This window comes from Paenibacillus sp. J22P90, assembly GCF_059692195.1.
In genome coordinates this window covers 57,672-115,342 of the sequence record NZ_JCAUAY010000006.1, presented here as the reverse complement: position 1 = coordinate 115,342, position 57,671 = coordinate 57,672, and the positions used below count along the sequence as shown (strand labels likewise).

Annotated in this window: 41 protein-coding genes and 1 pseudogene (2 of these 42 cut by a window edge); 29 read left to right on the top strand and 13 right to left on the bottom strand. The window is 49.7% G+C overall.

The window, feature by feature from the left end; genetic code table 11:
* The 5 genes from AC58UX_RS20670 to AC58UX_RS20650 form a co-directional block, all read left to right on the top strand.
* A protein-coding gene (locus AC58UX_RS20670; RefSeq protein ID WP_497256149.1) for an ABC transporter permease crosses the window boundary here: on the top strand, positions 1-332 show its final stretch. Its footprint begins 652 nt before the window's first position; only the last 332 of its 984 coding nucleotides appear in the window; its start codon lies off the left edge, out of view; the stop codon is at positions 330-332.
* A 753-nt stretch (positions 333-1,085) separates the two neighbouring features.
* The gene (locus AC58UX_RS20665) at positions 1,086-1,667 is read left to right on the top strand and encodes a nucleotidyltransferase family protein (RefSeq protein WP_497256590.1); all 582 of its coding nucleotides are present in this window, start codon (positions 1,086-1,088) and stop codon (positions 1,665-1,667) included.
* A 194-nt stretch (positions 1,668-1,861) separates the two neighbouring features.
* Positions 1,862-3,895 (top strand): methyl-accepting chemotaxis protein, encoded by a 2,034-nt coding sequence (locus AC58UX_RS20660; protein WP_497256147.1) that lies wholly within the window; start codon positions 1,862-1,864, stop codon positions 3,893-3,895.
* A 125-nt stretch (positions 3,896-4,020) separates the two neighbouring features.
* Complete coding sequence (locus AC58UX_RS20655) at positions 4,021-7,113, top strand: response regulator (RefSeq protein WP_497256145.1); 3,093 nt, start codon at positions 4,021-4,023, stop codon at positions 7,111-7,113.
* A gap of 207 nt (positions 7,114-7,320) precedes the next feature.
* Positions 7,321-12,585, top strand: a complete 5,265-nt coding sequence (locus AC58UX_RS20650) for an S-layer homology domain-containing protein (protein ID WP_497256143.1) — start codon at positions 7,321-7,323, stop codon at positions 12,583-12,585.
* 136 nt (positions 12,586-12,721) lie between these two features.
* Here the strand turns inward: AC58UX_RS20650 and AC58UX_RS20645 are convergent, their stop codons facing one another.
* Complete coding sequence (locus tag AC58UX_RS20645) at positions 12,722-13,579, bottom strand: AraC family transcriptional regulator (protein ID WP_497256141.1); 858 nt, start codon at positions 13,577-13,579, stop codon at positions 12,722-12,724.
* A gap of 220 nt (positions 13,580-13,799) precedes the next feature.
* On the opposite strand from AC58UX_RS20645, the gene AC58UX_RS20640 reads away from it, so the two are divergent.
* From AC58UX_RS20640 to AC58UX_RS20615, 6 genes are all read left to right on the top strand, one after another.
* Entirely contained in the window at positions 13,800-14,981 is a 1,182-nt protein-coding gene (locus tag AC58UX_RS20640; RefSeq protein WP_497256139.1) for a galactokinase, read from the top strand.
* Positions 14,982-15,980 carry a UDP-glucose 4-epimerase GalE gene (gene galE, locus AC58UX_RS20635; RefSeq protein ID WP_497256137.1) on the top strand — a complete coding sequence of 333 codons (999 nt, stop codon included), beginning with the start codon at positions 14,982-14,984 and terminating at the stop codon, positions 15,978-15,980.
* Positions 15,981-16,018: 38 nt separating this feature from the next.
* On the top strand, positions 16,019-17,593 hold the full coding sequence (locus AC58UX_RS20630) for a UDP-glucose--hexose-1-phosphate uridylyltransferase (protein WP_497256588.1): 1,575 nt from the start codon (positions 16,019-16,021) through the stop codon (positions 17,591-17,593).
* Positions 17,594-18,417: 824 nt separating this feature from the next.
* The gene (locus tag AC58UX_RS20625) at positions 18,418-18,864 is read left to right on the top strand and encodes a MarR family winged helix-turn-helix transcriptional regulator (RefSeq protein ID WP_497256135.1); all 447 of its coding nucleotides are present in this window, start codon (positions 18,418-18,420) and stop codon (positions 18,862-18,864) included.
* A gap of 38 nt (positions 18,865-18,902) precedes the next feature.
* Positions 18,903-20,663: an ABC transporter ATP-binding protein gene (locus tag AC58UX_RS20620; RefSeq protein WP_497256133.1), complete on the top strand. Its 1,761-nt coding sequence runs from the start codon at positions 18,903-18,905 to the stop codon at positions 20,661-20,663.
* On the top strand, positions 20,656-22,425 hold the full coding sequence (locus AC58UX_RS20615; RefSeq protein ID WP_497256131.1) for an ABC transporter ATP-binding protein: 1,770 nt from the start codon (positions 20,656-20,658) through the stop codon (positions 22,423-22,425). The genes AC58UX_RS20620 and AC58UX_RS20615 overlap by 8 nt, the downstream gene beginning before the upstream one ends.
* 350 nt (positions 22,426-22,775) lie before the next feature.
* Here AC58UX_RS20615 and AC58UX_RS20610 read toward each other — a convergent pair whose 3' ends face one another.
* The gene (locus AC58UX_RS20610; RefSeq protein ID WP_497256129.1) at positions 22,776-24,362 is read right to left on the bottom strand and encodes a histidine kinase N-terminal 7TM domain-containing diguanylate cyclase; all 1,587 of its coding nucleotides are present in this window, start codon (positions 24,360-24,362) and stop codon (positions 22,776-22,778) included.
* A gap of 160 nt (positions 24,363-24,522) precedes the next feature.
* On the opposite strand from AC58UX_RS20610, the gene AC58UX_RS20605 reads away from it, so the two are divergent.
* From AC58UX_RS20605 to AC58UX_RS20585, 5 genes and pseudogenes are all read left to right on the top strand, one after another.
* Positions 24,523-25,512, top strand: coding sequence for an acrylyl-CoA reductase family protein (locus tag AC58UX_RS20605; RefSeq protein ID WP_497256127.1), 990 nt, complete (start codon positions 24,523-24,525; stop codon positions 25,510-25,512).
* Positions 25,513-25,558: 46 nt separating this feature from the next.
* Entirely contained in the window at positions 25,559-26,416 is an 858-nt protein-coding gene (locus tag AC58UX_RS20600) for a carbon-nitrogen hydrolase family protein (RefSeq protein WP_497256125.1), read from the top strand.
* Positions 26,413-27,087: a GNAT family N-acetyltransferase gene (locus AC58UX_RS20595; RefSeq protein WP_497256123.1), complete on the top strand. Its 675-nt coding sequence runs from the start codon at positions 26,413-26,415 to the stop codon at positions 27,085-27,087. Before AC58UX_RS20600 ends, AC58UX_RS20595 begins: the two co-directional genes overlap by 4 nt.
* Before the next feature lie 15 nt (positions 27,088-27,102).
* Complete coding sequence (locus tag AC58UX_RS20590; RefSeq protein WP_497256121.1) at positions 27,103-27,774, top strand: GNAT family N-acetyltransferase; 672 nt, start codon at positions 27,103-27,105, stop codon at positions 27,772-27,774.
* 407 nt (positions 27,775-28,181) lie between these two features.
* Positions 28,182-29,066 (top strand): annotated as a pseudogene (locus AC58UX_RS20585) (collagen-like triple helix repeat-containing protein); the annotation flags it as partial.
* A 605-nt stretch (positions 29,067-29,671) separates the two neighbouring features.
* Here the strand turns inward: AC58UX_RS20585 and AC58UX_RS20580 are convergent.
* Positions 29,672-30,124 carry an SRPBCC domain-containing protein gene (locus AC58UX_RS20580; RefSeq protein ID WP_497256119.1) on the bottom strand — a complete coding sequence of 151 codons (453 nt, stop codon included), beginning with the start codon at positions 30,122-30,124 and terminating at the stop codon, positions 29,672-29,674.
* A 94-nt stretch (positions 30,125-30,218) separates the two neighbouring features.
* Here AC58UX_RS20580 and AC58UX_RS20575 point away from each other — a divergent pair, with 94 nt between their 5' ends.
* The gene (locus tag AC58UX_RS20575; RefSeq protein ID WP_497256117.1) at positions 30,219-31,028 is read left to right on the top strand and encodes a DUF6597 domain-containing transcriptional factor; all 810 of its coding nucleotides are present in this window, start codon (positions 30,219-30,221) and stop codon (positions 31,026-31,028) included.
* Between the two features lie 214 nt (positions 31,029-31,242).
* On the opposite strand, the gene AC58UX_RS20570 is transcribed toward AC58UX_RS20575, so the two are convergent.
* From AC58UX_RS20570 to sigY, 4 genes are all read right to left on the bottom strand, one after another.
* Positions 31,243-32,454, bottom strand: coding sequence for an MFS transporter (locus AC58UX_RS20570; RefSeq protein ID WP_497256115.1), 1,212 nt, complete (start codon positions 32,452-32,454; stop codon positions 31,243-31,245).
* A 151-nt stretch (positions 32,455-32,605) separates the two neighbouring features.
* Positions 32,606-32,818, bottom strand: coding sequence for a sigmaY antisigma factor component (locus AC58UX_RS20565; protein ID WP_497256113.1), 213 nt, complete (start codon positions 32,816-32,818; stop codon positions 32,606-32,608).
* Entirely contained in the window at positions 32,805-33,170 is a 366-nt protein-coding gene (locus AC58UX_RS20560; RefSeq protein WP_497256111.1) for a YxlC family protein, read from the bottom strand. The genes AC58UX_RS20565 and AC58UX_RS20560 overlap by 14 nt, the downstream gene beginning before the upstream one ends.
* Entirely contained in the window at positions 33,171-33,695 is a 525-nt protein-coding gene (sigY, locus tag AC58UX_RS20555; protein ID WP_497256109.1) for an RNA polymerase sigma factor SigY, read from the bottom strand.
* A gap of 178 nt (positions 33,696-33,873) precedes the next feature.
* Between sigY and AC58UX_RS20550 the strand changes: the two genes are divergently transcribed.
* Positions 33,874-34,755 (top strand): GNAT family N-acetyltransferase, encoded by an 882-nt coding sequence (locus AC58UX_RS20550; RefSeq protein WP_497256107.1) that lies wholly within the window; start codon positions 33,874-33,876, stop codon positions 34,753-34,755.
* Positions 34,756-34,809: 54 nt separating this feature from the next.
* Here AC58UX_RS20550 and pyrH read toward each other — a convergent pair whose 3' ends face one another.
* The 3 genes from pyrH to AC58UX_RS20535 form a co-directional block, all read right to left on the bottom strand.
* On the bottom strand, positions 34,810-35,550 hold the full coding sequence (gene pyrH / locus AC58UX_RS20545; protein ID WP_497256105.1) for a UMP kinase: 741 nt from the start codon (positions 35,548-35,550) through the stop codon (positions 34,810-34,812).
* Between the two features lie 159 nt (positions 35,551-35,709).
* Positions 35,710-37,035, bottom strand: coding sequence for an MFS transporter (locus AC58UX_RS20540; protein ID WP_497256103.1), 1,326 nt, complete (start codon positions 37,033-37,035; stop codon positions 35,710-35,712).
* A gap of 156 nt (positions 37,036-37,191) precedes the next feature.
* Entirely contained in the window at positions 37,192-40,077 is a 2,886-nt protein-coding gene (locus AC58UX_RS20535; RefSeq protein WP_497256101.1) for an ATP-binding protein, read from the bottom strand.
* Positions 40,078-40,296: 219 nt separating this feature from the next.
* Between AC58UX_RS20535 and AC58UX_RS20530 the strand changes: the two genes are divergently transcribed.
* Positions 40,297-41,478 (top strand): EAL domain-containing protein, encoded by a 1,182-nt coding sequence (locus AC58UX_RS20530; protein ID WP_497256099.1) that lies wholly within the window; start codon positions 40,297-40,299, stop codon positions 41,476-41,478.
* 356 nt (positions 41,479-41,834) lie between these two features.
* Here the strand turns inward: AC58UX_RS20530 and AC58UX_RS20525 are convergent, their stop codons facing one another.
* A complete protein-coding gene (locus AC58UX_RS20525; RefSeq protein ID WP_497256097.1) occupies positions 41,835-44,714 on the bottom strand; it encodes a DEAD/DEAH box helicase in 2,880 nt (959 codons plus the stop codon).
* Positions 44,702-46,300, bottom strand: coding sequence for an SWIM zinc finger family protein (locus tag AC58UX_RS20520; RefSeq protein WP_497256095.1), 1,599 nt, complete (start codon positions 46,298-46,300; stop codon positions 44,702-44,704). Before AC58UX_RS20520 ends, AC58UX_RS20525 begins: the two co-directional genes overlap by 13 nt.
* Before the next feature lie 193 nt (positions 46,301-46,493).
* On the opposite strand from AC58UX_RS20520, the gene AC58UX_RS20515 reads away from it, so the two are divergent.
* The 3 genes from AC58UX_RS20515 to AC58UX_RS20505 are packed head-to-tail and all read left to right on the top strand — an operon-like array spanning position 46,494 to position 48,964.
* Positions 46,494-46,787: a hypothetical protein gene (locus AC58UX_RS20515; protein ID WP_497246133.1), complete on the top strand. Its 294-nt coding sequence runs from the start codon at positions 46,494-46,496 to the stop codon at positions 46,785-46,787.
* Positions 46,788-46,826: 39 nt separating this feature from the next.
* Positions 46,827-48,638, top strand: a complete 1,812-nt coding sequence (recQ, locus tag AC58UX_RS20510; protein ID WP_497256093.1) for a DNA helicase RecQ — start codon at positions 46,827-46,829, stop codon at positions 48,636-48,638.
* A gap of 26 nt (positions 48,639-48,664) precedes the next feature.
* A complete protein-coding gene (locus AC58UX_RS20505; protein WP_497256091.1) occupies positions 48,665-48,964 on the top strand; it encodes a 4a-hydroxytetrahydrobiopterin dehydratase in 300 nt (99 codons plus the stop codon).
* Here the strand turns inward: AC58UX_RS20505 and AC58UX_RS20500 are convergent.
* Positions 48,953-49,360, bottom strand: a complete 408-nt coding sequence (locus tag AC58UX_RS20500; RefSeq protein ID WP_497256089.1) for a GNAT family N-acetyltransferase — start codon at positions 49,358-49,360, stop codon at positions 48,953-48,955. The two genes, AC58UX_RS20505 and AC58UX_RS20500, sit on opposite strands and share 12 nt — an antisense overlap.
* Before the next feature lie 283 nt (positions 49,361-49,643).
* On the opposite strand from AC58UX_RS20500, the gene AC58UX_RS20495 reads away from it, so the two are divergent.
* From AC58UX_RS20495 to AC58UX_RS20465, 7 genes are all read left to right on the top strand, one after another.
* Entirely contained in the window at positions 49,644-50,117 is a 474-nt protein-coding gene (locus AC58UX_RS20495) for a GNAT family N-acetyltransferase (RefSeq protein WP_497256087.1), read from the top strand.
* A gap of 28 nt (positions 50,118-50,145) precedes the next feature.
* The gene (locus AC58UX_RS20490; protein WP_497256085.1) at positions 50,146-50,982 is read left to right on the top strand and encodes a sulfurtransferase; all 837 of its coding nucleotides are present in this window, start codon (positions 50,146-50,148) and stop codon (positions 50,980-50,982) included.
* Positions 50,983-51,178: 196 nt separating this feature from the next.
* Entirely contained in the window at positions 51,179-53,452 is a 2,274-nt protein-coding gene (locus AC58UX_RS20485; RefSeq protein WP_497256083.1) for a helix-turn-helix domain-containing protein, read from the top strand.
* Between the two features lie 217 nt (positions 53,453-53,669).
* Positions 53,670-54,623: an ABC transporter permease gene (locus AC58UX_RS20480; RefSeq protein WP_497256081.1), complete on the top strand. Its 954-nt coding sequence runs from the start codon at positions 53,670-53,672 to the stop codon at positions 54,621-54,623.
* Positions 54,624-54,653: 30 nt separating this feature from the next.
* Complete coding sequence (locus tag AC58UX_RS20475; protein WP_497256079.1) at positions 54,654-55,529, top strand: carbohydrate ABC transporter permease; 876 nt, start codon at positions 54,654-54,656, stop codon at positions 55,527-55,529.
* 79 nt (positions 55,530-55,608) lie between these two features.
* Positions 55,609-57,144, top strand: coding sequence for an extracellular solute-binding protein (locus AC58UX_RS20470; protein WP_497256077.1), 1,536 nt, complete (start codon positions 55,609-55,611; stop codon positions 57,142-57,144).
* 159 nt (positions 57,145-57,303) lie between these two features.
* Positions 57,304-57,671, top strand: partial view of a LysR family transcriptional regulator gene (locus tag AC58UX_RS20465; protein ID WP_497256075.1) — the 5' end (the start) only. The gene runs 520 nt beyond the window's last position; only the first 368 of its 888 coding nucleotides appear in the window; the start codon lies at positions 57,304-57,306; the stop codon falls past the right edge of the window.

Below are 57,671 nucleotides of genomic sequence, written 5' to 3'. Positions count from 1 at the left end.
GCTTGCTTGGCGGCCTCGGCGGGGCGACAATCACGCTGACGACGACAAGCGCGTTCTCGCATAACACGATCTCGGGGCAAGGCTTTATCGCCATGGCCGCGATGATTTTCGGCAAATGGCATCCATTTGGCGCGCTGGGCGCCGCGGTCTTCTTCGGAATGGCACAAGCGCTCAACAACTTCATGCGCTTGTTCGACTTCTCGAAGAACATTCCGCAGGAATTCCTCTATATGCTGCCGTACGTACTGACAATCCTCGTATTGGCAGGCGCCGTGGGCCGCGCGAAAGCACCGTCGGCTCTTGGTGAGCCGTACGATCCAGGTAAGAGATAGACATAGCAAGGGCGAAGAACAGTCACTCCGTGGGAGTGGCTGTTCTTTTTTCGCATCACCGCGTCCGTCCCCATGCTCGGCTAACTTCAACTACCGAGATGCGGAACGTGGTTCCCTTATTTGGTAGTTTTGGGGTGAATTCGTGAAGTTGCGGAACGAGAGGCCGCTATTTTGTCCAAAATAGCTCGAATGCCTCTGTTTATAAGCGATTAGCGGAACCACGTTCCGCAACTTTTTGATTTGTGTCGTTTTGCAGGAAATAGCGGAACTACGTTCCGCAACTTCTAATCGACACCGGTATTGCTTTGTTGTAGGTACTATCCCCATCACTCAGGTCAGCGAGTAGTTGATCCCTATCCTGAGTCAAGGGGATAGTTCACAGATGATTAGATGTTAATGCTGTCCCTTTCTCGTTACCTCGTCCGCTTCCAATCCAGACTGTCCTTGTCCACGGCTACTTTCCTTCCCGCTCAACCACCCCCGGTATCTAACGGACACACTAGCCGCTATATATCGCAATAGCAGGGTTAGTAATTTGTACCGGACACGAATACTGCTATGTATGCTACAAAGGCTCATTTCAGCTCACAAATCGGCAAATAACGTTCCTTGTGTCCGTTAGCATGCAAATTCGCCCGATTTCTTGTTCATAGTGGCCGTCAGGTCCGTTAGCGTAACGGTGCGAAGGGGTCATGGGCCACGAACAGACGCAGATGATATATAATGTAACTAATGACTCGGGAGGCGATAGTTCTGAAATTACAAAATGAACAAGATATTATTCAACTCGTAAAAAACGATGAGTGGATGATGCAGATCTTACACAACGCCAAATCTCTGAACTTGCCTGACTGGTGGGTATGTGCGGGATTTGTTCGCTCTAAAATTTGGGATACACTTCACGATTTTACGGAAAGAACACCAATGCCTGACGTGGATGTCATCTATTTTGATAAGAGTAATCTTGATGAGAAGGTAGAGAAGCAATTAGAACAACAGCTTAAACATATCAACCCCCAAGTCCCTTGGTCGGTCAAAAATGAAGCGAGAATGCACGTTGTTAATAACCTACCGCCTTATTCTTCGTCCGTTGATGCGATCTCGAAATTTCCAGAAACAGCGACAGCATTAGGGCTAACTTTAGACGAACAAGATAACGTTATCTTAACAGCCCCTTGTGGAATTGAAGATGTGTTACAAGTACGGTTAAAACCAACACCTTATTTTGCAGAAACAAAAGAAAGAGTCGTCATTTATGAGGAACGAATTGTTAAGAAGAATTGGAAGAGCATTTGGGACAAGGTAATCGTTCATCATCCTCAACAATCCTACTAACATAGTTAAAATATCAAAAAGTCAGCGAGAATTTCGCTGGCTTTTTTAGTTACGCCTTTTCATGTGCCAAAGAGGCGCAATCTGCTAATGTCGTATTTTGCAGGAAAATGTCGAAATAAATCTGAATTGATGTAATAGTTAATCATTGCAAGCCAAAATTACGAAGCAATTAGCATGAAGGAGGAGTAAGGGAAATGAATACACGTAGAGGAATGAATGTAAAAGGGTGGGTGAAAGCTGTATCCTTTACTTCATTCAAAGCAAGAGTGACAGTTATGTTTCTAGTCATCGCATTGGTGCCGATGTTATTTAGTACCGTTTTTTCGAGCTATTACTTGAAAAACGTGGTGACAGATGAGGTGCACTCGAAGGAAGAGAGCATTCTTAAAGCGAATGTCACAGCCATTGACTATTCCATTCAGCGTCAAATTGCGATCTTGAAAGAAATGCTGAAATTTGAGGAGATTAAGAGCGGCAACGAGAAAGAAATCATAAAAACGCTCCTTAAATTTGAGCAAGCGAATAAAGACGTGGAGCAGTACGTTTATGTAGGCAAGGATGAGGTTGCAATAACCTCTGCAGGACAGAAAATACCTGTCTCCGATCGCGACTACATCAAGCAAGCGAAGCAGACAAAGCAGCCAGTGAGTACGGATCTCCTCGTCAGTAAGGCAACGGGGAATAACATCATTGTGCTATTTGTGCCGATGTTGGATGATAAGCAGAACTTTATTGGTGGTATTTTCACCCCGATAACAACCAATAACCTCAATGTATACACGGACACGATTCAAATAGGCGAAAACGGATATGGCTACTTAATTTCTCCTAGTGGTGGACTTCTAACGTATCCTGCCAAAGATAAAGCGGGTAAGAATATAGCGGATGTGCTTTCGAAGTCAGAAGTAGCAAAATTGCAAGAAACCGTGTTGAAAGAAAAGAGCGGCACGTTTAATTTTACGGGTGATGATGGCGTGGCGAGAGAAATCAGTTTTGATACGATTCCCTCAACAGGCTGGCGCTTAATTACCAATGTGGTGGATGATGAAGTGTTTGGTGCCGTATCGACGGCGAACCAAGTATCGATTTGGCTTGCAGTGATCACGACGATTGTAGTAGCGGCTATCGCGCTGGTGGTTTCTACGGCAACGACGAAGCCGATTCTGGCGATTTCAGCAGCTGTGAACAAGATGGCAGCGGGAGATTTGACGCCACGACTCACGATCCAACGCAGTGATGAGCTGGGGCAACTGGGCGTGAACATGAATCAAATGTTGGATTCGTTCTCGGATATTGTGGGTAAAGCGAGCTTGACCGCGGAGCAGTTGGGTGCTTCATCAGAAGAGCTAACGGCGGCTGCAACGGAATCTGTGGGCATTTCCAACCGGATTGTGGAGTCTATGCAAGAGGTATTTAATGCGAGCGAAGGCCAGCTGATGGGGGCTGAGCAAACGTCGATCGCGATGAACGAAATGGCCGCAGGCGTACAGCGGATTGCCGAATCCTCTTCGGTTGTGACAGAAGCTTCGCATACGTCGATGATGGAAGTACAGCAAGGACGCATCGCCATTAATCAGGCTGTTGAACAAATGAAGTTCATTAATGAATCGGTCGGCAAATCGGCAGCAGATATGAGGGCATTAGAAGTATACTCGCAAAAAATTGGAGAAATCGTTTCGGTCATCACCGAAATTACGAACCAAACCCAACTTCTGTCCCTGAATGCTTCGATCGAGGCGGCGCGTGCTGGAGAGCAAGGGCGCGGCTTCGCGGTAGTAGCCAACGAAGTGAAGAAGCTCGCAGAGCAGTCCTCCTCGTCGGCTAAGGATATTTCCGAGCTTATACGCGAGGTGCAGTCCTCGACAGCGAGAGCGGTGCAAGCGATGAACAGCGGCGTGAAGGATGTAGAGAAAGGCTCGGAGCTCATCGATGCAGCAGGTCAAGTCTTTAACCGCGTGACGGTTACATTCCAAGAAATTTCCGACCAGATTCAAGAGGTTTCTGCGGCTTCACAGGAAATGTCGGCGGGTACGGAAGAAGTATCAGCGTCCATGCACGAAATTGTTTACATGACCAAGTCGTCCCATGAGCACGGACAAGGCATCTCGAAAGGCTCGGAGAAGCAGCTGGCGGCCATGGAAGAAATTTCTGCTTCGGCAGAGGATTTGAGCAATATGGCACAAGAATTGCAAGAATCGCTATCACGTTTCAAAACTCGCAAAGTGTAAGTCGTAGGAACTAGCATCTTAAGCGTTAAATAGGTCATAAGGGGGTCAATCAGTAATTTCTGGTTGGCCTTTTTCACTAGAATAGTAAACGATGTGATATAATCGTGTCAGAGAGGTGGATAATCATGAAAGCGCTTACTGATTTGAAGTCAATCTGGACTTTTATCATCATCATTGCGTTATTAGTTGCAGTGATTGGCACCAATTTCTATCAAATGTTTGCTCTCAAAGGAACGATTGATCATGTAAAAACAAATTGGATGCCGAGTATTGCCGAAATTGTAGAAATGCAAGCAATTATTACACAAGAAAGAGTTCTTCTGCACAAAATGTTGCTTGAAACCGACAAAGATCGTCTTCTCACGGTAATAACGGCTTATCAGGATGCAAAGAAAGAGTTCGAAGAGAAATTTAACAACTATCAGCCTTTTCTCAATTCGGAAGAGGAAAAGATGATTTACAAGGCCGTCTCTCAAAAAACGATAGACTACTTGCAGAAGGGCCAACTGATCATTGATGCCGTTCAATCAGGCGACTATGGGACAGGGAAAAGCTTACTGGATCGGTTTACACCGATTAGAGAGCAGGCAGATGCAAGCTTAAAGCAGTGGATCGATTATAACTTGTCGGGTACCCAAAGGGATGTAGATAGAACGTCGAATCAGCGGGAACTCGCTCTCTGGATGGGAAGTATTTTCACCATTGTGGCGATTGCAGTCGGTGTCGGTCTTGCCATGCAGACCCGAGCGGTACGGAAGAAGGGCGAGCGAAAGCTGCGGAAGGAAAAGGAGAAAGCGCAAAGCTACCTGGATCTCGTTGATGTCATGATTGTTGTTTTGGATCGAGACTGCAGGATTGAGCTATTGAATAGGAAAGGCTGTACTATGTTGGGGTATGAGGAAGCGGATCTCATCGGTAAGAATTGGTTTGAGATTTGTGTGCCCAACAATCAATGGGATGTAAGGAAGCAATATTATCAGGGAATTATGGACGGCAACCCAGCGCAAGATTACTACGAGTCAGTGATTACCATTCGCTCGGGAGAAGAGCGTCTTCTCGGATGGAATAATAACTTGATATGGAAAGAAACTGGCGAAATTGGTGGTGCTATTCTTGCCGGTGTAGACATCACAGAACGCAAGCAAGCAGAAGCTACACTAAATCAATACAAGGATCATCTGGAAGAATTAGTGGAAATTCGCACCTCAGAGCTGGAGAGCAAGCAAATGCTGCTAGTGGAAGCGAAAGATTTGGCCGAGTCGGCGAATCGGGCGAAGAGTGAGTTTTTGGCGAATATGAGCCATGAAATCCGTACACCGATGAATGCCATCATAGGATTAAACTATTTGCTGCAACAAACAGAATTAACGGATCAGCAGAAGGATTATGTGGCGAAGACGGTGTTATCAGCAAAAAGCTTGCTTACGATCATCAGCGATATTCTGGATTTTTCGAAAATTGAGGCGCAGAAGATCGTGCTTGAGCGTATCGACTTTGATTTATACGAAATCATGAGTAACATATCCGACATGATCGGGTTTTCCTTGTATGAGAAAGGGCTCAGACTGCATTTCTCGATTCATCATGAGGTGCCGCAGGTGCTGAAGGGCGATCCTTTCCGGTTTAATCAGGTTTTGCTCAATTTGGTTAACAATGCTTTGAAATTTACGGAAAAAGGCGAGATTTCGATCGCAGTGGGTGTCGCTTCCAAGGACGAAAGTGGTGTCATGCTTCGTATTGATGTGCGGGATACGGGGATCGGGATGACGCCAGAGCAGCAGGGCAACCTTTTCCGCGGGTTTACGCAAGCGGACATGTCGACAACCCGCAAGTATGGCGGGACGGGGCTTGGTCTTGTCATTAGCAAAAGCATCGTAGAGCTGATGGATGGTCAAATCCATGTGGAAAGCGAGCAGGGGAAAGGAAGCTGTTTTAGCTTCACAGTTAAGTTTGAGATGGGCTCCGATCATATATTTAGCGCGCCAATCGCTGCGCATTTGAAGTTCCTTCGTGTTCTCCTTGTGTGTGATGATATGGAGATGCGTCTGGTTCTCAAGCGGCAGCTGGAGCAGTTCCAATTTATTGTCAGCGCGGTTGATTCCGCACATAACGCTTTGGATCAAATACATACAACAGGCAGATATGACTTGGTTATTGTCGATTTGAAGCTGCAGGACGAAGAAGCTATTTCTTTTGCTGAGAAAATTAAATCGCAATATGCGACACCTGTACAAGTCATCGTGTTGATTAGTGCGTATCATGAGTCGGATTTGCAAATGAAAGCTCAGTTACCATCCTCCGTGAAGAAGATGTTGTACTATCCGATTAGTCAGTCGCAGCTGTATAACCACATTATGGACATGTTCCAAGAGCAGCTCAAGATTAAGAAGATTGGTTCCCATGATGAAAATGAAGTGAAAAAGCTGAATCTGCTGCGCCATGCAGAGATTTTATTGGTTGAAGATAATGAAATTAATCAGCAGGTGGCCCAAGCGATTCTTCAGGAAATGGGCATTCGTGTGGATGTGGCGGCGAATGGTTTTGAAGCGTTAGAGCGAACAGAATCGAAGCAATATGATGCGATTCTCATGGACTTGCAGATGCCATTAATGGATGGGATCGAAACGACGCTACGAATCAGAAGCAGCGACAAGGCCACGCCGATTATTGCGATGACCGCTGATGCGATGCAGGGCGTGAAAGAGCAGGTATTGGAAGCGGGGATGAATGCGTACATTTCGAAGCCATTTGAACCGATTCAATTGTACAGTGTGCTCCAGAGAACGATTCAGATTTCCAAAGAAAAGGGCTACGATCAAGTTGCTGTCACGAAGCAAGAGGAACCACTGACGCAAGTTTTGGAAGTGGAGACCGCCTTGGAACGGTTAGGTCGTAATAACAGTTTATATGAGATGATACTTACGAAGTTTAAGGCGAATCATGGGAACACGGTAGAAGAGATTCGTGCTTTCATAGCCAAAGGCGATTACTCCGAAGCGCTGCTCCTCGCTCATACGTTGAAAGGTGTGGCCTCTAACATTGGGGCAACACCGCTTAGCGAGACAGCCGACGAGCTTCAGGCAGCTTTGCACAAGGGCGCTACCGAGGAACTGGAAGGGCTTTTGGACACGGCAGCGAGCAGATTAGCGTTGGTTAATCAAGCGATTGCGGAGTTTTTGATGGTAAATGCTTCAGGAAATAAAGGAATAAAGGAATAGAATAGCCCGATACAAGAAATAGCGGTAACCATGGACGATATAAAAAGTCCTTTGGCTGCCGTTGTTTTTTATTAAATGGAATAACCCAAAGAAACCACAACAGAACATAGAATATATGCAAGTCTGCATCTTGCGCTGTCCTATATGATGGAACCATCTATAAAATGTAAGCGCTATCTTAAGCTTGCAAACAAAGGGGGGCATTTTATGGGACAAAGAAGAGTGAGACAGCTAGTCAGTATTTTCGTATGCTTTGCCTTGTTATTCTCCTTATGGCCAGTTGGTCTACAAAGGAATGTGGCGGAAGCTGCTGCTTATTATGACGACAATGAACGGTTCGACGATTTTCAAAACTTGGCACCCACCATATCGGTTGGGAATCACTCGGCGGAACCTCCGGTATTGGGACAAGCCGTGAATTCAAGCAACAATACAGCCGCGACGCTGAATAATTGGAGGTCTAATGCGAGTGCCGGTGTCTGGAGCATTGGTACGGACAACGGAAATGTCGGGATGTACTATAACGCTGCGAGTACTTCGACAGCCTGGCTTGTCGACTATTCTGCGAACGATGTGTTGCTTTCCGCATCGGTGAAACTGAGACCGAACTCGCCTACAAGCAGTTCGATTGGCACCCAATATTTTGGACTAGCCACTCGAGTAGCTGATAACAACAATATGTACGTTCTGGCGATTCGTAAGCTTTCCGCGAGTCAGTATAATCTCGTACTGCTCAAGAGAGTGTCAGGAACAAATACGGAGGTTTCCGTATCTGCACCCATTTCGAACTTTACTGCGGGGCAAAGTTATCGGATGACGTTCCAAATCACCGGTAACACAGGAAATATCAAGCTGACTGGTTCCATTGAAGGCGGGCCGACTGTCACGGCTACATTAACCGATGCCGGGCAACCTACGGCTGGATCAAGCGTCGGATTTTTGGGGGCTTCCAAGGAATCTAACATGAGGATGTATGTAGACAATATTTATGCGAAGAAGATTTTTCCTTCCGCCCCAACGGGAGTCTCTGTAATTTCAGCGGTAGACAGCCAAGTGGGATTGCGTTGGTCTGGCGCTTACGGATCCGACCTCTACTATGTGAAACGCGCCGCTTCACTCAGTGGCCCATTTACAACGATCGGAACCGCATCATCCGGCTCTTTCCGCGATGTGAATGCCAATAACGGCAGTACATATTATTACGCAATTAGTTCTGCCGCCAAGACGCAAGATGGACTCTATCTCGACAGCAGCCTTTCTACCGTGGTTGCAGCGAGCCCTCAAGCGTCTACGATAGTGCCAACAGCACCCGATCAACTTTCTGACACCATCCGGGATACAGAAATTGAGTTGTCTTGGAACGATACCCCTAACACGGTCGGCTATATCATTAGACGAGCTTCTTCGCCTGGCGGACCGTTCAGTGTGATCGGATCAGTATATGGAACGGAGCCGAGTTTCCTTGATCAAGGACTCACGGTTAATCAAGATTACTACTATACGGTGTCTGCCTACAATACTGCTGGCGAGAGCACGCCGTCCGATGTGCTGCAAGTTAGAACTGTATATCCACCCGTTGCGCCTTCAGGCTTGACGGCATTGCCGAGTCATTCGGCGATTAAGTTGCAATGGCAATCCGTTGCTGACGCCGTGTATTACACCATTAAGCGGTCCGGATCTGCCAGCGGTCATTATTCGGTAGTCGGAACCAAGATAACAGGAAATGAATGGATCGACAGCGGCCTTCAGAATGGCCAATCGTATTACTATGTCGTGCTTGCTGAAAATGCATTAAAAGGCACCAGCCTGAATTCGAACGTGGCATCGGCCATGCCGCAAAAGCGATACACGATCACGGAAACGCAAGTCTCCACAAGTGACTATGACCAAATCTATAATGGAGACCTCAACTGGGGCAACAAACCTGCCTATACGGTCGACAACAATCTCAATACCCGCTGGGGCTCGAACGGTGTTTCCCAATGGATCCAATACGATCTGGGGGCATTATCGACGATCGGCAAGTTGGGCATCGCCTTCTACAAAGGCAATGAGAGAGCCTATTCCTTCAATGTACAAACATCGGTGGACGGTACACGATGGACGCCTCTCTACAATGGGCAAAGCAGCAGCACATCGCTCGCTATGGAAGCCTTCGATGTACCCGATACAGACGCTCGCTACGTTAGGATCGTTGGTAATGGCAATAGCGCCACCGCGTATAACGGCTTCACGGAAGTACACATTTATGCGTCTGGCACGGATAATCTGCAACTCGATCCGATTCCTCCTGCAGGACCGCCGACGGCACCGAATACTTCCCCTCGCCCTTACTTAGCAGGGTTATACAATTTGGACGGCACGCCGCATGCATTGCCTGCACCCAACACCACAACAGGGAATAGCTTGAATGTGAGAGATGCCGTCTACGGGGCGATCGGGAACGGAATCGCGGATGACACGGCAGCCATTCAAAAAGCGATCGATGCCGCTCAGGCGGGCGATGAAGTATACCTGCCGAACGGAATTTACAAGCTGATGTCCACAGCTCCGGGCAGCGCAGACACGCAACTCAAACTGAAAAGCGGAGTGAATCTAAGAGGGGAGAGCCAAGAAGGCGCCATTCTCTTGTCGGACTTTGATAACCGTCTGGGTCCCGATAATGTGAGCACCGGCATCTCCAATCCGAGCAGTCGGATTCTCGGAGCCTCAAGTGTAAGTAGTATTATGATTTCGAACTTGACCCTGACCTCGACGTGGAACAACGTATATCCTACTAATCCAGAGTTGCCTCATCCGCTCGCGGGAGGGGTCAAGAACAGCATTTATATTGATAAAAACAGCACGGGGGCAGCTCCATACAACATCGTTATCGACGGTGTGACGTTCGAGAAGTTCGAAAAAACCGGCGTTCGGATGGCCAAGGGCGAACACCTCGTGGTTCGTAACTCCATTTTCCGTCAAGCGACGGATATCGGCGGAGGCGGAGCAGGTTACGGCATCGCCTTGCAGGGCGATTTCAAGAACGACCGCTTCGGCTATCCAGAAGATTCGGAGTATAATCTCATCGAGAACAACATATTCGATGGAACGGACGCCATGCGTCATGGCATTATCGTACAAGCGTATTCGCATAACAATCTGATCCAAAACAATACGCTTCTCAATACCACTTACGATGCGATCGACTTGCACGGCGAAGACGAATACCTGAACGAGGTTTCCAACAATACGATCACCGGTACGCGCCGAGGCGCGGGAATCGCTCTAGGGAATACGGGGGGCGGCTTCCCCAGCAACCATAGCGAATCTGGGCCTTACAACCTCATTCACCACAACACGCTGAGAAACAATATGGAGGGGATCACGGTTGTTATCGGTTCCCCGGATACGATCATCGAAAACAATACGATTGAGATCGATCCGTCCGGCTTTGTCCGCGGTCCTTACCAGCAGCAGGTGACAGGGATTAAAGTGTTGAACGGTCCTCGGACGATTGTCCGCAACAATTCGATCTCGAACTTCGCAGCATCGGATACGCCGATTGCCCTTGATTATGACAATGGCGACAGCAATGCGGATCAGATCGGGAGCGGCAGCCCGCGCGACGTCCAGCTCATCGGCAATATCGTGGAGAACAGCGCGAAAGGAATCGAGCTGCGCAAAGGTTCCGGTCATGTAGTCGTACAATCGGCTGATAGTCCGGTTGCCATATCTAACACGTCTGGTAATCCGTACTACGAAGCTGTAAGCTACGCAACCGAAGATGCTCGGGGAGCCAATGGCCAGCCATTCGCCGCTTCGTTCAAATTCGATCTGGAAGACGCATCCGCATTCGGCGGAGCCTCCCTCCAGTTTAGTGGAAGACTAACGGATGTGAATCCAGGCGGGGAGACGATCACGCTTAAAGCCTATGGCATGCCGACGACGGTGCTGGGTACTCCGACTGCAGCCGATGCTGCGAATGGCATCTATCTGGGCGAGTTTACAATGACCGGCTTCAAGGAAAACAGCTATAACCTGCCGTATAATGTGGATTCGTACAACATCTCCACTTCAGCGTTGACGACATACTTGAACTCCAAGCTCGGCGGTCAAGCGGTCGTTCTCGTAGTGGACACCAAGGGTCAAGGCGTTCCGATTGAGCTTTATTCGACGGAGCACAAACAGATTACCGTGCGGCCACTCTTGAAGACGTCCGCCTTTGTCGAACCAGAGCCGGAGCCGGAATCACCACCTCCGGGAACAGGGCCTGCCGTACCTTCGACAGAGTCTCATACACTTGGTGAAGCCGGTGTCTCTGTGCCTGCTAAAGTTGTGAAAGTCAACAACCGGGACGTCGCCGAAGCTCGGGCAACCGAGTTGGCTGTGGAGGATGCTGGTAAACTTGCTAAGGACGGACTCCTTAGCATTACAGCAGAAACGGTTGAAACTGCTTCGGAAGTAAGAGTTTATGTGAACGCTCGTGCATTACAGAGGGCGCTTGAAGACGGCAAAGCCAATACCGTAGCAATCGTTAGCGGGCTAGGCAGCTATCATCTGCCGATCGAGTCTTTCTCGCTGCAGAAGCTTGGCGAGAAGGATGAGCTTCTGGTTACCTTATCCAAGGATGACGCAGCTGCCAACCGTGCCAAAGCAGAAGGATTGAACGTGGAAGCAGCCATTGATTTTACGGTAAAAGTGGTGAAAGCGGATGGGACGACGGAAGAACTGGCAGTCTTCCAATACTATGTCTCCCGCACGATTCAAATGAATAAAGAGATGAGCGGCCTCTCCATCGCTGTTGTCCGAGTGGACAAAGACGCCACAGGAACGATTCGTTACACGCCAGTTCCGTTCCAGGCATCAGACGATGCGGTTACAATTTTCAGCCGGACGAACAGCACGTATTTAATCTTGGAAAGTCGTTCAGTGCTTAAGGATATTGGTGTTCACTGGGCGAGGGAAGAGATCAAGTGGATGGCAGAGCGGAGAATCGTCGAAGGGCTTACGGACAATGAGTTCCGCCCCGATCTGACGATAACACGCGCAGAGTTCGCCGCCCTTGTAACCCGAACGCTCGGACTCGCTCTGAGTGAATCCAAGGATCGCATTTTGTTCGGTGACATCAAGCAGTCCGATTGGTACTATAGGGTTGTCTCGGCGGGAGCAAAAGCGGGAGTCGTGACTGGGTATGAGGACGGAACCTTCCAGCCAAATCGGACGATTACCCGCCAGGAAATGGCGGTCATGATCTACCGCGCCATGCAGTATGCCGGTACACTGAACACGGCTGCTCCTGGAACCGGCATTATGTTCGCAGATGCAGATCAAATTCAGAGCTGGTCGAAGGAAGCTGTAGCTTACTTGACTTCCAAACAAATCGTGAATGGTATTTCCGTAGGGCAGTTTGCACCGGATGACAATGCCTCTCGCGCACAGAGCTCCGTTATTTTGTATCGGATGCTGAATCAGTTGCCTTTTATGAACTAAGTGTTTGACTGTAAAAAAGGTCCGAACCGCTTCTGCGGCTTCGGACCTTTTGTGCGCTTTGCAACGCAACGACTAAGGAGTGAAAAGTCCATAGCTGACAGGCATTGCGTAATCCGCTAGGAAGCGTGCTCCAGAATTATAACGACTTGATCTGATTCCGATATTCGCTCGGCGAGACGCCATACCAACGCCGAAACTGTTTGGAGAAGTACAGCGGATCATAGAAACCGACGGAGGCCGCGATCTGCTCGATGGTGAGCTCCAGTCGTTCCCGCAGCAATAAGCGCGCTTTGTCCACGCGCAGCTTGAGCAGGAACGTCACCGGCGTCACCTTGGTGTGCCGCTTGAACATACGCGATAAATAAGCGCGATTATAGCCCAAGCTTTCGGCCATCATTTCAATCGTAATCGGCTCCGCATATTGCGTGGACAAGTAATGGATGGCCTGCTGCACGATGCGGTCGCTCTCGGCGTCCGTGACCATGCCCGTTGTTATAGGTGCAGATAAGGCGTCGCAATACTCGCCAAGCAGTAAGCTGAGGTAACCTGTCGCTTTGAGCTGCGTGTTTGCTTTTTTGGATTTGAGCGCCTGTTGAATCTGGCGAAAAAGGACAGGCATATGCCGATTCCGCGCGATATGGATGATAGGGTTGACGGGCGTAAGGCCCGCCTCACCAACAAGCTTCGCTGCCTGAGCGCCTGTAAAAGCGATCCAGCAATAGTGCCACGGATCGGTCTCATCGGAGACGTAGCTGATGAGCTGCTCAGGTTCGATGACGAAGCTGTCGCCAGCGCTAATCGCATACTCTTCTCCATGCGAGGAGAATACACCGCGGCCCGATATGACATAATGGATTAAGTAGTAGTCATACACTTTCGGACCTAGCCGATGCTCAGGCTTCGTCTGGCTTTCCCCTGCGAATAACACCGTGAAGTCGCTGTCCCCAGCGGGCAAAGGGTTCGATACGACATAATAGCTATAGGGCTTATCCATACCGTTTCTTCATCTCCGTTCGAAGAGCTTTCGTTCCTTCTACTGTATCATAAATCCCACGCGAAACGGTATGTGTAAATCACATTTATCCATGTAAAGATTACATGCCTCCATAGCCAATCTATGACTCATCTCTTATACTTAAGTTACAAACTTCACAAACAATATTTCTAACAACAACCAAGTAAACATACCAAATCCACTAAAGGCGGTGCCACACATGGCAGATTTGCAAGCACTTAAAGACACGTTTATTGAAATTTATGGAGAAACGGCAGCGAAGATCTCAGCATTTCACGCTCCTGGTCGAGTGAATTTGATTGGCGAGCATACGGATTACAATGGCGGTTATGTATTCCCAGCAGCTTTGACGTTCGGAACTACCTTGATCATTCGTCCAAGACAAGATCGTGTAATTGGCTTTGCGTCTACCAACTTGGCATTGCGCAAACAAATTTCCATAGACGACTTGTCCTACCAAGAAGAGGACGATTGGATCAATTATCCGAAAGGAATCTTCGTCCATTTAGCTAAAGAAGGGTTCCCTGTTACACAAGGATACGATCTATTGTTCCACGGTGAAATCCCGAATGGTGCAGGTCTTTCCTCCTCCGCTTCCATTGAGGTTGTGACAGCTTTCGGCTTGCTGACGCTGGAGAAATATCCAATCGATACAGTCAAAATCGCACTTCTCGCTCAAAAAACAGAGAACCAATTTGTCGGCGTTAATTGCGGCATCATGGACCAGTTTGCTGTAGCAAATGGTAAGAAAGACAACGCAATCCTGTTGATGTGTGATACGCTGGAGTATCGTCATGTTCCTTTTCAAAGCGGCAGCTATAAGCTGGTGATCGGCAACACGAACAAACGCAGAGGTCTCGTCGACTCCGCTTACAATGAGAGAAGAAGCCAATGTGAGCAGGCAGTGACCTACTTGCAAAAGCAATTCCCAGACATCACGCTGCTTGGTCAATTGAACCTTGAGCAGTTTAACGAATATAAACACCTGATCCCAGACGAAACCGTTCGTCGCAGAGCAGAGCACGTTGTGGAAGAGATTGATCGCGTTTTGAAATCCATCGAAGTTCTTGAAAAGAATGACCTTGAATCCTTCGGCAAGCTGATGATCGGTTCCCACGATTCCCTGCGTGACCTGTATGAAGTAACGGGCTTGGAGCTTGATACGATGGTAGCAGCGGCGTTGAAGGTGCCAGGTGTGCTTGGCGCGCGGATGACAGGTGCAGGCTTCGGCGGTTGCACAGTTTCCTTAGTACATGAAGACAGCGTTCAAACGTTTATTGATCAAGTAGGCGCGGAATATACGGAAATTACAGGGCTTACACCAAGCTTCTACGTGTGTGACATTGGCAACGGTGTAGAGCAACTTGAGGAGGCGTTGTAAATGGCAATTCTAGTTACAGGTGGAGCGGGGTACATCGGATCGCATGCGGTAGCTGAGCTTTTGGCTAAAGGCGAGGAAGTTGTTATCGTCGATAATTTGCAGCAAGGTCACAAGGACGCGGTGCTCGGCGGTAAGCTTTACGTTGGCGATCTGCGCGACGGAGAGTTCATGGATACGGTTTTTTCTGAAAATAGTATCGATGCCATTATTCATTTTGCAGCGAATTCACTCGTTGGTGAGAGCATGACCAATCCAGCGAAATACTACCACAACAACGTGTACGGCACGCTTTGCTTACTTGAAAAAATGACGCAATACGGCGTGAAACGCATCGTATTCTCCTCAACGGCTGCTACGTATGGCGAGCCTGAGAACATCCCGATCCTTGAAAGCGATCGTACCTTGCCTACGAATACGTACGGCGAGACGAAGCTGGCGATGGAAAAAATGATGAAATGGTTCGATACCGCTCATGGTATCAAATATGTGTCATTGCGATATTTCAATGCAGCTGGCGCACATGCTGGCGGCCAAATTGGTGAAGACCACAGCCCGGAAACGCATTTGATTCCGATTATTTTACAGGTCGCGTTGGGTCAAAGAGCGCACATCTCGATTTTCGGCGAGGATTATGCGACAGAAGACGGCACTTGTGTTCGTGACTACATCCATGTCAGCGATCTTGCAAGCGCACATGTGCTTGCGGTTGAGAAGCTGCGTGGCGGTGCGGAAAGCAACATTTACAACCTTGGTAATGGCACAGGCTTCTCCGTGAAGCAAGTGATCGATATCGCGCGCAAAGTCACAGGACATGCGATCCCTGCGGTTGTTGAGCCTCGTAGAGCGGGTGACCCAGCAACGTTGATTGCTTCCTCAGAGCGAGCAAGAGCGGAGCTTGGCTGGAAGCCAGCTTTGGATTCCTTGGAAGCGATCATCGAGAGTGCGTGGAAATGGCACCAGAAGCACCCGAAGGGGTATGCGGCGGAAGTCAGAGTTTAAGCAGTGTTGAGGTTTTCACAAGAAAGGGAAGTGGCAATATGGAACGCACATTACAAACGCCGCAATACGCAGCGTTAACGATAGAAAGACTTCTGCAATTCGCCACCCAGAATGGGTTGATCGAACAGCTGGACGTTTATACCTCACGCAATGCTTTGCTGGATCTGTTTGGATTGGCGGAGCCATTTCAAGGGGAAGTGCCTACGGAGAAATTGAGCAGTCCGGTTGGCTTGCTGGAAGAGCTGCTGGATGCAGCTTGGGAAGCGGGGCTATTGGAAGAAAATACGACGACATACCGCGATTTGCTGGATGCTCGCATTATGGGTCTGATGATGCCGCGTCCTTCCGAGGTGGTGCGCCAATTCTGGACGCTTGCGAAGACGAAAAACGTGGAGGCGGCGACGGAGTATTTTTACAAGCAGTCCATCGACTCTAACTACATTCGGATGGATCGTATTGCGAAGAATGCTTACTGGCTAGCTGAAACGGCTTACGGTGATTTAGAAATTACGATCAACCTGTCCAAGCCAGAGAAGGATCCGAAGGAAATTGCGCTGCTCAAAACGCTGCCACAAAGCAGCTACCCGCTATGTCTACTATGCGTAGACAATCTGGGCTATGCTGGCCGTGTGAATCACCCGGCAAGACAAAACCTTCGCGTAATTCCGCTTGAGTTGGATAACGAGAAGTGGTACCTGCAGTATTCACCTTACGTGTATTACAACGAGCACAGCATCATCTTCCATGAGAAGCATATTCCGATGAAAACAACGGCAAATACGTTCTACCGTTTGCTGGATTTCATCGAACAATTCCCGCACTACTTCATCGGGTCCAATGCAGACCTGCCGATTGTCGGCGGATCGATCTTGAATCACGACCACTTCCAAGGGGGACGTCACAAGTTCCCGATGGAAAAAGCGTCAAGTGAGAAAGCATTCTCACATGCAGATTTTGCAGGCGTGAAGGCCGCGATTGTGAAGTGGCCGATGTCCGTGCTGCGCCTGAGCGGGCACAACAAGCAGCAGCTGTACAAGCTGGCGAGCAAGCTGCTCGACGACTGGCGTGCCTACAGTGATGCGGAAGCGGACGTCCTCGCGTTCAGCGAGAAGGACGGAGAGCGGATCCCGCATAACACGATCACGCCAATCGCCCGCAACAACGCGCGCGGCGAGTACGAGCTTGATCTCGTGCTGCGGAACAACCGCACGAGCGCAGAGCATCCGGATGGGATCTTCCATCCGCATCAGCACTTGCACCATATCAAGAAGGAGAACATCGGCTTGATTGAGGTGATGGGGCTGGCGGTGCTGCCAGGCCGCCTGCAAGAGGAGCTGGCGGACATCGCCAAGCTGCTCACTGGCGAAGCCAAGCTCGGCCGCGAGCTGAGCGATGCGGGTCATCCGCTGCATAAGCATGCGGATTGGATCGCGGCGCTGCTCGCGAAGCACGGTGCGTCGCTGACGGCCGACGCGGCAAATGCGGTGCTGCAGACCGAGGTCGGCAGCAAGTTCATGGACGTCCTGCTGGACGCGGGCGTCTTCAAGAGAGACGAAGCCGGGCAAGCGGCGTTCGGACGGTTTTTGGCTGCGGTGGGCTTCGCCCAGCAGTAGGTTAGTGCGTTATCCCTGGTCGGTGGACCAGGGATTTTTTGTGTTTGTGCGCCGCGAGGTGGCGCGGGGCAATGATCTGCTCCCAGTGGTCGGCAGAGTAACTGGAAAAACTACAGCTAATTTCGAGGGAAATGCTTGAAATTCGAGTATAACTGGAAATTATGTAGATAATTTCATAGAATTCCCCTGTTCTGCGCTAAATCGGGGAAATTAACTGTAGATAATCCATCTAGAATGTAATTTGAGGTGAAAATGATGAAATTAGATGGAGGTTTTCCATCTAGTCGGTTGCTTGGCTACTTTGAACTACCGAACCCCCATCAACAGAAGCGACAGCCCCAGCTATCATCCTCGCACACTCAAGAAACCTTACTACTTCCGATATCACTTTCATTCCACCAGAAGCCAAATCTCCAGCAACTATCCTCGTGCACCATCAAGAAACTAACTACTTCCTATATCACCTTCATCCCCACCAGAAGCCGAGTTACCCAACTATCATCACCCACCATCAATAATTTGACTACCCCGGTATCACCTTCATCCCAACAGAAATCATATCCCTGCCTTCCCCGCACCATCTAACCAACCAACTACTCCCCAAAACTTCACACCCATCAACAGTCCAACTACCCCAACCGCCATCTCGCACAAGTATTTCATTCTCCCCGCCAATGACGCTCCAACTATCCCATTTGTGCACCAGTGAGGATACCTTGACGTAGGTGTTCTGGGGAGAAGCGAGACAAATACCGTATTGACAGGTCGAGCCGTCCTATCTAAACTATTAATTAGCCGACTAACTAAAAAGAGGGTGTTTCCTTGTGCGTCACCAGCACCACCATAATCCAGAATCGCTTACCCATCTGATGTCACATTTGCTGAAAATGCATCGTCACACGATCGATCAAATCATTCATCCCTATGATGTTTACCCGGGGCAGCCCCCGTTACTGCTTGCATTGTCTGTAGAGGATGGGCTTAGCCATAGCGAGCTTGCGGCTCGCATCCACAATAAACGCGCGACGCTGTCTGTTATGGTAGATCGCATGGAGAAAACAGGCCTCGTCGAACGCCGTCCTGACGAGAATGACCAACGGGTGACGCGTGTCTACCTGACCGAGAAAGGGAAGGAAGTCACCGTCCATGTCAAAGAAGCTATTAAAACGGCGGATGAAATGACTTTTGCCCATTTTCTGCCTGAGGAAAAGCTGCTGTTTCGCCGTCTTCTGTTGCAAATGAAAGATAATCTCCGTCCCAAAGAGGAGTAAATTAGTTAGCTGACAAACAAAAGAAAGGACATCATACTATGTGGAAATTACGATCTTTTGTTAAACCGTATTGGTTCATCTCGGTGCTGGCTCCGTTGCTGATGGTCATGGAGGTATGCATGGATTTATCGCAGCCTCGTCTTATGGCGACCATTGTGAATCACGGGGTTGCTGAGAGCAATCTCGCCTTGGTGTGGTCGACCGGCTTACATATGTTAGGCGTCGCCCTCATAGGGCTTGTTGGCGGGGCAGGCTGTACATTTTTTGCAGTAAAAGCGGCCCAAAACTTTGGCGCTGACCTGCGGCTTAGCCTATTCGAGAAGGTGCAATCCTTGTCGTTTCGTCAGTTGGATACATTTTCGACGGGATCGCTGATCACTCGTTTGACTAGCGATGTGATGCAAATGCTGAATATCCTGCAAATTCTGCTGCGCCAATTCACACGCGAAGCATCCCTGCTTATAGGCAGTGTAGTCATGGCCGTCGTCGTGTCACCGCGACTTTCCTTGATTCTGCTAGCCGTTGTCCCGATTCAATTCATCATTTTGTATGTGTTGATGAGACGATCTACACCGCTTTTTCGCCAGATGCAGCAAAAAATCGATCGCGTCAACACCGTTATGCAGGAGAGCACGACTGGTATTCGTGTGATTAAAGCTTTTGTTCGCTCCGCCTTCGAGCGGACCCGCTTTGGCAAAGCGAACACGGACCTGTTGAACGCCAGCCTTAGCTCTGCTCGGGCGTTGGCTACAAGCGGACCGCTGATGACGTTGATTTTGAACGTGAGTATCGTAGCTGTTCTCTGGTTCGGTGGCGCTCAAACATGGAGCGGTTCGATGGCCATTGGCGATTTGGCAGCGTTTATCATCTATATTAGCCAAGTGCTGTTCTCGCTGGTGTCCATCAGTAATACGTTGATGAACATTTCCCGCGCGCAGGTTTCTGCTGAACGCATTCGTGAGGTGCTCGATACGAACGTAGATCCGAATGAGCCTGCGATGGATAAACAGGATGTATTGGAACTACCGACCTCATCCCCAATGACCGGCTGTGATTTAGAATTCGAACATGTCTCCTTCGTGTATGAAACAGCGCCCGATCAACCTGTCCTTCACGATATTTCGTTCAAAGCCCTGCCGGGTCAAACGATTGGGATTCTTGGGGCGACAGGCTCCGGCAAATCCACGCTCGTTAGCCTCATTCCTCGACTGTACGAGGCAACTAGCGGACATATCCGTCTGAATGGCGTAGATGTGAAGGAACTGCCTGTCGAACAGCTGCGCAGTCAGATTGGGATCGTGCTGCAGCAGTCGATTTTGTTTAGCGGCACGATTCGCGACAACCTCCTGTTTGGCAAGCCGGAAGCGTCAGAGGCTGAGATGGAGGCCGTCGCCCAAGCCGCAGAAGCCGATAGCTTCATTCGTAAGCTGCCGGAGGGCTATGAAGCTAAGCTGGGACAGCGTGGTGTTAACCTCTCGGGTGGTCAAAAGCAGCGAATTGCTATAGCACGCGCATTGCTTCTACGCTCTCCACTGCTTGTGCTGGATGACAGCACGAGTGCAATTGATCTTGGAACGGAGAAGCGCATCCAGCGCTCTCTGCAAAAGCTCATGGCTGGCAGTACGCGCATCATCATCGCACAACGCGTCTCCTCGGTCCTGCAGGCCGATCAAATCCTGGTCTTGGATGAGGGGCGCATCGCCGCTCGTGGAACACATGAGGAACTGCTGGCATCCAGCCCGCTGTACCAAGAGATTTACAACTCTCAGCAAGGGAAGGAGGCTGCCCTTCATGGCTAATAAGCCCAAACCTCGCGCAAAAAACATCGGCGCAACCCTTCTACGCATGTGGGGCTACCTCCGGCTTCAACGCGCTGGGCTGCTTACCGTTGCGACCCTGACTGTTATCGGCAGCGGCCTCGCTCTGTTAGGACCTTATTTAATTGGCGTGGCCATCGACGATTACATCATCCCGCGAGATCGGAGCGGATTGCTGGGGCTTTGCCTCACGCTGCTCAGTTGTTACGTCATCAGTGGAGCTGCGTCATGGATCCAATCCTATCTGATTGCTGGGGTTTCCCAGCGGACCGTGTGGCAAATGAGACAGGATCTGTTTCGTCACCTGCACAAGCTGCCTATCAGTTATTTTGATAAAACCTCCCATGGGGAACTCATGAGCCGCACGACCAATGATGTCGATAACGTTGCTACCACGCTCAGTCAAAATCTAACGCAGATTATGACCAGTATCATTATGATTGTCGGGTCTTTGATCATGATGCTTACTTTGAATATTTGGTTAACCTTGATTGCATTAGTCACAGTTCCGATCGTTCTCTTCACGACGAAGCAAATCACGAAGCATACACAACGCCTGTTCAAAGAGCAGCAGCAGCGGCTAGGAGAGCTGAATGGCTTAATCGAAGAGACCATTTCGGGGCAAAAGGTTGTGAAAACGTTCCGCCGCGAAGCCGCAGCTGTCAATCAACTCGCTGTGATCAACAAGCAGCTTCGCGCTGCGGGTACGGGGGCTCAGCAGCTTTCGGGTATGATGGGGCCGAGCATGAATATGATCAATCATTTTAGCTTTATTTTATTGGCGGCCATTGGGGGCTGGATGGTGCTGAAGGGATGGACGATGGTCGGCGTGATCATCAGCTTCCTGAACTATTCCAAACAATTCAGTCGTCCGATCAACGATTTGGCCAATCAATATAATATGATTCAGTCGGGTATTGCGGGTGCGGAGCGTGTTTTTGAAGTGATGGATAACGAGACGGAATATGATGCCAATCAGGCCTCTTCCCAGTTAACAGATGTTAAAGGTGAAGTCGTATTTCAAAACGTTTCCTTCGCGTACACCGATGATGTGCCAACGCTTCAAGAGGTTTCGTTCACCGCAGAACCTGGCGATTTAATTGCTTTAGTCGGTCCTACGGGAGCAGGCAAAACGACGATCATCAATTTGCTGACGCGCTTCTACGAGGTCGACGAGGGCAGTATTACGATAGATGGGCAAGATATCCGCCATATGGAAAAAGACAGTCTGCGCAGCCAGTTGGGCATCGTGCTGCAGGATGTGTACCTTTTCTCGGATACGATCCGAGAAAATATCCGATTCGGCCGCCTAGACGCGACCGACGAAGAAGTAGAAGCCGCCGCGAAGCTAGCCAACGCGGACGGGTTCATTCGCAAGCTGCTGGGCGGCTATGACGCCAAGTTGACCGCCGGAGGCGGCAACCTGAGTCAGGGCCAGCGGCAGCTGCTCACGATCGCGCGGGCGATTCTCGCCGATCCCGCGATTCTCGTGCTCGACGAGGCGACGAGCTCCGTCGACACGCGCACGGAGCTGCACATCCAGCAGGCGATGGGCGTGCTAATGAAAGGGCGCACGAGCTTCGTGATCGCCCACCGGCTTAGCACGATCCGCGAAGCGAGTGCGATTCTGGTCATCAACGGCGGCGAGATCGTCGAGCGCGGCACGCACGAGGAGCTGCTGGCTCGCCGCGGGCATTATTATGATTTGTATGCTAACCAATTCAGCGAAGCTAGTTCACTTTGAGGAACGGGATGGGCCGTTCCGAACAAAAAGGGAGTTCCCGTTATGGGAACTCCCTTTTTCAGTGAGAAGTGAAGCTTCCCCCTTATCGATGTTCGGTCCAAGGTGGCAAAAATGCAAAAGAGCATCCTTTTCAGTGGAATTCACTTCACCATTGTAAATACATGCAAAAAGGCATCCTTTGGTGCCGCAAATGCCTAACCAGAGATGAAAACGCAGAAAATTGATGCCTTTTTGCATCAATTTTAGCTGGAATCTCCTAATTAATGGAGAAAGGTTGCACTATTGCATTTCTCAGATGAAGAGGGTAGCTGGTGGTTGTCTCGGAATACATTTTCCGCCGCTGCCAACACTTACTCACTGCCACTTCCTGCCATTACATGCTGCTCAAAAACGAGCACCTGATTGCGACCCGCTCGTTTAGACTGATACAAGGCCATGTCCGCGTATTTCAGAAGGTTCTCCAAGGTTTCGCCAAGATGGCTTGCCTGTGAGAGTCCGAAGCTCGCTGTCACTTTAATCGAGCCATAGCTGCCGCGCATCGGTTCCTCCTCAAGCTGGGCGCGGATCCGCTCCGCTATTCGGGCGGCGTAATCTAACGAACAGAAAGGCATAGCGATGACAAACTCCTCGCCACCGTATCGGGCTAGAAGCACGCCAGGCACTTCAGCTTCAGCTTGCTTCGCAATCGCAACAACATGCTGAATCGCGAGATCGCCGACATCGTGACCGTAGGTGTCGTTGATGCTTTTGAAGTGATCAATATCGAAGAGCAAGATGCATGTGGCTCTGTCGCCGGTCGGAGCTTTTTCCAGCATCACCTTGGTCCGCCGAATAAATTCCGAACGATTTAATAGCTTCGTTAAGCCATCGTAGTAGGCAAGTTGCTTTAGCTGATCTTGGAGCAGCTTTTGCTCTGTGACATCGATCAGCATCAGCAGACTTCCAATCGATTCCCCGCTGCGCCCACGAACAACCGATGAACGGCTCTGGTAAAATAACTCCTTACCATCCGCTGCGCGCCAAACAAATTCATCCTGCGCACCATCTTGGGATCGTGCCACTGGAAATGGCGATCCCGACAACCGAATCCAAGCATCATCGAGTGTAGATCCGAGCAGTTCTGTTGTAATGCCTGGGAACATTTGGCTGATCACGCCGTTAAAGTCAACAAGCCGATCGGCAGAATCGAGAACGATAGCGCCTTCTCGCATACTTTCAAAAATCCGATCCTTGGCAATCGGAATAACCGTCAACATTCTTGTGGATACAATTGCCCATATGTACATGGCAGAAGTGATACAAAGGAGCATCGGTACAGGATCAATGCCATAAGGAGTTAGACCGACTAAATACACAAAAGCCCCCGTCATCGGCATGAACTGCCCCGCAATCAAGGTCACCAGCTGTAAACGGTAGGCCTTTTTAGTTTGACGCCATCTACGCAAGAGCAGCACGACGGCTGCCAACATGCATCCGAATATATAAGCGCCGTGAATGATGTAATATTGTCCGATGACAATATCCGTTGTGGGGAAAGGTGCATTTTCTCGGAAATACATTTCTTTATAAAATAAATGATGATAATCGTTGGTGATGACCATGATGAAGGTAATAGCTGGAATTAGGAAGAGTGCTCCAATCCTTAAACGGGTCAGCTTTAAGCCGATATATTGCATAACGATGAGTAAGCCAATGGCAGGGGCAGCCCCGATGCCAACATACTCGAAGATCGTCCAAATCATCACCTCGGATAACGTATCGCTGGCCATTTCGAAAGCGTGAGCAAAAATATAAATAGCCTGTGTAGCCGTATAGATAATGAATGTATAGGCGCTGGGGATTTCTTTGCGTTTGATGATGGCATACATGCACAGAAAGGTTGTAAAAACCCCCGAGGTCGCGATAATCGTTATAAACATGGTAAGTGTAGGATGCATGAGTCGCACTCCGTCATTTGTTAGATTATTGGATAAATTGTCGATTCAATGGTATCACATCCTCGGGCGATGTCATAGGGTTGGAATGGCAAGCAGTTACAAAATTTAGTAAACTAAAAGCATCAAGAAAAATGCCGATTGACTGATTGGGGGCGTGGACATGGAAAGCTTTGGCGCATTAGTCGTGGAGCGAATACAGGATCAGTTTTCTTGTCATCTAAAAGAGTTGCGCATCGAGGACTTGCCCGCAGGGGAAGTGACGATCCGCGTCGCTTACTCCGGCATTAATTATAAAGATGCGATGGCCTGCAGCCCATCGGGGCGGGTGATCCGCCAGTATCCGATGGTACCGGGCATTGATTTGGCCGGTACAGTCGTGGCCTCGTCAGACCCCCGCTATCGCGAAGGGGATGAGGTGCTCGTGACCAGCTACGAGCTGGGCACAGGGCATTTCGGCGGATTTAGCGCGTATGCGTGCGTCCCCGCCGATTGGGTCGTGCCGCTCCCGCAGGGATTGACGCATCGCGAAGCGATGATTCTCGGCACGGCGGGATTGACTGCAGCCCTGTCCATTCACCGAATGGAACAGAATGGGCTGCGCAAAGAGCAGGGACCCGTGCTCGTGCGCGGGGCAACGGGTGGTGTGGGCAGCAGCAGCGTCTCAATGCTCGCCGCCCTCGGCTACGAAGTGGAAGCGAGCACAGGGAAGTCGGCTGACCACGCGTATTTGCTTGAGCTTGGCGCGACGCGCGTGCTTGCACGCGAGGAGCTCTCGCCAGCTGAGAGCAAGCCAATCGTCAAGGAGTACTGGGCTGGCGCAGTTGACCCTGTCGGGGGCTCGTCGCTCTCGCACGTGCTCAGTCGGATGCAATACGGCGCCTCCGTGGCGCTGAGCGGATTGACGGGCGGCGCGGATTTTGCGGCGACGGTGTACCCTTTTATCCTACGAGGTGTGAATGTACTCGGTATTGATTCCGTTTATTGCAAGGCAGAGGTTAGGAAGCTATTGTGGGGGCGAATCGCGACGGAGCTGAAGCCACGGCTGCTCGAGCAGACGGTGTATAAGGAAGTAGCCTTAGAAGGCGTGGTTGAGGCCGCACAGTTGGTGCTGGAAGGCAAAGTAAGAGGTAGAGTGCTAGTGAAGCTGTAAGGGCAAGTGATGACACATGTATTTCGTTGGATGGGAGAGTTGAAAAATGAAAATGCGAGTATCAGCTGTTCAATATCATTTACATACAATAGGGAGTTTCGAGGAGTTTGCCGCACAGGTGGGGCACTATGTGAAGGTGGCGCAGGAGTTTGAGGCGGATTTTGTGTTGTTTCCAGAGCTGTTCACTACGCAACTGATGTCCATTGGCGATGAGAACGGCAAAGCATTGCCGATTGAGGCTCTGCCTTCTTTTACAGAGGCGTATCGCGACTTATTTCAAGGCTTGGCTCAGCAAACGGGCATGCATTTAATCGGTGGCACGCACATTACGACAGAGGGTGGCAAGCTGTATAACACGGCATTCTTGTTCTACCCAGATGGTCGAATCGGCGAGCAAAAAAAGCTGCATATTACCCCGACGGAAGTGAAGGAATGGGGGATGGGTGCAGGGGATTCACTGCAGGTGTTTGATACGGATAAAGGCAGGATCGCTATTCTGGTCTGCTATGACGTGGAATTCCCAGAGATCGTGCGGATGGCCAGAGCGCGTGGCGCTGACGTGTTGTTCGCTCCGTCCTGTACGGATGATCGGCATGGTTTCCATCGTGTGCGTTACACCTGTCATGCACGCACGATCGAGAATCAAATTTACGTGGTGACCACGGGGACGGTTGGGGCTTTGCCGACGGTCGATTTCATGAGAGCGAATTTCGGACAAGCAGCGGTTATTACGCCCAATGATGTCCCTTTCCCTCCAAAAGGAATCCTAGTCGAAGGTGAGATCAACGGTGATATGGTCGTGACGGCTGATTTGGATCTTTCGTTGTTAACGCTCGTTCGCGAAAAAGGCTCTGTCACTACGTGGCGCGACCGCCGAACTGATTTGTATACGGACTGGTCATGAGAAAACAGTTTTATGTGTTCGAAGGCGATAAGCCGGTAGAGGCTGTGATTCGTACGTATGGTGTGGCGGATTTTGACGCGTTGATTTATGTGCAGCAGATGAGCTTTCCGCCTCCGTTTCCATCAGAGCTTTGGTGGACGAAGGAGCAGTTGACGGAGCATGTGACACGGTTTCCCGAAGGGGCGCTGTGTGTAGAAGTTGCGGGTCAAGTTGTGGGCTCGATCACAGGGCTGCGTGTGGACAGTGAGCGGATGGCCGAGGCTGCTGATCATAGTTGGTCAGCGATGACGGATGATGGCTATATCCGCACGCATCACCCTGATGGAGACACGCTGTATATCGTGGATGTGTGCATTTTGCCAGCGTACCGTAAATTTGGGTTGGGCAAATGGTTGATGCAATCGATGTACGAGGTTGTGGTGCATCTAGGGCTGGCTAGGCTGCTCGGTGGAGGGCGTATGCCGGGCTACCACAAGGTAGCCGAGACGATGAGCGCCGATGAATATGCGGCGGCAGTGATGGCGGGAACGCTGAAGGACCCGGTGATTACGTTCTTGCTGCGATGCGGCCGTACGCCGGTGCACGTGGTTGGAGGGTATTTGGACGATGAAGAGTCGCTGAATCATGCGCTGTTGATGGAGTGGCGGAATCCTTTTAAATATGAAAAATAGGAGTGATATGATCTTATGGAATTTATCCGCATAACGAGTATTGAAGATCCATTGTTTCGATCCATGCATGATTTGATGAAAGAAGTATTTCCGCCAGAAGAGGTGCTTGAATATTCTTTGTGGCGTGAGCCTCTGGAAGATCCGGGCATTCGGGTGTTTGTTGCTGTTCATGAAGGCAAGGTTGTCGGTACGACAGAGTATCGCTATTATAAAGAAGATCAAGTGGCTATGACGGATTTCACCATTATTGGTCAGGCTGGTCTTGGAATTGGGCGCTTTCTTGCGAGAAAAAGGTGGCAGGACCTGGAGCGCTTGGCAGCTGAGTCAGGTAAACCGATGCAAGGTATGTTTGCTGAAATTTACGATCCATATCGGATCGAGGGGCATGCTTTCGGCGGCGTGAAGCCGATGGATCCTTACGTGCGGCGTGAGGTGTTATCGCATCTAGGCTACAAGCGGATTGATTTTACATATGTGCATCCATCATGGGAAAATAACGGGGAAGCAGTCGAGGAGCTAGATCTGTGCTTCCTGCCGAAGGACGAAGACGCGACGGAAATTAGTGCGGCGTTGGTGGCAAAATTCTTGCGACGTTACTATGCCGTGCTCGCAAACAAGCCGCATGCTTGGGAAGCGATGGTTGCTGGTTTGGAAGGCAAAGAGACGTTGGCGTTATTGCCATTGTAATAAGTGTTGTGCAAAAGAATGAGGCCTTGGGGTCTCATTCTTTTTTTTGTATGTATATCGCCACTATCCCCTCCGCTCAGGTCTGCAGGAGTGCTACTTCGCGCCAACGAGGTGAAGCTTTTCTTTTTATGTGTTGAGACACTTGTCTATTCCAAAAGGTGCTTGCCCTCATATTTTATTTATGGAGGTGACAACCGTTGAGTGTGTCCAGCGCAGAAAAAAAGAAGTCTCGAGAGCGTCGAGTTTCTAAGAAAAGTAAAGGGGTGAAACTCTACCCAAGGAAAAAGAAAAGAACGTCTGCCAAGTGCAAGATTTGCTTTGAGCTGCAATGTAAATGCCAAAGGGAAAAGAAGCATAGGGTTAAGGGTTGTAAAAGAGGGCCAAGAGGTTGGCAAGGACCTCCCGGTATGCAAGGCGCTCCGGGAGCGCCGGGAGCAATGGGAGTTGAGGGTGCGACAGGGGCGACGGGCCCAGCGGGAGAAGCGGGTGCAACGGGAGTTACGGGTTCAGCAGGAGCAAGAGGCGCAACTGGAGCAAGAGGTGCTACGGGAGTGATGGGCCCAGTAGGAGAAGCGGGAGCTACGGGTTCACCAGGAGTGACAGGTGCAACAGGAGCGGCGGGTCCGACAGGATTAGCAGGAGCTACGGGTGCAACAGGAGTGACGGGTGCAACAGGAGCTACGGGGTCAGCAGGTGCAACAGGAGCAACAGGAGCAACGGGAGTGACGGGTCCAGCAGGAGGAGCTACAGGTGCAACAGGAGTTACGGGTCCAGCAGGAGCGACGGGGTCAGCGGGAGCTACAGGAGCAACGGGTTCGGCGGGAGCTACAGGAGCAACGGGGTCGGCAGGAGCGACAGGAGCAACGGGGTCGGCAGGAGCGACAGGAGCAACGGGGTCGGCAGGAGCGACAGGGGCAACGGGGTCGGCAGGAGCGACGGGAGCAACGGGATCAGCAGGAGCGACGGGAGCAACGGGATCAGCAGGAGCGACAGGAGCAACGGGGTCAGCAGGAGCGACAGGAGCAACGGGGTCGGGGGGAGCGACAGGAGCAACGGGGTCAGAAGGAGCGACAGGAGCAACGGGGTCGGCAGGAGCGACAGGAGCAACGGGGTCGGCAGGAGCGACAGGAGCAACGGGGTCGGCAGGTGCGACGGGAGCAACGGGGTCGGCAGGAGTGACGGGAGCAACGGGGTCGGCAGGAGCGACAGGAGCAACGGGTTCGGCAGGAGCAACGGGAGCAACGGGATCGGCAGGAGCGACAGGTGCAACGGGAGCGACTGGCCCAGCCGGAGGGGGAAGTGGTGCGGCATTCATTGAAACCCTGCATATAGGCAACTTGAATGCTCAGATTCCTTACAACGCTAGCGGAGGGAACAACCAAGCTGTTGGGGCGCTTGCTTATATAGGGCAACCAACTACTATTACAAGGCTTGCGACTTATGTGACACAAGTAGGTTCCACTGGTAATTTTCAAATGGCAGTTCTTCAAGCAACCTCGATATCACAAGCTGTAGTTATTGGTGTGACGACGGTCGTAACCTCTTTAACATCGGGTCTGTTCATTTTGCCATTAACTGCGCCAGTTAATCTTTCGAGTAATCTGGTATATTTTCTTGCAGTATATAACCAAGTGAATGGGTCCAATGTGGGAGGACGAAATACGGGGGTTTTAGGAATTATGGCGCCGCCAATCAATTTTAGAGCTCAAAACCTCGCGGGATTTTCAATCGGTCAGAATATAAATACAAGTGATATGATTCTATTATCACCTTGGGTTGCTGGTATCGTTTAAGCCCATAAATAGCAAGGTGTATCCTGCACAGGACAGGATACACCTTGTTTGTTTTGGATGCAGTTGACTACATATAATCAACGTCCTGTATAATGAGAGGCAGTCTACCAACCGAAGTCTAGCGTTTTGCCTGTTTCTGCGAGCGTCTTGATGTTGCTCAGAATCATCCACCAGCTCGCTTTTGTTGACTCATAGCTTGGGTGGTTCGGCGTCCATTGATCGTTCACGAGTGTCAACTTCGTGCAGTTGCCAACGGTTTCTAGACTAATGGTCATGCGTGATTCGAACTCAGCATGGTTCTCCCGATAGGAAGGTCCAGCGTGCTCCGTGCAGCTAAGAAGTTTTTCAGGCTCATAGGCTAAAATAGTCCCGTACACATGCACAGTCTCATCACCATCTTGACCTGGGCCAATATAAGAATAGTCGGAGCCAATTTCAAAGGTAGAATGCAGCACGCTGCCAAACAAGATTTGTCGCGTTCCCTCTGGTGTAATGAGAATATCCCATATTGCCTTCGTACTTGCACCAATATAAAATTCATACTTCAGTTCTTCCATAACCGCCTGCACTCCTTCGCTTCTATGATCCTACTTATCATAATGTATCTAGTATTCCCATGTATTGTAAAAACGCGACAAGGAGTGTTCGATGATGACCACGAATCCTTCAATGCCAAGCCTCGGTATCATTAATCTGCAGCAAGGTGAGCACAAATTTCACTTGGCCCGTTTTGCCCCTGCGGAGGATGTAGCTTTCTTCGTTCGACATTATTGGGTCGTCAAGTGGGACCTGGTCGGGAAGGAGCCTTTTACCCAGCATGTAATTCCTAATCCCTGCGTGAATCTAATTGTAGAGCCTGGTCGAACGGCGGTCTACGGACCTGGCAAAGAGAAGTATGGACATCACCTGGAAGGCCAGGGGAGTGTGTTCGGCGTGAAATTTAAGCCAGGCGGCTTCTACCCTTTTATTAGAGCATCTGTATCTAGCATGTTAGACAACCCGATGCGTATTGAGCATGTGTTTGACACCGATCCGCGCGCTTTAGAAGCTCAAGTGTTTAGTCACCGTGATGATCAACTGAACGTTCATCTAGTTGAAAGTATGCTTCGGTCTAAGCTGCCGGCTCAGGATGAACAGGTGACATTAGTTAATCAGATCGTGGATTACGTGTATGGACAGCCGGATATCACTAAGGTGGATGCCTTATGTGAGCATTTTCAAATGAACATCCGTACGCTGCAGCGCCTCTTCGACCAGTATGTCGGTGTCAGCCCAAAATGGGTCATTAAAATCGCCCGCATTCAGAGTGCCGCGGAAACAACCGATGGCACGGATACGCACAATTGGTCCAAGCTGTCGATGGATCTCGGCTATCACGATCAGTCGCATTTTATTAAGGATTTCAAGTCCGTCCTCGGCCAAACGCCGGAGGAGTATGCCTTGAGCAAGCAGGCAAAATAAAGGTTGTGCTGCCTCCACCTGTCTCCTAGCTACCCCTTAGCTACCCCTCGCCTACTTCGATACGGAACGAGGTAAGTGATGGGGGTGATTTTGAATAGATACGGAACGAGGTTCCGCTCAATTGCCCCTGATTACACCCGAATAGAGGATCTACGTTCCGTAACTTTTTGATTTGTTGCGTTTTTAGCGAATTAGAGGAACCACGTTCCGTAATTTAAATCGCCTTATTCGCGGCGGCTGCGGGTTTACGATTTTTGCGAAGGAGCGGGCTTAAAAACGCAATCCCAACGACTAGTAACCCGCCGCTCAACCCATATACGGTGAACAACGACGTCGCATCTTTTAAATAACCAGATAGGCCCATCCCCACAAGCATCATCCCCATAAAAATCGGTGTAATCGCACCGCCAACGCGCCCCATGAACGGTCCTTCCGTGTTACGCATGATGAGAGTTTGAATCCCCACATGGATACAGGGGTAAAACAAACCGCTGATGATTTGCAACAGGAACGTCACAGGAATGAGTGTAGAGGCACCGACACCAACGGTACAGACAGCACTTACTAGCAAACCTGTGGCAAGCAAAAATTGCGGTTTCACCCTCTTCGCAACGCCCATAATGACCGCCCCACCGACCAGCATCGCAGCCCCATTCGCCATCATAAACCATTGTAAGGACTGCTTATCTAGCCCTAATTTCTCGACAGCAATGAATAACGCAAGCGGTTGAATCAGACCAGCAGCTAAACCAGTAACACCGAAAGTTAGACTTAATGCTCTGAGCGCATGATTGGATTGTACATATCTCAGGCCCGCTGTTAGCTCTTTTAAGAAATGTGTACTTCCAGAGGAGGTTTCTTCGACCTCGTCTTTCGGGAGGAGCGTAAGGACCAGCGATGAACCGAAGAACAGCACGCCTGTGACAATGAGCGCAACTTCGACACCGTAGGTTAAATAGATGAACGTACCGATTACAGGCCCCAAGACCATGAAGATAGCCACAAGCGTTTGCGACATGGCCATGACGCCTTGGAGCTGCTCTACGGGAACATTCTTTTTATAGAGCTTCATGGCAGATGGTTGTGAGAACTGCGATAAACTTGCCGAAACGAACGTCCCGATCAGCAAAGCATACCAAGAGCCAGAGACAAGGGTAAGCAAGACAAGGAATACCGTTACAGCGGATAAAAGATCACACCAGACCATGGTTCGTTTCGCCCGCCATCGATCAGCGAACGTGCCGCCAATAAAAGCGAAGATGAAAATAGGTGCCGTCTCCACAACGGAAATCAAGGCTACATACTGCGGGTTATTGTGAGTGATGTCCGAGATATAGAGGAGGATAGCAAAATTGCGAATCCATATGCCGAGTTGTAGGAATACACGGGACAACAGAATGGTTCGAACGTAGCGGTTGGTTAACAAGGGGCTCATTCCTTTCAAAAAAATTTACTAAATTACTAATTTACTAAATTAGTAAAACGACAACCAAATCATATCCGACACCACCGCCGGAAGTCAATATGATGTGTAAATAAAAAAACGGCTGCCATGAAGGCAACCGTTTCAGAAAGAGTTATTTCCGGTGGATTTTACGTACGGCAAAAAGGTAAACAATGGTGGGAACCGGGGCCTGAATAACGCCCCAAATGCCCCAAAACCAAGGATGGCGGGCACCGCGCTTCCGAGCGTCAACGTACAACCATGTGCTCTGTACGAGCATAATAAGTGCAATGGCGATCCACGCCCAGATCGGTAATTGGTCGAATTTGGAGTCAGTTGTTGTCATGAGAAGACACCTGCTTTCTAAAAATTAGCCAAGCCAGCGGAATTAATATGGCCGCAGCTTGGATGGGGAGGAAGGCAACTGGCTGGGCAGTTACCGTAACATAAAACACATAAAACACTAGCATCGCGCCAATCCACAGGATCGCCAAGTCGCGCATCAGCTTGGATCGCCGCTTGCTCTGCGTCGCAGCGATGTGCTGTTCAAACCAAGCTGCGCTCGGCGTTGGCACTTGGATGGCCGCCTCGAGAAGGTCCAGCCCCTCGTGCAGCTGGCGAGCGGTTGCCTCATCGGCTTGCTCATCGCTGTGCACTTTACTGTGCTCTTCGCTTCGCTTTTGCGAATCATCGTCCATCTACTTCAGCTCCTTTCGTAGTTGTTTCAATGCGTTGTGCACTCTGGATTTCACGGTTCCCTCCGCGAGGGAGAGCATGTCGCCGATTTCTTCGTACGTGTAACCGTAGTAATGCTTGAGAATGAGCGGGATGCGGCTTTCCCGCGGCATTTCGGCCAAGGCGTCCAATATCTGAGGCCAAGCAACATCTGTGTGATGTGCGGTCTGCCATTGAAGCTGGCGCAGGGCTTGTTGCTGCTCTTTCTCCTGCCACTTGCGCTCCGAGCGGCGGCGTCTTTCTTGGTCGATCAGCAAACGAGTAGCGATCGTAATGAGCCAGGACGAAAACTTCGAAGTCCCGTTATAGAGCTTTATTTTTTCAATACATCGGGCCATCGTCTCTTGCGTAAGATCCTCTGCTTGAGCGGGGTTCAGCGTGATTTTGACTAAATATTTATAAACAAACGCATAATGCTGCTGAAGAAGCTGAGACAGAGCCGCGGTGTCGCCTAGCATGGCTTGACGAATATATTCGTTCTCTTCCAAGTAATTGAACATCCTCTCTGTCAGATTTCATAGATAGTACGAACAGCTGCTGCAAATCGTTCACCGCCGCACGAAAAAATATGTAGAATGATTTATTAGCTTATCAGAGCATCAGCTTGAGAGGTATAATGACAGCAGGCAAGTCCATATGAATGAGAAGATTAATGGAGGACAACATATGAAACAAGGTATCTATGCAAGAGCGGGACTTTCACCGCAAGAGTTGGATGAAGTTCGAGCGCTCTGGGAAATATGCAACAAGCACGAAGGCATCGAAATAAAGCTCAACTGGGGTACTCTGACGAGCCGTCCAGCCCTTGTGACGAATGATTTTGTTTATTACGAAAATGACCGGATTATCGGTTTCATAGCGATCTATAGCTTTCTTTCCACCGAAGTGGAAATTAGCGGCATGGTGCATCCGACGGCGCGGCGACGAGGGATTTTCACACAACTCGTTCAAACGGCCATGGAGGTCTGCAGAGAAAGAGAAGTCCCTAAGCTTATTTTCATCAACGAGCATGGCTCGCAGAGCGGGAAAGCTTTTCTGGCAACGTTAGGGGCGGCGTATACTTTTTCGGAATATGTGATGGAGTTAAAAGATCAAGTGTTCCCGCCTGCATCACCGCAGACACTACTAAGCATTCGCCTAGCAGACAGTTCCGATACGGAGCTGCTTGTTAAGCTGAATATGTCTGGCTTCGAGATGAAGGAAGAAGATACGCGCGAGTACGTCAATCAGACGATTAACGGGGACAAGGAACGGACGTGGATTGCGGAGCTTGGCGCAGACAAGGAGCCGATCGGTAAACTCGGAGCGATGGTGGAGCGGGGAGTCAGTGGATTCATTTATGGCTTCTGCGTATTGCCGGAGGTAAGAGGTAAGGGCTATGGTCGCCAGATTTTAAGCCAGACGATTACGGCACTTAAAGAACATGATCAAGCTGAGGAGATTAAGCTGGAAGTGTCGGTGGAGAATGAGAAGGCGCTAGGCCTGTACGAATCGTGCGGCTTTGCGACGAGAAACGCTAATGACTATTACGTGCTCCTTCTTGGTTAAAATAAAAAGGGATAGATTAGCAGATCACTGCAGTCTATCCCTTTTTTTTAGTTGCTAATGATAAATCAATTCAGACGACGCACTAATAATCGTCCCCGTATTCTGCCCCGCACAAATGTCCTTCATGGAGCCAGGTTTATCAAAATTAAACACATGAATCGGTACATGGTAGTCACGCGCTAGAATAAAGGCGGATTGATCCATGACCATTAAATTATGCTGAATCACATCGTTATAATGGAGCGACTTGTATTGGAGCGCTTCCTGGTGGTGCTTCGGATCTTTGTCGAAGACACCGTCTACGCCTTGCTTCGCGACGAGAATCGCATCGCAGTTCACTTCGATGGCGCGTTGAACGGACGGATAATCCGTCGTAACGAAAGGCTGTCCATTCCCGCCAGCGAAGATGACGATGTACCCTTTTTTCAAGTGCTGGATCGCTCGTAAACGAATGAAAGGCTCCGCCACCGAAGCGATCGGAATCGCTGTCATCACGCGTACCTCGGCATCCGTCTTTGCTTTCAACACACCGCGCAGCATCAAGCTGTTGATGACAGTCGCGAGCGTGCCGATATTGTCCGCCTCGGCTTTCTCGATCCCCCAGCTTTCGCCCATATTGCCACGAAAAATATTGCCTCCACCAATCACAAGACACACTTCAACCCCTAAATTCACAACGGTCATAATTTCATTCGCAATATGATCCAGCTGTGTAGGATCGAAGCCGAAGGAGTTGCCGCCTGCGACTGCCCCGCCACTAAGTTTAATGAGAACTCGTTTGTATCGCAAAGCCATTGTCATTTCCCCTCTCTGATGAGAACGCCTGTACGATAAATGTGTCTGACAAGGAAGTCACCTGAGCAGCATCGGATGCTTGCAAAAAAACACTAAAGCCTTGAATGCTCTAGTGTTTTCTGTGTCTGATTTCTCGGGTTAGAAGTAATTGTACATGAATTAAGCGGGATTTTGCAATTTCTGCGGAACCCGCATATGGACGATGAGACCAATGATGACCAAGACCAGCAAGGAGCCCAGCGCGACACGGCTTGCTAAGTTGCCGGAGGAGGCTAACGCCCATGTAATCGAGCCGTATAGCGCAGGGCCGACAATGGAGGACACCTTTCCGGAGAAGGCGAACAGGCCGAAAAACTGGCCGCGCTTCTCTTCCGGCGTCAGCTGCACGATCAATGTGCGGGAGGTCACCCACATGGCGCCCATTGAGACGCCGTATAGGCTGCCGGCAACCCAGAAAATGCTTTGGCTCGTCGCTAAAGCAGCCAAGGAGATGGCGACGATAAGAATGAGAGCGACAATCGTTACCGCTCGTTTCGGGCCAATACTGCGTGTGACATACCCGAAGAGGAAGGAGCCGATAATGCTCGATACCGTTGATACGAGATAAAGGAGAATGAACTGCCCCGTCGAGAAGCCCATGACCGTATTCGCATAAATAGCCATCACAGCAATCGCTGTGGCAATGGCATCGTTAAAGAAGAAGTAAGCGATCATAAATGTAAAAGCAGCGTGATATTTGCGAGCTTCCTTGAACGTCGCCCAAATCTCGCGATAGCCGCTGAGGAGTGATTTGTTGCTTGCCACAGGTTTCTGAGGCTTTTCTTTATACAGGAACATAATTGGCAGTGAGAAAATAAGGAACATGACCGCACTCGGGATGAACGTGCTCTCGAAGTGATTATCATGCACGAGAGGAAATACGATGAGACCGACGAGTGTTCCCACGTAACCAACCGCTACACCGAACCCGGAGATTAATGGAATCTCGCGCTCATTGCCAAGATCCGAAATCATGGAGTCATAGAAAACTAAGCTGGAGTTATAGAAAAACTTGGCGATCATAAAGAACAGGATGACACTCAGAATCGACGTGTTGAGCCCTAACCACTCTTGATCTGTCTCCCACAGGGCTGAGAAACCCATGAGAAGTGTTGCGGTAATCGCAATCAGTGTGAAGGGGACGAGGTAGGCTTTCTTTTTACCCGTGCGATCAATCCATACGCCGAATAAGGGAGATAAGAGCACCAAGAAGAAGCTGGACAGCGCATTAGAATAAGTGATGAATGTGCTCGCAATCTGGTTGAGCTCTTCGCTTTTACCCAAGGTTTCTTTCAAGTAAAACGGATAGAAAACAGTGACGATATTGGAAGAAAAAATGGTATTTGCAAAATCGTACATCGCCCATGCAAAAATCGGCAGGGAAAAAAATAGCGCCCAAACACTGCGTCCTCGTACTTGAGTGGAAGCGGATTCAAGCTTTGCCATAAGGGGCACACCCTTTCTCTTCATTAAGCTCATCTTCTCTCATTATATTGGCGATTCTGTAGAGAAATCCCTTTATCTTAACAATAATAAAATATCTCTCTTCACCAAAAACGAAGCCCCCGTCCTGTATGGACAGAGGCGCTGGAGCTAAGTATGCTAGTTGTCTGATGGAGGCTTGATGAGATCGACCTCGATCATGTCCTGATTTTCTTGCATTTTCAAAACGTTAATGCCGTTGCGCTGTAAGGTGGTGGAAAGCGTTTCTTTGTTCTGCGCCGGGAAGACGTAGGCTAAGCTGCTTTTGTTATCGAGCAAGCGTTTCGCGACTTGCACGAGTCGTTCCATGGTGAACGGCTTTTTCAGATACTTCTCAATCTCTTTCTCATGATAATCATGAGGCGGATCGAGCGCAGTTGAAACAATGACCGGCGTTCGGGCGTGCACGGGATGCTTGTACAGGTCTGCGATGAAATCCCAGCCCGTTTTCTCGCCTTCGAGATGAATGTCCACGATGAACAAAATCGGACCTTCTCCCTCACAGCGCTTCAGCGCGATCATGCCTTCCTCAGCGGAGCGCAGTTGAATGGATGGCAGGCTAAGCTTATGCAAAGCGACTTGAATTAATTTGGCTAGGTTATCATCATCTTCGAAAATAACGATTTTCCCGTCTAATTTTGAAATCTCATATTGATCGAGCTCAATGCGGAACGTGGTGCCATGTCCCATTTCAGACGTATACGAGATATGTCCGCCATGCCCTTCAACGATTTCCTTCACAATGGCCAGTCCGAGGCCTGTCCCACCAATTTGACGGCGGTCGGAGTTATCGACACGGAAAAATTTCGAAAACATATAATCATTTGCTTCTAGCGGAATGCCTAATCCATAATCTTGAATGGCAATGGTAATTTTACCTTCGTGAGCGGTCACATGAATATCAATACGGTCGGCCGACGGTGAGTATTTAATAGCGTTGCTAATCAGGTTATCAAATACTTGGCGAATACGATCGACATCTGCCCTCACCCAAAGCTCAGGCTCTTGTTGATGAAGGACGATCTGATGCAATTGTTTATCCTGCCATTGCTCTGCGATTTCCGTGACAATGGACTGCAAATGAATCGGTGATAAGTTGTACGATTGACGACCGGACTCCATCCGCTGGAGATCCAAGAAATCATTGATTAAATTCGATAGGCGCTGCGCTTCGTTATAAATGGTTTCCATGTAGCGTTTTTGCTTCTCTTGCGGCAGCTCGCGATGCAGTAAAATTTCAATAAAGCCAAGCACACTGGCCAGTGGAGTCCGCAGCTCATGTGAAACGATGGAAATAAACTCGTTTTTCATTTCGTCAACGCGTTCTTCCTCCGTGCGGTCACGGAAAACGAAGAGATAACCTTGCTGCTCGGTACCTTCACTAACAACTGTAGCGTAGAGCTCGGCATGCTGCAGCTGATCGCCCTGCTGGAAACTAAAGCGCTGCGTCAAATGTGATAATGAGCGGTCGATCAAGGCTTCGATAGAAGCGGCTACCCCATGAAAGCCGGGTGACTTAGCCACAATGTCATTGCTGCAAGCGACTAAGTTTTGACCGATACGTTCGTTAAGCCCGAAATACTGCGTCATACGATGATTGGAAAAGAGGATCGTGCCCTGCGAATCACACATCATCATACCCTCGTGGGCGGATTCTAAAATATTTTGAATGAGATCGTGTTGTCCTTCTAATAGCTGTTTCTCTGCCGTTAGTTGATCGTTCAGCTTCGCTAGGCTCTCTGCCTGTTGGAGCTTCTCATCGTTTACAACCTGAGCGTAGAACGCTAGTCCGAATTGGCGTACTAGGCCTTTGGTCAGACGTTGATTATCATCATGAAAGTGCACGCTTTGATAACTGGTTAATAAGAGAAAACCGATGACTTCTTGCTTATCATCTGTTAGCGGAACGTAATGGTCGACGGCGCTCGTCATTCCGCTGTGTATCCCTTGCTCATTACCTGTTACATCACGGGTATGTGTGATCGAAACGCCTTCATCAAATACACGTCTAGCTGGCCCGAACAGCTCACTGCGCGAAGCTTGAATCTGTCCCTTCGGATAGCCAATAGAATGAATAACGTCATAGGTGGCATGTCCGTCCTCCGGACGATTTTCGAGAACGACCAAGGCAGCATCCTGCGCTAGCGAATTTAAGAGAGCAGGCAGCGTATGCTTCAAGAAATCAGTTAACTTCACATAGCCGGTAAGTTTTTCTTGGTAGGAGGAGATAAGCTCCAAATCTCGCTCACGTTCCGACAATTTGGCCAGCGTGATCTGCTGCTCTTCTTGCTGGGCAATAATTTCCTCATTCTGCGACTCAAGGCTCTCCGCCATATAGCGATAGGTTTCCTCACTTTTGCGAAGCTCCTTCTCTGCTTGGTACGACCGCAAGGAAACAATAATAGACATGGCTCCTGCGATTAGCGCAATCAGACTGCCGATCATTGTAATCATGCGCGAAGTTTGGCCGGCTTGCTGAGAAGCCTCGTAGGCTGTAGACGTAATCTGCTCGATATTGTTTTCAATACTGGTATGAACGACACGATAGCGATCCATTAGCGTTTTACCGCCATTGACACGGGCTTTCGCTTCATCCAATTTACCCGCACGGTACAATTCCAAGGTGGTATCATAATATTTTTGCAAATTCGTAATGGCAGGTATCGCTTGCGTGTCGATAATGATTTGTAGGGTTGGATACTTTTTGTAGGTGGAAAGTGTCTTTATATCCATGGTGACTTGGTCTCTTCCGGTGGTGTAAGGCTCAAGAAACTGTTCATTTCCACCGCCTAATTGGTAACCTCGGAGCCCCGTTTCCTGGTTGATTAAGTTGGTCAATAAACTATTGGCCGTAGTCAGGATAGGAATCGCTTCGTTCACGATCGCATTGTTTTGTTTCTCCATATTTCGAGAAGCCATATTGTTGGATACACTGACGAGGGCTAGCAGCACGACAATTAAAATGACATATAGCATGGAGATCCTTGATCTCGTGAAGGTTTTCATACCAATCGGTCACCTGGTTTCTAATAGGATAAAAGTTCTCATAGCAATTCGACAAACCTCAACAAATTCCTCTAAAAACGGGTTATGTCATATTTTCTCACATTATAGATTGCAGAAAGCAGAGTTGTCGTTTAAAATATGAGTCAATGACCAACGGGATGTTAGTACATATGACATATAGAAATGAAACAAGGCCTATGAAGGAGGCGCACTGTGCAGGTGAAAAACATCAAGATTCCGCCACGTCATGAAGTTCGTCCCTATTTTCAACCGATTATCTCCTTGCAGAGTCAACGAATAATGGGGTATGAAACATTGGGGCGATGGATTCGCGACAGCGGTGTGGAGAGCTTAGGCTCCTTTTTTAAGGATCCAGACATTTCCGAGGATATGCAGCTTATGATTGATCGTCATTTGAGAGAGCAGGCAATAGAACGGATAGCTGCTGCGTCTGACGAGAGTGAGCTGTTTATTAACCTAAAGCCCTCTTGGATTTATAGAACCTACAAACGAACGGGTATTCTGCCAACCATTGAGCTGATGAAAAAATATCAGATCAACCCCTCGCGTATTGTCATCGAGATCACGGAAGAGGAGTTTACAGGCCAGCTCCAGGAGCTGACTTGGATTGTTGAGCTATATCGTGAATTCGGATGTACCATTGCGATTGATGATGTGGGAAGCGGCTTTAGTAATTTTGATCGCATAGCCAGCCTGCAGCCGAAGATCTTGAAAGTTGACCTGAATATTTTGAAAAAGAGTATCGTCCACGATGGTTATAAAGCTGTCATGCAGTCGTTCTCCATAGTATCCGCTCAAATTGGCGCTTCACTGCTCGTTGAAGGCGTCGAAACGAAGCAGGAGCTGCGCAGCGCTTTGCAGGTCGGAGCGAGGTATGTGCAAGGCTTTTTATTTTCAAAGGCCGAACCCGAACTGCAGCGGCCTGAAGCTTACAAAGCCATGCTGGAGGAAGAAATCAAATCGTTCGGTCAAGACGAGTTTCTACGATATCATCGCTTGCTGAGTGTACATGAAAAGCTGGAGAAGTTGATCCACGAATCTGTGCACATCTCGAATGCAGAGGATGCGGATGCGGTTATCGAGCAAATTAGCGGCAACGTCACAGACAATTGTATTCGCATGTACATATGCCAAGGAGATGGCTATCAGACTTCATCCAACTATACCCGTACAGTGGAAGGGTGGAGCAAGGATGAGAGCTATCGCCAAGCGAATTGGACGTGGCGGCCTTATTTCATCTCCAACATTTTGATGATGAACCTGCAAAAGCAAGGCATCCTCTCCCAAGCCTACACGGATTTGGATACCTCACACCAGATTCAGACCTACTCGTGTGCTTTGGGTGAGGGATATTATTTGTTTTTGGATTTGGCGATATGAGTAGGGAGAATAACGCGTGTGTGGGGCTCATGATCAGGTGAGCGTAACGCGTCAGCACCGCCAGCATTCCGCATTCGCGAATAGTTGGAAATTGTACAGCTAATTCTAGCGTTTATCGTAAAATGAAATGTTTAACTGGAAATTCTCCAGTTATTTATGGGAGATTGGCTAGATTTCATTGGAATCGAAGAAATTAGATATAGTTTTTCCAGTTAAATGGGAAATTAAGTGGGAAAGGGCAAAATTAACTGGAGTTTATACAGTTGAAGAAGAGAGACAAATAGAGAGAATCGGATATGCATGGATCACAAAAGAGGTTACCCCAGGTGAAGCTTGGGATAACCTCTTTTGTGATTTTATGCCTCCACCCACTCGCGGCGGAGGGAGAACAGATCCCGCAGCTCGTCGGTCGACAGCTCGGTAATCCAGTTCTCGCCGGAGCCGACGATCTGCTGGCTGAGGCCGAGCTTGCGCTCGATCATCTCGTCGATGCGCTCTTCCAGCGTGCCCAGCGTCACGAACTTGTGCACCTGCACGTGACGCGTCTGGCCGATCCGGAAGGCGCGGTCCGTCGCTTGATTCTCGACGGCGGGATTCCACCAGCGATCGTAGTGGAACACATGATTCGCCGCCGTCAGATTGAGCCCGATACCGCCGGCCTTCAGCGAAAGAATGAACACATTGCGCTGTTCCTCATCCGTCGGCTGGTCAGCGGTGCCTTGGAAGTGCGCGATCATCTCATCGCGCCCAGCCTTAGATGTTCCGCCGTGTAGGAACAGCACTTTCTCGCCGAGCTCCTGCTGGAGCACATGCTGCAGCAGGTTGCCGGTCTCGACAAATTGCGTGAAAATCAAGCATTTGTCGCCCTCTTGGCGCAGCTCCTGCACCATCTCGAGCAAGCGCTCGAGCTTGTTCGAGCGACCGCTCCACGGCGCGCCGAGCCCTTCCTTGAGCAGCAAAGCCGGGTGGTTGCACACCTGCTTGAGCTTCGTCAATGCGGCGAGGATGAGGCCGCGCCGCTCCATGGCTGAAAGCTTATCCAGTCGATCGAACATATCCTGGATGTAGTTCTCGTACAACGAGCCTTGCTCCGCTGTGAGCGAGATGAACGTTTTGGACTCGTTCTTTTCCGGCAGATCCAGCTGAATGGCAGGATCCTTCTTCTCACGCCGCAGCAGGAAGGGGCGGATCAGCTTTTGAACCTTGCCGATCGTCGCTTCATCGCGCGTCTTCTCGATGGCGTTCACATAGCGATGCGTGAACTCACGCACCGTGCCGAGATAGCCAGGGTTTGCGAAGTCGAAAATCGACCACAATTCAGTCAGTCGATTTTCAATCGGCGTGCCCGTCAAGGCAATGCGATGATACCCATTCAAACGGCGGATTGCCGTAGCTTGCTTGGTATAAGCGTTCTTGATATTTTGAGCTTCGTCCAAACAGATCGAGTTCCAAGCAATAGCGCCCAGCTCAGTCTCATCCAGATGGGAAAGCGTGTAGGACGTTAAGACAAGATCGTATTTGCCAATGATTTTCTCACTAAAAGCATTTCCTTTTAACCGCTGCGGTCCATAGTGAAGATGCACGCGCAAGGACGGCGCAAACCGCTTCAGCTCCATCTGCCAGTTGCCCAGCACCGAGGTCGGACAAACAAGCAAAGATGGTGTATCTGGCTGCTCATTCTCCTTCACCGTGAGCAAGTACGTAATCCACTGGATCGTTTTGCCAAGCCCCATATCATCGGCTAAGCAGCCGCCAAGGCCAAAACGGCGCAAGAATAACAGCCACGAAATGCCGTCCACTTGATAGTGGCGCAGCGAACCATGAAAGCTAGGCGGCGGCTCGATCGTCGGGATCGCCGAGGTCTGCGTCAGCTGGTCGATCATGTGGCGCAGCTGCTCGTTCAACTCAACCTCCATGTCGAGGTAGCGCATCGCATCCGGATCATCTTCTGCAGGCAGCAAGCCGCCAGCGTCACCGGCAAAATGCAATTCCAGCACATCGCGAAACGACAGCCCCTGCTTCTTGTGTACCTGCTTCATGATCTGCTCGACCTGGGCCATGAATTTCGGGTCGAGCTGAATCCAGTTGCCGCGAATCTGGATCAGCTTACGCTTTTCTTCCAGCAGCAGTCGGAATTCCTCTTCCGTCAGCTCCAAATCCCCAACAGCCAGCTTCCAGTCGAACTGCATCAGCTGGGTCAGCCCGAACATCGTCTCCCGTCCAGAACCGACGGAAGACTTGATCTTCGCGCGCAGCTTCGGCCGCATCTTGCGGATGCGATCCCACCACGCCGGCAGGAACACGCTCGTTCCTGCCTCAACAAGCCGTACGCTTCCCTCTGCGAGGAAGCGCCAAGACTCCTCCTCCGTCAACGTCTGACGGAGGACGCCCTCGCCCGCATCCAGCCACGGCAGGATGCGCACCCACTTCGCCACGTCGCGCTCGACGCGGGCGATCTCAGGCAGCCACGCCTCCGGCAGTGGCTGTTCACCGGCGACTGGCTCGCCGGCGGTCGTCACGGTGCGCAGCACCTCCGGCGCCAGCCGGTCCTGCAGCAGCACGCGCAGCTGCCAGCCTGCGCCATGCGCGAGGTCCGGCTCGACGAGCTGCAGGCACGTTCGCATCGGCGTCCGGTCCTGACGCCAACCGATACTGACGAGCCAGTCTTCCTCATCCAGCCAAACTTCGCCGCTGACGTCGCCGCGGCGCATTAACGGATACGCAGCTTCCAGCTTGCGTAAATTGTCCTTCATGATCCCGTCGGCATCAACCCATTCCGGGATCAGGGCATGAATCCAGCGCGAAATCGCTGGCGTCTCAAGGACTTGCAGCTCCTCGGGCAGCTGCAGCTTCCAACCGATCTCGCCGGACTTCCATTTCTCGTAGTCCGGCATGAAACGGCCTGTCGCTAGCGCCTCGCGAATAGCAGGAGCTAGCGTGATGACATCAGAGCTAGAAGCATGCCATTTTAATTGCAAGTGCTGAACAGGCTGCGGCTCGCTGAAGTAGTCAAGCGCCTCAAGCGGCTGCAGCTCGATGCCTTCGCGATTTTGCCATTCACTCGGTTCCATGAAGGTGCCGAAGAAGGAGGCGCGATGCCAAGCAAAAAGCATATGTTTTAAATCAAAAGCATCCCAAATACCGCCGTTTTCACGGGCACCCCATAGAAATAATGACCCGTTAGGTAAGGAGCTAACGTGAACAGTCAGCGCGCTGGTTTCGATCATCGAATCCATTTTCCTTTCTTGAGCTCTTCTTGGAAAGCACGCAAACGCGAGAACTTATCCGCTAAGCGGTAAATATAGTGCTCCCAGCGGTCATCCTGGCCGATGTGTTTATAAATGCTATGCAGCTTCTTCAGAAGGCGGACAGCCGTCTTGTAAGAAGCTCTATTTTTCTCCAAAACAGCGCGTTCGGCTGCTTGATGATAAAGCGGCAGGAGCAGCGCAGAGTCATGCTCTTCGATCGCTTTTAGCTCCATCCCATATAGATTTAAAGGTGAAATCCGATTCGCCAGCTGCAAATCCACCCACTGCCGGTAGCGCTTCGTTTGCAGCAAATACGCGGTGTAATAGTAGTAGGAACGCGGCAGTAACGACTCCATGACCTGCACCCATTCGCTGTCGTTCGCCAGATGCTTGGTTGTATCCAGCCAATATTGGCAAAAAGTACGGAAATCATCGTGATTCGCATTCGCAATCGACGGGAATAGCCAGCGCAGCCAGATCAGCATCTGGTCCCACTGTCCATCGTTCGCAAATTTATTTAAATAAAGGAAGAAATCCTTCGCATGCGGATGAGCGAGCTGACCAAGGCGTTCGAAGGCTTGCTCCATGTTCCCCTGCATAATATCAAAATGCGCCCTAGCCGCAAGCAACGTATCCTTCTTCTTCGGAAGCAGCTCCTTCTTGGCCAGTAGGCCATCGAGACGTGAGACTTCCTCTTTCTGTGCGCTAGGCTGGTCGGTCAGTTTCCACCAGGTGAAACGATACACGAACAACCAATCAACGGGACTGTCCTTGCCTTGTAGGGCGGATTCTCCAACCATTTTCATCGTGGCTAGCCAAATCTTCGTATCTGCCTCAAAAGAGCGATTCACATCGATCCGTTCGACGAATGCGACAAGCTTCTCTTCACAGTTTTTGGCGGCGATTTTGCACCCGTTTTCGTGATAGTAAGACAGATAGGAGCTCTTCGTTTCTTGATAAAATTGTTCGATCTTCCGCATCATGAACAGCACGATATGGAACATATAGAGCTCACGCGTCGTGTCGCGCCAGTTTGCGGCATAAGGCGGCAACGACTCCAAGGCGGACTCATAGAACGTTTCTATGGAATGCTGATGAGAAATGGAAAAGCCGTGAAATTTCCCTTCAAAAAAACGATGCCAATCGCTAGGCATACTCTCTTCCAAAGGCACATTCGCCTGTGCGGCGGCTTTGCGCTCTTGAATAACAGAGGCTGCTGCGCTGCGGGCTGGCTTTTTACGTGTATGGATTTGCTGCTTTAACTGCTGCAGGACAAGCTCTGGCCGACCATAAGTGGCGTATAAGCTAAAAAACGTAGCACCAATATGCTGACAAAAGCCCTCGAAAGAGCAAGTGCATGTACTCGCAGCGAAATTTTCTAAATGCACTTCTGCGGTGTGAATCTGTTTGCCGGCGACGGTTGCCAAGACACTAAGTCCCTTGAGATCAACATCGGTCACGCGGCCTTTATGATAATACTCCCAGCCTTGCTCCAGACGGGTTGCGTCGAAGTGAAGGGGGATCTGCTTGATGAGGTAGTTCATTCGATTTTTGGGAATTTGAAGTTTCAACATGTGATCGTTCCTACCCTCCGAGCGGCGCATTCCTTCTTCCATAGTAACAGATTTTTTCCGAAATTGCCCATTTCCACAGTTTATGCCAAAGGGGATATTTTTAATCCGTCCTGAAAAGGGTTAACCCTGCATTCTCACCTAGAATATGATAAAGTGAAGCTAGAGATATTGCTTTTTGGAGGGAGACTGCGCGATGGGTATTAAGTTTGGAAGGGAATACAAAGATATTGTTACTGATTTTGTACGCGGGATCGAAATGGTGAACGGCTTCTACGAGCTGCTGGAGATGAATGCAGAAGACTGGCAGGAGCTTGATGAGAGTGAACAAGAAGAATGCCTGCGGACGCTGGCTGACGATATATTTTACGGGCTAGGCAGTTCACCGGTGATGCAGGTTGGAGCAGGTTCAGTTAGACATGATGCGGGTAACCACGTGCTCAAGGTACATGATGGCGAAAAGCTGGTATCTGTCATTTACTTGGTCTAAAACAGGAAGAACTGCGATATAGAAAGGTGTAAAGAAGCTATGTTGGATGGCGCAAGAAAGGTTCTACAACAGGTTTATGGCTATCCCGAGTTTCGTGAGGGCCAGAAAAATATTATTACGAACCTTCTCGAGGGTAAGGATACGCTAGGTATTATGCCAACGGGCGGCGGAAAATCGATCTGTTACCAGGTGCCGGCACTGCTGATGGAGGGTGTGACATTAGTCATTTCCCCTCTCATTTCTTTGATGAAGGATCAGGTGGATGCGCTTGGCGCGCTCGGTGTTCCTGCCACGTTCATTAATAGTACGCTGGAAGCTAGAGAAGTGGAACAGCGCATGCAGGGGGCTATGCAGGGCAAATATAAGTTGCTCTACATCGCGCCAGAGCGTCTGGAGTCGGAGCGTTTCCGCGCACGGATGGCGGCTTTAAATCTACCGCTGGTTGCGATTGACGAGGCGCACTGTGTCTCGCAGTGGGGGCATGATTTCCGTCCAAGCTACGTTTCGATTGCGCCGTTCATTCGGCAGCTGCCGAACCGGCCGATTGTAGCTGCGTTCACGGCAACCGCTACCGCTGAGGTGACAGCGGACATTGCCAGGTTGCTGGAGCTGGATACCGCAGGGATTTTTATCAACGGCTTCTCGCGCGACAATTTGGAGCTAACCATTCTTCGCGGAGAGAAGAAGCGGGATTACATACAGAACTATGTGAAGGAACATACGCATCAGCCCGGCATTATTTACGCTGCGACGCGTAAGGATGTTGAGGATTTGTACGAGACGCTGCGTAAAAAAGGCTTCGCCGCAGGCAAGTATCATGCCGGCATGTCCGATGATGAGCGCTCCTACATGCAGGAGGCGTTTCTCTACGATGATATTCGCGTGATGATCGCGACGAATGCTTTTGGGATGGGCATTGATAAGTCCAACGTTCGCTACGTGATTCACTATAATATGCCGAAAAATATGGAAGCCTATTACCAGGAGGCCGGCCGTGCGGGGCGTGATGGTGAGCCGAGCGAGTGTATTCTGCTGTTCAGTGCGCAGGATATTATGACGCAGAAGTTCCTGATCGAGCAGAACCAGCTCTCGCCTGAGCGCAAAGCGAACGAGTACAAGAAGCTCCAAACTATGATCGACTACTGCTATTCGCCGCGCTGTTTGCGGAACGCTATTTTACATTATTTTGATGAGCAAAATATTAAAGATACGTGCGGGAACTGCAGTTCCTGCAAGGACGATCGAGACGCCGTCGACATTACGGTCGAGGCGCAGAAGATTTTCTCCTGTATCCGCCGCATGAACGAGCGGTTCGGGATTTCGATGGTGGCCTCTGTTTTGAAGGGCTCCAAGGCGAAGAAGATCATGGACTATCGGTTTGATCGACTGCCGACGCACGGGATTATGAGCAGTCTGCCGGAGAAAGAGATCGCCGAATTGATTAATGTGCTCATTTCCGAAGGCTTCTTGCAGCTATCAGAGGGGCAGTATCCGGTCGTTCGGTTGATGCAGCCTGCTGCGGAAGTGCTTCAAGGTAAGTTGACTGTCAATCAAAAGGTGCGAAAGGAACCCGTTCGCGCAGCCGCCGCGATGGACAACACATTGTTCGAGCAGCTGCGCCTGCTGCGTCGTGAAATGGCTGCGCGCGAGAAGGTGCCGCCGTATATTATTTTCGCCGATAGCACGCTGCGTGAGATGAGTGAGAGCTGTCCGACTACGGAAGCCGCGATGCTGCGCATCAAAGGGGTCGGTGAGGTGAAATACCGCAACTACGGGAAGCCTTTCTTGGAGCTGCTCCGCACGTATGCGGGGGAGAGCGATATGGGCGCGGTGGGGTATGAGTTCGAATAAGGGGCGGGGTGAAGGCGGTGACGAGGGTGAAGTTAGAGAGAGTGACTGTGGAGGAGCGGTTGACTGCACTCGGAACGTGGAGCTTGGAAGCGGAGGAGAGCAAGTGGATCACGCGTAAGTACCGGTTCACCGCATTCATGCAAGGCATTACCTTCGTGAACGAGGTCGCCCGTATCTCAGAAGCCGTGGATCACCACCCCATGATTGCCATTGATTATAAAATGGTGACGCTACGCCTGACCTCGTGGAGCGCTGGCGGTTTGACCGAGCTCGATTTCTTGACAGCAGCGAAGTTTGACCAGGCGTATGCGGAGTTAACGCGCTAAGATTATGGTCGGACCGGTGTAGACCATACAGTGGAAGTCTGCAGGACCGGTCGGTGTCCATTTCTCATAAGTATCCGTAATGGTGAAACCGGCCCGTTGGTAAGCACGGATGGCACGTTCGTTCCAGACGAGCACCTCGAGATCGATTTCTTGCTCGGGGGCGCGTCGTTGTGCTTCGGCGACGAGCAGTTGCACGAAGGCGGCGCCTCCATGGCGGCTGTCGTTGCCTTTGCCGCTGCCGCAGAGATCAGGGCGAAGACCTAATCCTAATCGGGTGACACTGACGATGGGGAAGAACTGCACGAATCCGCATAATGAGCCGGTTTCATCCACTACACCGCGATATTGCTGCTCCCTGATTTGCGGATCAGCGAATTCGGATTGCTGGTTGATCATCGTGGTCCAATCGGGCCAGTTGTATAGACTGTAAGGAGCGGGATAGCTCCACGTGCAGAGCTCCTGACAGGCGGTTTCGGTTAGCGGAACCACACGCCAAGGTAAAGTTAAGGTAATAGGTTGCGGCATAAGTTGGGTAACCTTTCTATAGGCAGGATTTGGCCATTGTTCTATTTTAAAATAACTATTTACCTAATGCCACTTGGTTCCTTACAATTACGGAACTAAAGGCCGCTATTCACTAGTTTCATGATATCCATTACAAAGAAGGAGGGCACCCGTGATGACGCAAGTGACCGTACGTGAAGCTGTTACATCCGATATTCCCCAGCTCAAATCTTTAATGCTCGCTTACATTGTGGATTTCTATCAGTACCGACAACCTGAGGATGAGAAGCTGAACGCTTTGATTCATGAACTGCTCGAACAGAAAGTGGGCATTCAATTTGTGGCTGAGACCGAGGAAGGGGCACTGGTTGGCTTTGCAACCTTGTATTTCAGCTTCAGCACGCTGCGTGCCGCCAAGATTGCCATCATGAACGATTTATTTGTTGTGGAAGCGGAGCGTGGACAGGGTGCGGCGGCGAAGCTTTTTGCTGCTTGCAAAGGCTATGCGGCTAGACATCATTATGCAAAATTAACCTGGGAAACAGCTCCAGATAACTTACGTGCGCAAGCATTTTACGATAAAATGGGTGGAGACCGAGGTCATTGGCTGACCTTTTCTGTCATTCCCACAAGTGGGATGGGCGATTAATTATTGGTAGGGGAAGGTGGCAGGAACCGTGGAAAATATCGTAAGTCAATCTTGGCTGCTAGGGCAGCTTGGAGATGCGAATATCGTGATCGCTGATTGTCGTTTTGCACTTGGTAAGCCTGAATCAGGCCGTGAATTGTATGAGCAGGATCATATTGAAGGCGCAGTGTATGTCGACTTGGAGAAGGACCTATCCGGTGCCAAAATGGCACACGGCGGACGACATCCGCTGCCGGATCTCGGAGCGTTCTCGATCTTCGTCGGTAGCCTAGGCATTGACGGCACGAAGACCGTCGTCGCTTACGACGATCAAGGCGGAGCCATGGCATCACGTTTATGGTGGATGCTGAAGTTCCTCGGCCACTCCGAGGTATACGTTTTGGATCAAGGGTATACTGCGTGGAAATCCGCCGGGTACCCGGTTTCAGCTGAAGTGCCTGCGCTATTCCCGCGCACGTTCTCACCGAAGGTGCATCGCTCCATGCTGGCGAGCATGGACGAAGTGAAGGACAAGCTCGGTCGCCCAGGCACCGTGCTCGTGGATTCGCGCGAGGAGCGCCGTTACCTCGGCTTGGAAGAGCCGATCGATGCGGTGGCTGGCCACATCCCGGGCGCGCGCAGCTACTTCTGGAAAGGCGTTCTCGGCGAGAACGGCGCTTGGTTGTCAGCTGCGGAGCAGGAGCAGCACTTTGCCGCACTGCGTGACGCTGATGAAATCATCGTCTATTGCGGCTCGGGCGTGACGGCGTGCCCGAACGTGCTGGGCCTCAGCGAAGCGGGCTTCGATAATGTGAAGCTCTACAGCGGAAGCTGGAGCGACTGGATCTCGTGGGAAGATAACCCGATTGCGAAGGGTGAAGAATAATTAACGGACATTTTGGCGTACAGTGTATGATTGCTGTACGCCTTTTTGCTATGCTTTCAAGCGGTTTTAAAAGCTTTTCTCGCCAGTTATCTGGTTTGTGTCCGAAATGATTGTAGACGGTTACCAGTTCATTCTATAAAATGATGAATACATTTTATAAATATCGGGATAACCATGGGTTCAGCGGGAGGTTACGGTGAGATTTTCTTCGGCCTATTTATTCAAGATCTTGCTCTACAGTATTTTGCTCAGCACGCTTCCCGTTATTTTCCTCGGCATATTTTCTTATTCCAAAGCGTCCGAGATGATTCAACACAGGGTAAACGAAGACCAGATGTCTATATTACAGCAAACACAGTCCCGGATAGAGCAGGAGCTGAAGGCAGTAGAAAATATGGCGATTCAGTTTGTCGGCAGTCCGCTTGTGAAGAATGCATTGACACAGGGGCTGGAGCCTCGCAGCTTTATGCTGGTTGATGAGCTGCTTCATGGCATGTATCAGATGAAAACCTTTGAGTTCGGGATCGAAAATGTCCATATGGTCTCTCAGGAGCATAATTGGATTTTAAATAATGATGGCTTGCGATCTTTTAACGAATCGGACTATTTCAATTTATTCACCGGCTATGCGGCTATGGTAAAAAGATCTTTTTGGATCAGCGAAGGCCAAAATCAAAGGCATTCGATTAGTCTGGTAGAGAAGTTGCCTCAAAACTCGGTAAATCCGAGCGGGTTATTTGTCGTGCAAATTCCGAACTATTATATAAACAAGATGAATACATCCGGAAACGAGCTTGGTACAATGATGATTTTGGACGGCAATTACAATGTCCTGACGCATGAGGATCCCAAAATGATCGGCCAAGATCTCGCGTCTCTTCCTTATATTGCAGACATTCGAAGCAGCGGGCAGGACAGCGGTTTTTTTAAAATGAAATCCGACGGCAACGAGATTGGTGTTATTTATCGGAAATCCTCCTATAACGGTTGGATTTATGTAGATGTCGTGTCCATTAAAAGCATTACAAAGGATTCCAGAGCGATCGGTTGGACGACCTTTATTACATGTGTAACTATCATCGCGATGCTGCTGGTTGTCGCTGTTTTTGCCAGCAATCGGATATATTCACCTGTCCGGCGATTGTTTGAAACCGCGCTAGGCGATGGCAATTCGGGTAAGGGCAAGGATGAATTTCAGCTGATTACCGAGCGGATTCACAAGCTAGTAAGCACTCATACGCAGCTGACCGGACAGCTGTCCGTACAAATGGGGCAGCTGAAGGATTTTACAGCGATCCGGCTGTTTCAGGGCGGGTTGAGCGGCAAGGAAGTTCGCGAGAAGCTGTCGCTGTATCACGAGCCAGGCGAATGGAAGCTGTTGTGCGTGCTGGTTTTGCAGATCGATACGCTTGAAGGAACGCGATATAGCAGCGAGGATTCGGATTTGCTCATGTTTGCGATCAATAACATTATCAGTGAGCTTATTCCAGAGGCCGACCGATTCTTCTCTACCCCGATTGACAAGTCGCAGGTGACGCTGTTACATCATCCCTTCGACAATTTGGCGGAATTCCGCATGCAGGCTTATCGTCAAGCAGAAACGATACAGAAAACCATCAATAGGCTGCTGCATCTTCAGGTGAGCATCGGAATCAGCCGTGTCTATCAGCAGCTAAATCATTCCTCCAAAGCCTACCGAGAAGGATTAGAGGCGTTAAAATACAGAATACGGCTCGGCAGCGAGCTGATCATTCATATCGATGACGTTCAACAGGGACATATCCGCAAGCCCATCTTTCCATCAGCCGCCGCAGAAGAATTGTATGATGCGATCCGAATGGGTGACCATGAGCGGGCCTGTGAAGGACTATCTTCTATGATTGACGAGGTGGGAAGGACCGATCTTACACCAAGAGATTATCAGCTGATCTTTACTCGTCTTGTAGTGGATATCGTGCGAATTGCCGAGGACCAGGGCGAATCCCTTCAAGCAATTGACGGGGAGGAACATTCTTTATTCGGGCAGTTGGACAGGCTGTATGCACTGAAGGACGTCGAATTCTGGTTGAAAAATACAGTGATCACGCCGATCATTCAATTGCTGGAGCAGCGCCGCGAAACGCAATATACCCGAATTGCCGAACAGATTATGGAAATCATTCATGATCAATATGATACCGATTTAACGCTAGAACATTGCGCCTCGCAGCTGCATTATCATCCGAGCTACGTGAAGCGAGTGTTTCGCAAAGGAGCAGGAACCAATTTCAGCGACTATCTAGTCGGTTACCGAATGAAAATGGCCAAGCAATGGCTGAACACTACCGAAATGAAAATTTCAGAAATCTCCGATAAGCTGAGGTATCATAACTCGCAAAATTTTATCAGGCAGTTCCGTAAGCTGGAGGGCATTACACCGGGGCAGTATCGTAAGCTGCACGAATTAGACGTTGAAAAGTTTGTACAATGAAATAAAGGAGGCAGCCGCAGACGGCTGCTTCTTTTTGTTTGGATCGGTACCTATGTACTCCCAGGATTATCGTGACTTTAATGATTACATGCCCGGAATACCTAGAACTGGTGCGGTTTCTTCGTTGGGTCCCTGATGATTGTAGACGGTTAGGGGGAGGGACTCTACGATAAGGGCAGACCAGCAAATTGTCCGCAAGGACAGAAGGAGGACCTTCTTGGAACAAGTCGTCAAATCGAATGATGTAAAAATAAAGTCCCTTACCTCGGGCTCGATCAAGAGAATGATTGTTAGAGACCGCTGGCTGTACATGATGCTTCTTCCTGGCATCGCCTATTTTATATTGTTCAAATATTTGCCGATGTGGGGAATTTTGATTGCCTTTAAAAATTACCAGCCGTTTCTCGGTTTTTCGGGAAGTGAATGGGTGGGAGTCAAGCACTTTCAACGATTTTTTACCGATCCCGTCTTTTTTACTTTATTTAAAAACACATTGATCCTGTCTTTTTACAATCTTGTATTCTTTTTCCCGATGCCTATACTGGTCGCGTTGCTTTTAAACGAGGTCCGGGTGGAGCTTTATAAAAAGTTTGTGCAGAGCGTCATCTATATCCCGCATTTTGTTTCCTGGGTCGTCGTCATTGGCTTGGCGTATGTATTTTTCACGACGGAGGGGGGCGTAGTCAACGAGCTGTTGAAGGCCTCGGGCGGAAGTGAGCTTAATTTGCTCGCAAGCGAAGGCTGGTTTCGAACCGTGATTACCTCGGAAGTCGTTTGGAAGGAAACGGGCTGGGGGACGATCATTTTCCTGGCTGCGCTTGCCGGCGTTGATCAGCAAATGTATGAAGCAGCCCATATCGACGGTGCGAATCGCCTACAGCAGCTCTGGCATATCACATTGCCCGCGATTCGCGGAGTTATCGTGATTTTGTTCATTCTGCGGCTGGGCAGCTTCTTGGATACGGGCTTCGAGCAAATTTTTCTGATGCTGAATGCCACGAATCGGGAGGTCGGAGAGGTTTTCGATACCTATGTGTATACGAACGGGATTACCAAAGGGCAGTTCAGCTACAGCACGGCGATCGGGTTGTTCAAATCACTTGTAGGGCTGTTTTTGGTGCTCGGGGCTAATTATCTGGCCAAGAAATCCGGCGAGGAAGGCGTGTATTAGTACTGTAATCTGTCAAAAGGATGTGAAAGGATGAACCTGCGTAGCAAAGGTCAGCTTATCTTCGACTGCTTCAATTATACCGTGTTATTTCTTATCTCGATGTCGATGCTGCTTCCGTTTTTATTTGTTCTAAGCGGTTCCTTCACGGCATCGGAGGAGCTTCTGCAAAAGGGTGTGGTATTGATTCCAACCCAATTTTCACTTGATGCGTACAATTATATATTTTCTACAGAAACGCTGTTCAGAAGTCTTTTGGTTACGATATTCATCACCGTCGCGGGGACACTGGTCAATCTGATCTTTACCATTCTAATGGCCTATCCGCTTGCGCGTAACCAGTTGTTGTTTCGCCGTCCGATCATGTTGATGATTGTGTTCTCTATGTTGTTCAGTGGGGGAATGATTCCGACTTTTCTCATTGTAAAAACGCTCGGACTGTTGGGGAGCTATTGGGCATTAATTATTCCTGGCGCAATCAGCGCATTTAATTTGATCATTCTAAAAAACTTTTTCCAGCAGCTTCCTGACGGTCTGGAAGAAGCGGCAAAAATCGATGGCTGCAACGATCTCGGTATTTTGCTCAAAATCGTACTTCCGCTTTCGCTTCCAGCTGTTGCGACCTTTTCACTTTTCTATGCAGTGGGTCATTGGAATACGTTTTTTAACGCAATTTTGTACATAAATGATGCAACCAAGTGGCCGATCCAGGTGCTGCTCAGGCAGATTGTTATTTTATCGGAAGGTGGGATAGGGGACTCCAGTTCATTTGACGAAAGCTTCGTCCCTCCAGCTCAAACGGTAAAGATGGCGACTATTATCGTATCCACGGTGCCAATTTTGATTGTGTATCCGTTCCTTCAAAAGCATTTTGCCAAAGGGGCTTTGATGGGATCGGTTAAAGGGTGAGGGCAATTAGGGCTTATTGCTCATCATCAACTTTGCACAGGTAGTATAATCTTATTGACGGAAAAGGGAGGCAAAATCGATGTACAGAAAGAACAGATTTGCAAAACAAACGGCCGTTATGGTTAGCTTGGTCACGGTGACAGCGGTATTGGCATCAGGCTGTGCCGATCAGGGAGCAAAGGGTACGCAGGAAGGCTCTGGGCAGGATCCGATTGCCAAAGCGCCGGCAGTACCGCAAAAGGTGAAAATGATGATTCCTTATTGGAATCCCGAGCCGCCTAAGCAGGATACTGAGCCTATGAATAAAATTCAGGAGTATACGAAATCGAAATTGGAAATTATGTGGACGCCTGCCGTTGCTTATAAGGATAAATTGAATGCGGGAATCGCTGGTCAGGACCTGCCGCAAGTTGTGTACGTGCTCGCCGATGCCAATAAGGATGCCGGCTTTGTAAATGCGGTGCGCTCCGGTATGTTTTGGGAAATCGGGCCTTATCTGAAGGAGTATCCGAATTTAAGCAAGCTGAACCCGCAAATGTTGAAGGATAGCTCGGTGGATGGGAAGGTTTACGGCATCTATAAGGACTTTCCGCAGGCGAGGGACGGCATCATGATCCGTAAGGATTGGTTGGACAGCCTTGGCTTGAAGGAGCCAAAGACACTGGACGAGTTGCTTTCGGTAATGAAGGCCTTTGCGCAAAAGGATCCTGATAAGAATGGCAAAAACGATACGTTCGGCTTCAGTGTCAATTCCGATGTTACTGGCTTTAACAGCTTTGTTACCTATTTGGGAGGCTCGAACAGTTGGGAGTATAAGGACAATAAGATTGTGCCTTCGTTTATGACTAAGCCTTATATGGATGCACTTAAGCTATATAAGCAGCTGTACGATGAAAATATTATCAATCGTGACTTTGCAGTGTTGAAAAACGCCTACGAGCTAATGAACAAAGGGAAGACGGGCGCACACATGGGTCCGCTTGACGACGTAGAATCCAGATTCGGCGATTTGTTCAAAGGCTTTCCTAACGCGCAGCTGGATGTCATCAGCTCTGTAGAAGGCCCAAGCGGATTGCGTGTAAATACGAGGGGGATTTTTCCACCGCAGTTCACATTCCCGAAAATTAATATTAAAACGGAAGCGGAATTAAAAGGTGTTCTGGCCTTTATGGATAAAATGGCAGACAAGGACATGCAGAATATGTTCACATGGGGGCTGGAAAATACCCATTACAAAATGGAAAATAACAAGCCGGTCCGCACGGATCCAGTGAAGTTTACGACGGATATTGCGGCGCTGGACTTCCTGCGCTACGATGACGGCAGTCAAGCGATGAAGGGCACCCTGCCTCCTGTGGTTGAGAAATATAAACGACTGCAAGCGGAGGCCATGAAGATCGCAATTCCGAATCCAGTGCAGGCGTTGATTTCGCCGACCTTTACCGATAAAGGCTCGGAGTTGAGCAAAGTGATTAACGATGCCAGAACCAAGTTTATTATGGGAGAAATCAATGAGGCCGGCTGGAATACAGCAGTGGAACTGTGGAAGAAAAACGGCGGTGACCAGGTTATCAAGGAGTATACCGAGCAATATGATAAGGTGAGTAAAAAATAAAGGCAAAATTGATAGGCAAAAGAGCGTTCTCTCACCGGATGGTGAGAGGGCGCTTTACATTTTTATGACAGGTTATTGAAGTGCTCACCACCTTGCTTCTTCAAATTACAGGCACTATGCTAAGAATAGCTGAGTTGATTGGAGAAGGGAGTTAACCCTATGGAAATGACATATTTAAAGACATTTCGTGAAGTGGCAAAATGGGGAAGTTACACCCGAGCCGCGGAAACGCTGGGATATGCGCAGTCCAGCATAACGGCACAAATTCAGAAGCTCGAGGAATCCTACGGCGTGGTTCTACTGGAACGTTTCGGACGGAATATGAAATTAACGATGGCCGGGGAAGCACTTCTGCAATATGCCAACGATATTCATCGCTTGCATGAAGAGTCCAAGGAAGTCGTATCCATGCAATCCAAGGGGACACTCACGATAGGGACGATCGAGACGCAAGCGGCTTTTTATCTCCCCCCGTATCTACAGGCGTATCGTCGCGAGTACCCGGACGTCAACATTGTCATTCAGCC

Bases quoted from the DNA above. Each gene is read 5' to 3' on its own strand.
- AC58UX_RS20660 (WP_497256147.1), top strand. From the start codon at position 1,862: ATGAATACACGTAGAGGAATGAATGTAAAAGGGTGGGTGAAAGCTGTA.
- AC58UX_RS20655 (WP_497256145.1), top strand. From the start codon at position 4,021: ATGAAAGCGCTTACTGATTTGAAGTCAATCTGGACTTTTATCATCATC.
- AC58UX_RS20650 (WP_497256143.1), top strand. From the start codon at position 7,321: ATGGGACAAAGAAGAGTGAGACAGCTAGTCAGTATTTTCGTATGCTTT.
- AC58UX_RS20645 (WP_497256141.1), bottom strand. From the start codon at position 13,579: ATGGATAAGCCCTATAGCTATTATGTCGTATCGAACCCTTTGCCCGCT.
- AC58UX_RS20640 (WP_497256139.1), top strand. From the start codon at position 13,800: ATGGCAGATTTGCAAGCACTTAAAGACACGTTTATTGAAATTTATGGA.
- galE (WP_497256137.1), top strand. From the start codon at position 14,982: ATGGCAATTCTAGTTACAGGTGGAGCGGGGTACATCGGATCGCATGCG.
- AC58UX_RS20630 (WP_497256588.1), top strand. From the start codon at position 16,019: ATGGAACGCACATTACAAACGCCGCAATACGCAGCGTTAACGATAGAA.
- AC58UX_RS20620 (WP_497256133.1), top strand. From the start codon at position 18,903: ATGTGGAAATTACGATCTTTTGTTAAACCGTATTGGTTCATCTCGGTG.
- AC58UX_RS20615 (WP_497256131.1), top strand. From the start codon at position 20,656: ATGGCTAATAAGCCCAAACCTCGCGCAAAAAACATCGGCGCAACCCTT.
- AC58UX_RS20610 (WP_497256129.1), bottom strand. From the start codon at position 24,362: ATGCATCCTACACTTACCATGTTTATAACGATTATCGCGACCTCGGGG.
- AC58UX_RS20605 (WP_497256127.1), top strand. From the start codon at position 24,523: ATGGAAAGCTTTGGCGCATTAGTCGTGGAGCGAATACAGGATCAGTTT.
- AC58UX_RS20600 (WP_497256125.1), top strand. From the start codon at position 25,559: ATGAAAATGCGAGTATCAGCTGTTCAATATCATTTACATACAATAGGG.
- AC58UX_RS20595 (WP_497256123.1), top strand. From the start codon at position 26,413: ATGAGAAAACAGTTTTATGTGTTCGAAGGCGATAAGCCGGTAGAGGCT.
- AC58UX_RS20590 (WP_497256121.1), top strand. From the start codon at position 27,103: ATGGAATTTATCCGCATAACGAGTATTGAAGATCCATTGTTTCGATCC.
- AC58UX_RS20580 (WP_497256119.1), bottom strand. From the start codon at position 30,124: ATGGAAGAACTGAAGTATGAATTTTATATTGGTGCAAGTACGAAGGCA.
- AC58UX_RS20575 (WP_497256117.1), top strand. From the start codon at position 30,219: ATGACCACGAATCCTTCAATGCCAAGCCTCGGTATCATTAATCTGCAG.
- AC58UX_RS20565 (WP_497256113.1), bottom strand. From the start codon at position 32,818: ATGACAACAACTGACTCCAAATTCGACCAATTACCGATCTGGGCGTGG.
- AC58UX_RS20560 (WP_497256111.1), bottom strand. From the start codon at position 33,170: ATGGACGATGATTCGCAAAAGCGAAGCGAAGAGCACAGTAAAGTGCAC.
- AC58UX_RS20550 (WP_497256107.1), top strand. From the start codon at position 33,874: ATGAAACAAGGTATCTATGCAAGAGCGGGACTTTCACCGCAAGAGTTG.
- pyrH (WP_497256105.1), bottom strand. From the start codon at position 35,550: ATGGCTTTGCGATACAAACGAGTTCTCATTAAACTTAGTGGCGGGGCA.
- AC58UX_RS20540 (WP_497256103.1), bottom strand. From the start codon at position 37,035: ATGGCAAAGCTTGAATCCGCTTCCACTCAAGTACGAGGACGCAGTGTT.
- AC58UX_RS20535 (WP_497256101.1), bottom strand. From the start codon at position 40,077: ATGAAAACCTTCACGAGATCAAGGATCTCCATGCTATATGTCATTTTA.
- AC58UX_RS20525 (WP_497256097.1), bottom strand. From the start codon at position 44,714: ATGGATTCGATGATCGAAACCAGCGCGCTGACTGTTCACGTTAGCTCC.
- AC58UX_RS20520 (WP_497256095.1), bottom strand. From the start codon at position 46,300: ATGTTGAAACTTCAAATTCCCAAAAATCGAATGAACTACCTCATCAAG.
- AC58UX_RS20515 (WP_497246133.1), top strand. From the start codon at position 46,494: ATGGGTATTAAGTTTGGAAGGGAATACAAAGATATTGTTACTGATTTT.
- recQ (WP_497256093.1), top strand. From the start codon at position 46,827: ATGTTGGATGGCGCAAGAAAGGTTCTACAACAGGTTTATGGCTATCCC.
- AC58UX_RS20500 (WP_497256089.1), bottom strand. From the start codon at position 49,360: ATGATCAACCAGCAATCCGAATTCGCTGATCCGCAAATCAGGGAGCAG.
- AC58UX_RS20495 (WP_497256087.1), top strand. From the start codon at position 49,644: ATGACGCAAGTGACCGTACGTGAAGCTGTTACATCCGATATTCCCCAG.
- AC58UX_RS20475 (WP_497256079.1), top strand. From the start codon at position 54,654: ATGAACCTGCGTAGCAAAGGTCAGCTTATCTTCGACTGCTTCAATTAT.
- AC58UX_RS20470 (WP_497256077.1), top strand. From the start codon at position 55,609: ATGTACAGAAAGAACAGATTTGCAAAACAAACGGCCGTTATGGTTAGC.